Origin of the sequence: Paraburkholderia sp. J94 (assembly GCF_905220285.1) — a bacterium.
Lineage (GTDB): Bacteria > Pseudomonadota > Gammaproteobacteria > Burkholderiales > Burkholderiaceae > Paraburkholderia > Paraburkholderia tropica_A.
The window spans coordinates 168,442-225,813 of sequence record NZ_CAJMZH010000008.1 but is presented as its reverse complement, the minus strand read 5'-3'; the positions used below and the strand labels follow the sequence as shown (position 1 = coordinate 225,813).

47 protein-coding genes and 1 pseudogene (2 of these 48 cut by a window edge) are annotated in these 57,372 nt (G+C 67.4%); 16 read left to right on the top strand and 32 right to left on the bottom strand.

From position 1 onward, the window contains the following. The 3 genes from U4Y88_RS19000 to U4Y88_RS18990 form a co-directional block, all read left to right on the top strand. A protein-coding gene (locus U4Y88_RS19000; protein WP_321785644.1) for a sensor domain-containing diguanylate cyclase crosses the window boundary here: on the top strand, positions 1-516 show its end. Its footprint begins 990 nt before the window's first position; only the last 516 of its 1,506 coding nucleotides appear in the window; its start codon lies beyond the left edge, outside the window; its stop codon occupies positions 514-516. A 105-nt stretch (positions 517-621) separates the two neighbouring features. Further along, a complete protein-coding gene (locus U4Y88_RS18995) occupies positions 622-1,275 on the top strand; it encodes a DUF2239 family protein (RefSeq protein WP_321785642.1) in 654 nt (217 codons plus the stop codon). A gap of 500 nt (positions 1,276-1,775) precedes the next feature. Next, entirely contained in the window at positions 1,776-3,077 is a 1,302-nt protein-coding gene (locus U4Y88_RS18990) for a solute carrier family 23 protein (RefSeq protein ID WP_224012473.1), read from the top strand. Between the two features lie 113 nt (positions 3,078-3,190). Here the strand turns inward: U4Y88_RS18990 and U4Y88_RS18985 are convergent, their stop codons facing one another. Then, a complete protein-coding gene (locus U4Y88_RS18985) occupies positions 3,191-4,858 on the bottom strand; it encodes a Na+/H+ antiporter (protein ID WP_224012474.1) in 1,668 nt (555 codons plus the stop codon). A gap of 404 nt (positions 4,859-5,262) precedes the next feature. Here U4Y88_RS18985 and U4Y88_RS18980 point away from each other — a divergent pair, with 404 nt between their 5' ends. Next, positions 5,263-6,540 carry an EAL domain-containing protein gene (locus U4Y88_RS18980; protein WP_310632264.1) on the top strand — a complete coding sequence of 426 codons (1,278 nt, stop codon included), beginning with the start codon at positions 5,263-5,265 and terminating at the stop codon, positions 6,538-6,540. Between the two features lie 93 nt (positions 6,541-6,633). Here U4Y88_RS18980 and U4Y88_RS18975 read toward each other — a convergent pair whose 3' ends face one another. The 7 genes and pseudogenes from U4Y88_RS18975 to U4Y88_RS18945 form a co-directional block, all read right to left on the bottom strand. Continuing rightward, positions 6,634-10,293 carry an indolepyruvate ferredoxin oxidoreductase family protein gene (locus U4Y88_RS18975; protein ID WP_321785640.1) on the bottom strand — a complete coding sequence of 1,220 codons (3,660 nt, stop codon included), beginning with the start codon at positions 10,291-10,293 and terminating at the stop codon, positions 6,634-6,636. Between the two features lie 223 nt (positions 10,294-10,516). Further along, positions 10,517-11,554 (bottom strand): ion channel, encoded by a 1,038-nt coding sequence (locus U4Y88_RS18970; protein WP_321785638.1) that lies wholly within the window; start codon positions 11,552-11,554, stop codon positions 10,517-10,519. Positions 11,555-11,941: 387 nt separating this feature from the next. Further along, on the bottom strand, positions 11,942-12,187 hold the full coding sequence (locus tag U4Y88_RS18965) for a hypothetical protein (RefSeq protein WP_224012481.1): 246 nt from the start codon (positions 12,185-12,187) through the stop codon (positions 11,942-11,944). A gap of 250 nt (positions 12,188-12,437) precedes the next feature. Beyond that, entirely contained in the window at positions 12,438-12,659 is a 222-nt protein-coding gene (locus tag U4Y88_RS18960) for a hypothetical protein (RefSeq protein WP_224012482.1), read from the bottom strand. Positions 12,660-12,792: 133 nt separating this feature from the next. Continuing rightward, positions 12,793-13,767, bottom strand: coding sequence for a carbohydrate kinase family protein (locus tag U4Y88_RS18955; protein ID WP_224012483.1), 975 nt, complete (start codon positions 13,765-13,767; stop codon positions 12,793-12,795). A gap of 130 nt (positions 13,768-13,897) precedes the next feature. Beyond that, on the bottom strand, positions 13,898-15,229 hold the full coding sequence (locus tag U4Y88_RS18950; RefSeq protein ID WP_224012484.1) for an AGE family epimerase/isomerase: 1,332 nt from the start codon (positions 15,227-15,229) through the stop codon (positions 13,898-13,900). A gap of 226 nt (positions 15,230-15,455) precedes the next feature. Continuing rightward, positions 15,456-16,454: pseudogene (locus U4Y88_RS18945) on the bottom strand (LacI family DNA-binding transcriptional regulator); the annotation flags it as partial. Positions 16,455-16,685: 231 nt separating this feature from the next. Between U4Y88_RS18945 and U4Y88_RS18940 the strand changes: the two are divergent. Beyond that, positions 16,686-16,841 carry a DUF3309 family protein gene (locus U4Y88_RS18940; RefSeq protein ID WP_224012486.1) on the top strand — a complete coding sequence of 52 codons (156 nt, stop codon included), beginning with the start codon at positions 16,686-16,688 and terminating at the stop codon, positions 16,839-16,841. A 123-nt stretch (positions 16,842-16,964) separates the two neighbouring features. On the opposite strand, the gene U4Y88_RS18935 is transcribed toward U4Y88_RS18940, so the two are convergent. Continuing rightward, a complete protein-coding gene (locus U4Y88_RS18935) occupies positions 16,965-18,833 on the bottom strand; it encodes a phosphodiesterase (protein ID WP_321785636.1) in 1,869 nt (622 codons plus the stop codon). 372 nt (positions 18,834-19,205) lie between these two features. Then, positions 19,206-20,246 (bottom strand): bile acid:sodium symporter family protein, encoded by a 1,041-nt coding sequence (locus U4Y88_RS18930; RefSeq protein WP_321785634.1) that lies wholly within the window; start codon positions 20,244-20,246, stop codon positions 19,206-19,208. 638 nt (positions 20,247-20,884) lie between these two features. Between U4Y88_RS18930 and U4Y88_RS18925 the strand changes: the two genes are divergently transcribed. Further along, positions 20,885-21,418, top strand: a complete 534-nt coding sequence (locus U4Y88_RS18925) for a peptide-binding protein (protein ID WP_321785632.1) — start codon at positions 20,885-20,887, stop codon at positions 21,416-21,418. A 357-nt stretch (positions 21,419-21,775) separates the two neighbouring features. Here the strand turns inward: U4Y88_RS18925 and U4Y88_RS18920 are convergent, their stop codons facing one another. Next, entirely contained in the window at positions 21,776-22,111 is a 336-nt protein-coding gene (locus tag U4Y88_RS18920) for a hypothetical protein (protein ID WP_321785630.1), read from the bottom strand. On the opposite strand from U4Y88_RS18920, the gene U4Y88_RS18915 reads away from it, so the two are divergent. Continuing rightward, a complete protein-coding gene (locus U4Y88_RS18915; RefSeq protein WP_224012491.1) occupies positions 22,110-23,219 on the top strand; it encodes a porin in 1,110 nt (369 codons plus the stop codon). The two genes, U4Y88_RS18920 and U4Y88_RS18915, sit on opposite strands and share 2 nt — an antisense overlap. Before the next feature lie 196 nt (positions 23,220-23,415). After that, positions 23,416-24,360, top strand: a complete 945-nt coding sequence (locus U4Y88_RS18910) for a LysR family transcriptional regulator (protein ID WP_224012492.1) — start codon at positions 23,416-23,418, stop codon at positions 24,358-24,360. A gap of 58 nt (positions 24,361-24,418) precedes the next feature. On the opposite strand, the gene U4Y88_RS18905 is transcribed toward U4Y88_RS18910, so the two are convergent. Next, complete coding sequence (locus tag U4Y88_RS18905) at positions 24,419-25,378, bottom strand: nitronate monooxygenase family protein (protein WP_321785628.1); 960 nt, start codon at positions 25,376-25,378, stop codon at positions 24,419-24,421. A 199-nt stretch (positions 25,379-25,577) separates the two neighbouring features. Here U4Y88_RS18905 and U4Y88_RS18900 point away from each other — a divergent pair, with 199 nt between their 5' ends. Beyond that, positions 25,578-26,477, top strand: a complete 900-nt coding sequence (locus U4Y88_RS18900) for an alpha/beta fold hydrolase (protein ID WP_224012494.1) — start codon at positions 25,578-25,580, stop codon at positions 26,475-26,477. Positions 26,478-26,515: 38 nt separating this feature from the next. On the opposite strand, the gene U4Y88_RS18895 is transcribed toward U4Y88_RS18900, so the two are convergent. Continuing rightward, the gene (locus U4Y88_RS18895) at positions 26,516-26,986 is read right to left on the bottom strand and encodes an Lrp/AsnC family transcriptional regulator (RefSeq protein WP_224012495.1); all 471 of its coding nucleotides are present in this window, start codon (positions 26,984-26,986) and stop codon (positions 26,516-26,518) included. A gap of 160 nt (positions 26,987-27,146) precedes the next feature. Between U4Y88_RS18895 and U4Y88_RS18890 the strand changes: the two genes are divergently transcribed. Then, positions 27,147-28,046, top strand: coding sequence for a DMT family transporter (locus U4Y88_RS18890; RefSeq protein ID WP_224012496.1), 900 nt, complete (start codon positions 27,147-27,149; stop codon positions 28,044-28,046). A 125-nt stretch (positions 28,047-28,171) separates the two neighbouring features. Next, complete coding sequence (locus tag U4Y88_RS18885; protein WP_321785626.1) at positions 28,172-29,530, top strand: DUF445 domain-containing protein; 1,359 nt, start codon at positions 28,172-28,174, stop codon at positions 29,528-29,530. 268 nt (positions 29,531-29,798) lie between these two features. Here the strand turns inward: U4Y88_RS18885 and U4Y88_RS18880 are convergent, their stop codons facing one another. The 6 genes from U4Y88_RS18880 to U4Y88_RS18855 are packed head-to-tail and all read right to left on the bottom strand — an operon-like array spanning position 29,799 to position 33,953. After that, positions 29,799-30,725: an MBL fold metallo-hydrolase gene (locus U4Y88_RS18880; RefSeq protein ID WP_321785624.1), complete on the bottom strand. Its 927-nt coding sequence runs from the start codon at positions 30,723-30,725 to the stop codon at positions 29,799-29,801. Further along, positions 30,722-31,183, bottom strand: coding sequence for a MaoC family dehydratase (locus U4Y88_RS18875; RefSeq protein ID WP_321785622.1), 462 nt, complete (start codon positions 31,181-31,183; stop codon positions 30,722-30,724). Before U4Y88_RS18875 ends, U4Y88_RS18880 begins: the two co-directional genes overlap by 4 nt. Beyond that, the gene (locus U4Y88_RS18870; RefSeq protein ID WP_321785620.1) at positions 31,180-31,473 is read right to left on the bottom strand and encodes a DUF1289 domain-containing protein; all 294 of its coding nucleotides are present in this window, start codon (positions 31,471-31,473) and stop codon (positions 31,180-31,182) included. The genes U4Y88_RS18875 and U4Y88_RS18870 overlap by 4 nt, the downstream gene beginning before the upstream one ends. After that, positions 31,470-31,991, bottom strand: coding sequence for a YbaK/EbsC family protein (locus U4Y88_RS18865; protein ID WP_224012501.1), 522 nt, complete (start codon positions 31,989-31,991; stop codon positions 31,470-31,472). The genes U4Y88_RS18870 and U4Y88_RS18865 overlap by 4 nt, the downstream gene beginning before the upstream one ends. A gap of 44 nt (positions 31,992-32,035) precedes the next feature. Beyond that, entirely contained in the window at positions 32,036-32,968 is a 933-nt protein-coding gene (locus U4Y88_RS18860; RefSeq protein WP_224012502.1) for a hydroxymethylglutaryl-CoA lyase, read from the bottom strand. A 34-nt stretch (positions 32,969-33,002) separates the two neighbouring features. Further along, on the bottom strand, positions 33,003-33,953 hold the full coding sequence (locus tag U4Y88_RS18855) for a glyoxylate/hydroxypyruvate reductase A (protein ID WP_310633570.1): 951 nt from the start codon (positions 33,951-33,953) through the stop codon (positions 33,003-33,005). A 322-nt stretch (positions 33,954-34,275) separates the two neighbouring features. Between U4Y88_RS18855 and U4Y88_RS18850 the strand changes: the two genes are divergently transcribed. Further along, the gene (locus U4Y88_RS18850) at positions 34,276-34,953 is read left to right on the top strand and encodes an alpha/beta hydrolase (RefSeq protein WP_321785618.1); all 678 of its coding nucleotides are present in this window, start codon (positions 34,276-34,278) and stop codon (positions 34,951-34,953) included. A 115-nt stretch (positions 34,954-35,068) separates the two neighbouring features. Here the strand turns inward: U4Y88_RS18850 and U4Y88_RS18845 are convergent, their stop codons facing one another. Next, a complete protein-coding gene (locus U4Y88_RS18845; protein WP_224012525.1) occupies positions 35,069-36,313 on the bottom strand; it encodes an acetate/propionate family kinase in 1,245 nt (414 codons plus the stop codon). 65 nt (positions 36,314-36,378) lie between these two features. After that, positions 36,379-37,320 carry a bifunctional enoyl-CoA hydratase/phosphate acetyltransferase gene (locus tag U4Y88_RS18840; RefSeq protein WP_310633568.1) on the bottom strand — a complete coding sequence of 314 codons (942 nt, stop codon included), beginning with the start codon at positions 37,318-37,320 and terminating at the stop codon, positions 36,379-36,381. 624 nt (positions 37,321-37,944) lie between these two features. Here U4Y88_RS18840 and U4Y88_RS18835 point away from each other — a divergent pair. Beyond that, positions 37,945-40,914, top strand: a complete 2,970-nt coding sequence (locus tag U4Y88_RS18835; protein ID WP_321785616.1) for a DUF3141 domain-containing protein — start codon at positions 37,945-37,947, stop codon at positions 40,912-40,914. 172 nt (positions 40,915-41,086) lie between these two features. Next, complete coding sequence (fabI, locus tag U4Y88_RS18830) at positions 41,087-41,866, top strand: enoyl-ACP reductase FabI (protein WP_321785614.1); 780 nt, start codon at positions 41,087-41,089, stop codon at positions 41,864-41,866. A gap of 128 nt (positions 41,867-41,994) precedes the next feature. On the opposite strand, the gene U4Y88_RS18825 is transcribed toward fabI, so the two are convergent. The 6 genes from U4Y88_RS18825 to argS form a co-directional block, all read right to left on the bottom strand. Continuing rightward, positions 41,995-42,294 carry a hypothetical protein gene (locus U4Y88_RS18825; protein ID WP_224012506.1) on the bottom strand — a complete coding sequence of 100 codons (300 nt, stop codon included), beginning with the start codon at positions 42,292-42,294 and terminating at the stop codon, positions 41,995-41,997. Positions 42,295-42,673: 379 nt separating this feature from the next. Beyond that, positions 42,674-44,278 (bottom strand): ABC transporter substrate-binding protein, encoded by a 1,605-nt coding sequence (locus U4Y88_RS18820; RefSeq protein ID WP_321785613.1) that lies wholly within the window; start codon positions 44,276-44,278, stop codon positions 42,674-42,676. Between the two features lie 210 nt (positions 44,279-44,488). Further along, the gene (locus U4Y88_RS18815) at positions 44,489-45,259 is read right to left on the bottom strand and encodes an SDR family oxidoreductase (protein WP_224012508.1); all 771 of its coding nucleotides are present in this window, start codon (positions 45,257-45,259) and stop codon (positions 44,489-44,491) included. Positions 45,260-45,273: 14 nt separating this feature from the next. After that, on the bottom strand, positions 45,274-45,927 hold the full coding sequence (locus U4Y88_RS18810; RefSeq protein ID WP_224012509.1) for a thiol:disulfide interchange protein DsbA/DsbL: 654 nt from the start codon (positions 45,925-45,927) through the stop codon (positions 45,274-45,276). 190 nt (positions 45,928-46,117) lie between these two features. Further along, a complete protein-coding gene (locus U4Y88_RS18805) occupies positions 46,118-46,960 on the bottom strand; it encodes an SPOR domain-containing protein (protein ID WP_224012510.1) in 843 nt (280 codons plus the stop codon). 132 nt (positions 46,961-47,092) lie between these two features. Further along, positions 47,093-48,877 (bottom strand): arginine--tRNA ligase, encoded by a 1,785-nt coding sequence (gene argS, locus U4Y88_RS18800; protein ID WP_224012511.1) that lies wholly within the window; start codon positions 48,875-48,877, stop codon positions 47,093-47,095. A 372-nt stretch (positions 48,878-49,249) separates the two neighbouring features. Between argS and U4Y88_RS18795 the strand changes: the two genes are divergently transcribed. Beyond that, complete coding sequence (locus U4Y88_RS18795) at positions 49,250-49,576, top strand: DUF1840 domain-containing protein (protein WP_224012512.1); 327 nt, start codon at positions 49,250-49,252, stop codon at positions 49,574-49,576. Between the two features lie 126 nt (positions 49,577-49,702). Then, positions 49,703-49,993, top strand: coding sequence for a hypothetical protein (locus tag U4Y88_RS37770; RefSeq protein WP_405045124.1), 291 nt, complete (start codon positions 49,703-49,705; stop codon positions 49,991-49,993). Positions 49,994-50,206: 213 nt separating this feature from the next. Here the strand turns inward: U4Y88_RS37770 and metH are convergent, their stop codons facing one another. The 5 genes from metH to U4Y88_RS18765 all read right to left on the bottom strand — a co-directional run. After that, positions 50,207-52,924: a methionine synthase gene (gene metH, locus U4Y88_RS18785; RefSeq protein WP_321785611.1), complete on the bottom strand. Its 2,718-nt coding sequence runs from the start codon at positions 52,922-52,924 to the stop codon at positions 50,207-50,209. A 68-nt stretch (positions 52,925-52,992) separates the two neighbouring features. Beyond that, on the bottom strand, positions 52,993-54,087 hold the full coding sequence (locus U4Y88_RS18780; protein WP_224012515.1) for a homocysteine S-methyltransferase family protein: 1,095 nt from the start codon (positions 54,085-54,087) through the stop codon (positions 52,993-52,995). 292 nt (positions 54,088-54,379) lie between these two features. Further along, positions 54,380-54,637 (bottom strand): DUF3567 domain-containing protein, encoded by a 258-nt coding sequence (locus U4Y88_RS18775; RefSeq protein ID WP_224012516.1) that lies wholly within the window; start codon positions 54,635-54,637, stop codon positions 54,380-54,382. A gap of 187 nt (positions 54,638-54,824) precedes the next feature. Then, positions 54,825-55,613 (bottom strand): alpha/beta fold hydrolase, encoded by a 789-nt coding sequence (locus U4Y88_RS18770; RefSeq protein ID WP_321785609.1) that lies wholly within the window; start codon positions 55,611-55,613, stop codon positions 54,825-54,827. A gap of 560 nt (positions 55,614-56,173) precedes the next feature. Beyond that, on the bottom strand, positions 56,174-57,372 hold the 3' portion of the coding sequence (locus tag U4Y88_RS18765; protein WP_321785607.1) for a DUF3108 domain-containing protein. The gene runs 250 nt beyond the window's last position; only the last 1,199 of its 1,449 coding nucleotides appear in the window; the start codon falls outside the window, past its right edge — the gene reads right to left on this strand; the stop codon is at positions 56,174-56,176.

The following is a 57,372-nucleotide window of genomic DNA, read 5'->3' as shown; positions in this document are numbered from 1 at the left end:
GCCAACCGCCGCGCCTTCGAGGCGCGCGCCGATCACGAGTGGCTGCGCGCGCGGCGCTCGGGCCAGCCGCTCGCGGTGATGATGATCGACGTCGACCGCTTCAAGCGCTTCAACGACCGCTATGGACACGCGGCCGGCGACGGCGCGCTCGCGGCGGTGGCGCGCGCGATCGGCGCGCACGCGCGGCGGCCCGGCGACTGCGCGGCGCGTTACGGCGGCGAGGAATTCGTGCTGCTGCTGCCCGAGACCAGCGCGGCGCAGGCGCTCGCCCACGCCGAGCGGCTGCGCGCCGCGCTCGAGGCGCTGGCCGTGCCGCACGAGGACAGCCCCAACGGCGTGCTGACGGCGAGCGTCGGCGTGGCGAGCACCTCGGAGCGCGGCTTCGAGAACTGGCGCGCGCTGATCGAGGCCGCCGACGCCGCGCTCTACACGGCCAAGCGCGCGGGCCGCAACCGCGTGGCCGTCTGGCAGCCGAGCGTCGCGCGCGAGCCGCAGGACGCCGGGCCGGATCTTTGAGCCCTCCGTGAGTATGTGATCGACGTCAAATATTACCCGGGTGATATTGCATCGATTAATTTACCCGGGTAATATTCGCTGCGTGAATCGAACGGAGAAAGCGATATGGCAGCGGCTCAACACACTCAATCCACGGCGGCGCACGGCGTCACGGCTTTTGCGGGCACGCGTCTGCTCGCGCGCGGCACGCCGCTCGACGTGGCGCTCGCGGTGAAGGCGGAACTGGAGCGCGGCGACGCGGCGTCGGTGCTGGTGTTCGACGACCGCGACGCGCGTCCGGTCGAATTCGATCTGCGCGGTCGTCCCGCCGACGTGGCCGCGCGCCTCGCCGCCGACGCCGCGTGGCAGGCGCGCTCGCAGGAAGGCGCGCAGTCCGGCGAAGATTCCGGCGACACCGAACCCGCCGACGACGCGCCGCGCGGACGCGGCCGTCCGAAGCTCGGCGTGGTGGCGCGCGAGGTTACGCTGCTGCCGCGTCACTGGGACTGGCTGGCGGCGCAGCCGGGCGGCGCGTCGGTGGTGTTGCGCAAGCTGGTGGAAACGGCGCGGCTCGCGGGCGAGGAGAAGCATCGCGTGCGCGCCTCGCGCGAGGCGGTGCACCGTTTCATGACGGCGCTGGCGGGCAATCTGCCGGGCTACGAGGAAGCGTTGCGGGCGCTTTACGCGGGCGAGCGCGCGCGATTCGAGGCGTGGAGCGTGGACTGGCCCGAAGGCGTGCGGGACTATGTGCGCGAACTCGCGCAGGATGCGTTCGCCTGACGCCGTGCGCGGCTTGCTGCCCGCCCGATGCTGCATGCAGGCCGCGAAAATCCGACGCACAAAAAAAACCGCTCAGGCCAGAACGGCATGAGCGGGAAGTCGGAGAGTTTACAACTTACAACCTCTGCATGAACTGTCATGGGGTCACGCAGAGACTTCAGTCTATGCGTGGCGTATCTCGCTCGATATAGGATTAGTCCGAAACTCTTATCGGAGCGAGGCGAGCGATCGACCACGAACTCAGGCGCGAGTCCGCCGCCCGCGCCTGTTTCGTCCGGCCCACATGCGCGGATGCCCGCCTTGCCACGCCGATTGCGGCTCCGTACACTCGCGCCTGATTTCCATCAAGGGCATCAGCGAATCCGCGGCGTGCACGCACGCCCGAACCGGTTCGCGCCCCGTTCCGATAAACAGAATCCGATCCGGCCCGCGCCGCGCTCGCCCCGTCGTGCGAGGTGTGCAAGGTGCGCCGGCCCATCACGGCACAAGAGGAGCTCCCGATGTCCGATTCCTATTTCCCACGCTGGCGCGCGCAGACGGGCGTCAAAACCGTCGTCGCGCCCGACGAGCGTCTCGCCTGGCCGCAGATGTTCGCGATGGGCGTGCAGCACGTCGTCGCCATGTTCGGCTCGACGGTGCTCGCGCCGCTGCTCATGGGCTTCGATCCCAACCTCTGCATCTTCATGTCGGGCATCGGCACGCTGCTGTTCTTCGTGGTCGTGGGCGGGCGCGTGCCGAGCTATCTCGGTTCGAGCTTCGCGTTCATCGGCCTCGTGATCGCGGCCACCGGCTATAGCGGCCACGGCGCGAATCCGAACATTCCCGTCGCGCTCGGCGGCATCATCGCGTGCGGCGTGGTCTATGCGCTGATCGGCGTGCTGGTCTCGGCCATCGGCACCAAGTGGATCGAGACGCTCATGCCGCCGGTCGTGACCGGCGCGATCGTCTGCGTGATCGGCCTGAATCTCGCGCCGATCGCCGTGAAGGGCGTGAGCGGCTCGCAGTTCGATTCGTGGATGGCGCTCGTCACGGTGCTGTGCGTGGGCGGCGTGGCCGTGTTCACGCGCGGCATGCTGCAACGCCTGCTGATTCTCGTCGGCCTGATGATCGCCTACGCGATCTACGCGGTCGTGACCAACGGCATGGGCCTCGGCAAGCCGATCGACTTTTCGATCGTCGCGAACGCCGCGTGGTTCGGCATGCCGAAGTTCAGCGCGCCCGTGTTCGATCCGCACGCGATGACGCTGCTCGTGCCGGTCGCCGTGATTCTCGTCGCGGAAAATCTCGGCCACATCAAGGCCGTCTCGGCGATGACGGGCCACAACCTCGACCGCTACGTGGGCCGCGCGTTCATCGGCGACGGCCTCGCGACCATCGTCTCGGGTTTCGCGGGCGGCACGGGCGTGACGACCTACGCGGAAAACATCGGCGTGATGGCCGTCACCAAGATCTACTCGACGCTGGTGTTCGCGATTGCCGCGCTGATCGCGCTCGTGCTCGGCTTCTCGCCGAAGTTCGGCGCGGTGATCCAGACGATTCCGGGCCCGGTGCTCGGCGGCGTGTCGATCGTCGTGTTCGGTCTGATCGCGGTGACGGGCGCGCGCATCTGGGTCGTCAACAAGGTCGACTTCTCGGACAACCGCAATCTGATCGTCGCGGCCGTCACGCTGGTGCTCGGCGCGGGCGACTTCTCGCTCAAGCTCGGCGACTTCGGTCTGGGCGGCATCGGCACCGCGACGTTCGGCGCGATCGTGCTCTACGCGCTGCTGCGCAAGAAGCCGGCGCAGGAAGCGGCGGTTTGATCGGCGCGCTTCGCTTGCACTAAGCAACCCGCCTCGCGCGGGCATAAAAAAACGCGACGGCCCGAAAGGACGTCGCGTTTTTTATTGGGCTGCGGGGATCCGCTTCAGCCGCCTCAGCCTCGATTGCGTCCGCGCGTGGTGATCGCCGTTTCCGTGAGATCGACTTCGCGCATCAGCTTCGCGAGCGTTTCGTCGTTGATCGTCTGCTTGTTGCGCAGTTCGAGCAGCGTGGCGCGTTCGGCGCGCATGGCCGCGAGCCGCATCTGCAATTCGAGCGATTCGGCTTCGCGCGCGTGCTTGCTCAGATCGCGGTCGGCGTCGAGCGTCGCGAGGCGGCGGCGATAGGTGTCCATGACGCGCGCCGTGGTGTCGGCGGCGTAGGCGGACTGCGATTCGTTCATGTCCTCGGTCGCGGTTTCGTGCAGCGCATCGACGGCGCGGATCGCGGCCTGCGCGGCCTGCACGCGCGCGGCGCGTTCCTCGGCCACGTGCGCCGGATGCGCGCCGCGCCGCACGCCGCGCAACAGCAACGGCAAGCCGACGATCGCCACCAGCAGCGACGCGAGGATCACGCCCGTCGCGATGAAGATGGCGCTGTCGCGGCCCGGCAGCGGCTTGCCGCTCGCGAGCGCGACGGGCAGCGAGAGCACGCCCGCGAGCGTGACCGCGCCGCGCACGCCCGCAACCGTGGTGATCGCAACGGTGCGCAGGCCCGGCACCGCATTGGTCACGCCGTGACGCGCCGCGCCGCGGCTAGCCACCCAGCGCAGCAGCCAGACCCAGCCGAAGCGCATCGCGTAGAGCGCGATCAGCACCGCGCCGATATAGCCGAGCAGACGCAGCATCTGCACGTTGCTCGTGTGATGCGCGTCGAGCAGCGCCTTGCCGAGAATGCCCGGGAATTGCAGGCCGAGCAGCGTGAACACCATGCCGTTGAACACGAACTCGATCATCGACCACGTGCTGGTCGCGCGCACGCGCGCCGACACCGGCCCCATGTGCGCGACGCTCGTGTAATTCATCATCATCCCGGCGGCCACGGCGGCGAGCACGCCCGAGACTTCGAGATGTTCCGCAAACAGGTAGGCCGCGAACGGAATCAGCAAGGTCATGACGACGCCCGGCGCGGGGTCGCCGTCGGCATCGACATTGAGAAAGCGCGACGACATGAAGCTGAAGAACCAGCCGATCGCCGCGCCCACCGCGAGGCCGCCCGCCGCGATCAGAAAGAAGCTCAGCGTAGCCTGGCGCAGCGAGAACACGCCCGTGAGCGCCGCCGCCACCGCGAACTTGAGCGCGACGAGGCCGGAGGCGTCGTTCATCAGCGCTTCGCCTTCGAGGATGTGCATGAGCTGCGCGGGAATCTTGTCCTTGCCGGCGATGGCCGAGAGCGCGACGGCGTCGGTGGGCGAGAGCACGGCGGCGAGCGCGAAGGCGACCGGCAGCGAGATCTGCGGCACCAGCCAGTGCACGAAATAGCCCACGGACACCACCGTCAGCAGCACGAGGCCGAGCGCGAGCAGCAGGATCGCGCGGCGCTGCATGAAGAATTCGCGCTTGGGCATGCGCCAGCCGTCGGCGAACAGCAGAGGCGGAATGAACAGCGCCATGAAGACGTCGGGATCGAACGTCACGTGCGGATTGATGCGCGGGAACGTCAGCAGCGCGCCGATGGCGATCTGTAGCAGCGGCAAGGGCAGCTTGATGGGCAACAGCCGCACGATGATTCCCGAAAGGGCCACGGCGAGGAGCAGAATAAGAACGGTGAAAATGGTTTCCATCGATGAGCGGCAAGACGAGCAGGGATGGGAGGGCGCGCGGTGCGTCCCCCATTCATCCGTTTAGTGCGGAACGTGCCGCGGAGCGCGGCGAACGATGCGATGCATGCCTGACGAGGCAGGCGGCGGTTGGCGGTAAGTGTAGCGTGTGCGCGGCCGCATGCGCCGCGAAGCGTGCAAGCCACTTGTAGGGCAAGCTCGGCGACAGGGCCGGCATGCACGATTCTGGTGCGCGCGGGGACGCATCATGCCCGCCGCGCGCGCACGCGCACGGTGCGCGGTGCAGGCTTCGATGCAAGGCGGGTCGCAGCGTGCGCACGGACCTTGCTTTATCGCCTGCCAACGACGCAACGCATCGGCCGCCGGTACGCACGCCCGCGGCGATCAACTTGCGCGAAGAGGAAGGCATGATCACAGAGCAGCAGGACAAGATGGCCGCGGCGCCGCACGGTTTCACCCTGAGCGTCTCGTCGGGTCTCCAGCGCTATAGCGCGCAACATGGCGAGCTTGCGCTCACCAGTGTGTTTCAACCGGTTTTCAGCCTGTCGCACATGCGTGCGGTCGGCTACGAAGGGCTTTTGCGCGCGCACGACGCGCTCGACCGGCCCGTTTCGCCGCTCGACGTGTTCGGCGCGGCCGCGCGCGTCGGCGAGGCGTTGCAGGTCGACCGGCTCGCCCAGGGGCTGCATCTGGAGAACTTCTCGCTGCTCGGCGCCGAGCGCGAGTGGCTGTTTCTCAACGTGCATCCGGGCACGCTGATCGAGCCGTATCACGCGGCGGCGCTGCTCGCGAATCTGCGTCGGCTCGGTTTGCCGCCGCGCCGCGTCGTGCTCGAAGTGCTCGAAGCCGAGGCCACCGATCTCGACGCGCTCGCGCACGCCGTCGCCGAATTCCGCGAACGCGGCTTCCTGATCGCGCTCGACGACTTCGGCGCCGGTCACGTCGATATCGGCCGCGTGTGGCAACTGAATCCCGACATCGTGAAGCTCGACCGCATCATGCTGATGCACGCCGCGCATCGCGCCGACATGGCCGCGACGCTGCCCGCGCTCGTCACGCTGCTGCACGAGGCGGGCAAGCTCGTGCTGATCGAGGGCGTGGAGACGGAGCACGAGGCGCAGATCGCGCTCGCCTGCAACGCCGACTTCGTGCAGGGCTTTTTCTTCGCGCGTCCGGCGCCGGGTTTGACCGACGCCACGCACGCGCAGAACGTGATCGCCGAAGCGACGGAGCGTTATCGCGAGCAGACCGAAGCGCGCGAGCGCGGCACCACGAGCCGTCTCGCGCCGTATGTGCGCGCGTTCGAGCGCGCGGCGGAGCGGCTGACCGCGGGCGAGCCGCTCGAAGAGGTGTGCTGGAATTTTCTCGCGCTCGATCACGCGGCGCGCTGCTTTTTGCTCGATGCGAGCGGGCGTCAGGCGGGCCGCAACGTCGTGCTGCGCGTCGATCGCGCGGAGCAGGGCGCGCGCTTTCTGCCGCTCGACGACGCGCAGGGCGCGAACTGGCTGCGCCGGCCGTACTTCCGCGCGGCGCTGGTCGCGCCCGGACGCGTGCATGTGACGTCGCCGTATCTGTCGATCAACGAGGCGCTGCCGTGCGTGACGCTTTCGATGGCCGTGCAGGTCGGCGACCGCCTGTGCGTGCTGTGCGGCGACGTCGACTGGATGGCGGAAGAACTGGCCTGAGCGCTTCTATCACGTCGATAAAAGCGAAAACGGCGCGAGCCCTTGCAAGCCCGCGCCGTTCGCATGATGCGATTTCACCCCTGAAAACAGGGCTTATTTCGCGACGACCACCGGAATGCCGCGCAGTGCGCCCGCGCCCTTGAACGCGGCGAGCGCCTCATTGACGGCCGCGCTCGTCTTCACGTCGATGCCCAGACGCGCCGCGAGTTCGCGCTCGCCGCGCTTGACCGACGCGAGGTTCGCGAGCTTCACGTGACCGTAGCCGCGCACGCGCTGATGCAGGCTGGCGAACTTCGCGAGATCGGCGGCGCTGTCCGCCGTCACATGCGCGTGTTGAATCAGCACGCCGCGCAGCGTGGCCTCGTAGTCGTCGGCGAGCGCGCGTTCCATACGGCGTTCGAGCGTGTGGCCGAACGGATCGAACCACGTGCCGCGCACGCCGCGCCCCTTCGCGAGCAGCGCGAGCGCGCGCCAGAGCCATTGGCCGAACTGCATCTTGCGCGGCGGCTGGCCGTGCTTTTCGCGTGCGATCAGCGGCGGCGCGAGATTGAACTTCACCGTGAAGTCGCTGCCCGCCTGGCCTTCGAACTGCGCTTCGAGCGCGGCGCGGAAGGCCGGATCGGCGTGCAGGCGCGCGACTTCGTATTCGTCCTTCACCGCGAGCAGCTTGTAGAACGTGGCCGCGACCGCGCGCGCGAGCGCCTGATCCGCCGATTTGTCGGCCTGACGCGCGGCGTCGGTCAGTGCGCGATAGCGCTTCGCGTAGCCCGCGCCGCCATAGGCGAGCAGACGCGTTTCGCGGTCCGCGATCAGTTCGTCGAGCGTTTGCGTGAGTTGGCGCGCGGCGAGCTTCGCGTCGCGGGCTTGATTCGCGCGCTGATTGTCGAACGTTTTGAGCGCTTCCAGCGCGGCCGGATCGGCGGCGGCGAGACGGCCGATCGAGAACGCGAACAGATTCGCCTGCACGGCCACGTTGTTCAACTCGATCGCGCGCGTGAGCGCCGCGAGCGACACCGGCACGAGACCGAGCTGCCACGCGAAACCGAGCATCAGAATGTTCGCGCCGATCGTGTCGCCGAGATAACGTTGCGCGAGCGCCTGCGCATCGCAGCTTGAAAGCGGATCTTGCGTGGTCGTCGCGCCGTTCGTCGCCGCGTGGCGCATCTTCGCGAGCAGCGCGTCGGCGTGCAGATTCGCGTCGGGGTTCTGCACGAACGACGCGTTCGGAATCGCATGCGTGTTCACGACGATGCGCGTGCGGTCGTGGCGCACCGTTTGCAGCGCGTCGGCGCTCGCGCCCACCACCATGTCGCAGGCGAGCAGCAAGTCGGCCTGCTGCGTGTCGATGCGCACCTGGTTGAGCAGCGCGTCGGTGGCCGCGAAACGCACAAACGACAGCACCGATCCGCCCTTTTGCGCGAAGCCCATGAAATCGAGCACCGAAGCGCTCTTGCCTTCCAGATGCGCGGCCATGCTGATGAGCGCGCCCACCGTCACGACGCCCGTGCCGCCCACGCCGGTCACGAGGATGTCGTAGGGCGCGTTGTCGAGATGCGTCGACGGCATCGGCAAGGCGTTCACGCGCGCGGCCAGCGCCTGCGGATCGAACGCGGCGCCCGCGGCCTTCTTGAGCTTGCCGCCCTCGATCGTGACGAAGCTCGGGCAAAAGCCGTTCACGCACGAATAGTCCTTGTTGCACGACGACTGGTCGATGCGGCGCTTGCGGCCCAGTTCGGTTTCCACCGGCTCGACCGAGAGGCAATTCGATTGCACGCCGCAATCGCCGCAGCCTTCGCAGACTTCCTCGTTGATGAAGAGACGCTTGTCCGGGTCGGGGAATTCGCCCTTCTTGCGGCGGCGGCGCTTTTCGGCGGCGCAGGTCTGGTCGTAGATCAGCACGGTCACGCCGGGCGTTTCGCGCAGTTCGCGCTGCACGGCGTCGAGTTCGCTGCGGTGATGGAAGGTCGTGCCCTTCGGAAACTGGCCGTGATGGCCGTCGTATTTCTCGGGCTCGTCGCTCACGACCACGAAGCGCGAGACGCCTTCGGCTTCCACCTGACGCGCGATCTGCGGCACGGAGATGCTGCCGTCGACGGGCTGGCCGCCCGTCATCGCCACGGCGTCGTTATAGAGGATCTTGTAGGTGATGTTGGCCTTCGCGGCGACGGCCTGGCGAATCGCAAGGATGCCTGAATGAAAGTAGGTGCCGTCGCCGAGATTCTGAAACACGTGGCGCGTCTTCGTGAACATCGAATGCGCGGCCCAGTCGACGCCTTCGCCGCCCATCTGGATCAGGCCGGTGGTGTCGCGCTCCATCCACGAAGCCATGAAGTGACAGCCGATGCCCGCTTGCGCGATCGAGCCTTCAGGCACTTTCGTCGAGGTGTTGTGCGGGCAGCCCGAGCAGAAGTAGGGCGTGCGCTTCACGGCATCGGCGACATTCGAGAGGATTTGCGGCGCGACCAGATCGACCACGCGCTCGCGGCGGTCGAGCATCGGCTTGTGCTTCGCGAGCCACGCGGCGAACACCGGCAGGATGCGCGAGGGCCGCAGCTCGCCGAGTTCGGAGAGCAGCAGCGTGCCGTCTTCCGCGTGCTTGCCGATCACGGCCGGGCGCGCGCCTTCCTTGCGGTTGTAGAGATGATCCTTGATCTGCTGCTCGATCACGGGGCCTTTTTCCTCGATCACGAGCACGTCGCTGAGACCCGAAACGAAGGCGTCGATGCGCGACATCTCCAGCGGAAACGAGAGCCCGACCTTGTAGATGCGCACGCCCGCCTGTTCGAGATCGTGAACGGTGAGGTCGAGCCGGCGCAGCGCTTCCATCAGGTCGAGATGCGCCTTGCCGCAGGTGACGATGCCCACGTTCGCGTGCGGGCTCGGCGCGATCCATTTGTCGATGCTGTTCGCGCGCGCGAAGTGGCGCACGGCGTCGAGCTTGGCCGCGAGACGCTGCTCGATCGCGAGGCTCGGCAGATCGGGCCAGCGGTTGTGCAGGCCGCCGGGCGGCGGCGTGAAAGCTGCATCCGCATCGGCGGGTTCGGGCGCTTGCCAGTCGGTCTTGAGCGCGTCGAGATCGACGGTCGAGCCCGACTCCACGGTTTCCGAGATCGCCTTGTAGCCGACCCACGCGCCCGAGTAGCGCGAGAGCGCCCAGCCGTAGAGGCCGAATTCGAGCATGTCCGCGACGTTCGACGGATTCACCACGGGCATGTGCCAGGCCATCAGCGCGAAGTCGCTCTGATGCGGCATCGACGACGACACGCAGCCGTGATCGTCGCCCGCCACCACGAGCACGCCGCCGTGCGGCGACGAGCCGTAGGCGTTGCCGTGCTTGAGCGCGTCGCCCGCGCGGTCGACGCCGGGGCCTTTGCCGTACCACATCGCGAACACGCCTTCGACGGTGCGTTCGGCGTCGGCTTCCACGCGCTGCGTGCCGAGCACGGCCGTGCCGCCCAGTTCCTCGTTGATGGCGGGCAGGAAGCGCACGTCGGCGGCTTCGAGCAGTTTCTTCGCCTTCCACGCCTGCTGGTCGACCATGCCGAGCGGCGAGCCGCGATAGCCGCTGATGAAGCCCGCCGTGTTCAGGCCGTGCGCGCGGTCGAGCGCGCGCTGCATGAGCGCGAGGCGGATCAGCGCCTGGGTGCCGGTCAGGAAGATGCGGCCGCGCGTGGCGGTGAGGTTGTCGGTGAGCTGGTAATCGGCGAGGGGCGGCGAAGCAGGAATGTCGCCAAACGCGGGACGCGCGGTCATGGGGGAAGTCTCCGTTCTTGTGTCGCGAGCGCTGCGTCTGTGCGTCTTTGAATGCGCTCGCTGAAGACTCCATTTTTTCTCGCCAATAGCGGAAGTTTTTTGCTAACTCCGTGGGCGCGTTCGTTGAATGCGCCAAAGCCTGCTCGCGATGTCGCGCTTTGGAGGGAAATTCTCTTTCGTCGCGTGTCGGGCGTGCGATGCGTGGCCGAACGTGCGGTTGGATTCAGATCACGTGCGGTCCGTCGGGCCGGGTCTGATCGAAGGGGGTGACATCGTGAAAGTGCGCGTAGTCCATGCGGCTCACACCGCCCGTGTCGCTCATCAGATCGACGTAACGCTGGCCGAAACGCACCTGGCCGTCCGACCAGATGTAGCGCGCCTGCATGGTCTGCGCGGTCGATTCGTCCGAGCCCTCGATCACGACGTGCAGCGTGGCGGCCTGCTGCGCGAGCGACTCGGCCGTGGCGCCGTGCAGCGGGCTGGTTTCGTCGATCACGTGCATCAGGTTCCAGCCGAGCGTGAACAGCGGGTGCTGGTCGCGCACGAGCTTGAGGTCGTAGATGCGCCGCGCGGTGTAGCCGTCCGACGAGGTCTCGATGCGGATCAGGCGCAGCTTCGCGCTGGCTTCGGCGATCACGTTCTGACGCGCGTTGGCGGCGCGCGCCATCAGCGTCATGCGGCCTTCGATCGGATGCACGACCACTTGGCGCGCGAACAGGATCTTCGCGCGCGGCCGCGAGAAACGCGCGAACACGAGGCCGGTCGCGAGCGCGATGCTCGACATGCCGACGAAGATCTCGAAGGTGGCGACGATGTGCGCGTAGAGCGTCTGCGGATGCATGTCGCCGTAGCCGACCGTCGCGAGCGTTTCGACGCTGAAGAAGAACGCGCCCGTGAAGCCGTGCGGATACTGGTTGGCGATGGGCGCCGTGCCGAGCTGGTAGAGGCAGGCGAAGAACGCGTTGGCGACCACGAACAGTGCCGCGAGCGAGGCGAAGAAGGTGGGCCAGCGCATGGTGAGCGCCGTGTGATAGAGGTCCTGCCAGCCGTGCAGCGGCATGCCGTAGACGAGCACTTCGCGCGAGCCGATATGGAGGCGGCGCGGTGCGGGGCCGCGCGGGCTGGCGGGATGGTTCGCGGCGCGCGTGCCGGCGCTGCCTCGGCGCTTGCGGTCGTCGTCGGTGGCGGCGTGTGCGCCAGCGTGGGCGGCGGCTTGTGCGGCTTCCTCGTTCGCGCTGCCCTCCGGCGAATCGGGCGTCATGGCGGTCCTTCAGGGTCGGAATGGCGAGAGCGTAGCAACGCCGCGCGGGGCCGACAAGCGCGATCCGTGCGGCGAGGCGTGGGGGCGTTCGGGTGGGGTTGAAGACTGCGTGGGAAGGTGAGGCTGGGAAGTCGGCGCGTCGGCGGGTCGATGAACATGAATGCGACGCGCGCGGACACGCCGCGCGTGGCGACGCGTCGATGCGCGCGGGTGCGAGCGTGCGGTGCCGCGCACGCAACCCGCGCTGCCGCACGTTTAACGCGACACGCGACACGCGGCACGCACGCGCTTCACCCGCGCGTGCGTCGCGTCGATGCCCGCCGCCGCTCACGCGACGGCTTGCGGCTCACGCCAAACGCAAACCGCAAACCGCAAGCCGCAAACCGCCTACGGAAACGCGTGCGGCTTCGGAATGCCCGCGCCGTGCTCGATGTCGGCGATGGCCTGGCGATGCGCGGCGTCGATCGCTTCGGCGCTTTGCGGAAAGCCCGCGTTGCCGCCGATCGTGATCCACGGCTGCACGGCTGTGTCGCGATGGGTGATCTGATATTCGGCGTCCCAGCGCGCGCCCTGCAGTTCGAGCGGATGCACGTGGATGGCGTAGACGCCGTAGAGAAAGAGCTGTTCGGTCATGTCGACCCTCCTTTCGACCGCGCCGGCGCTTGCGCGCCGCGTGCGGTCCCGTGCAGAGCGGCGGATTCGCCGATGCGGCCCGCGCGCGGACAAAGGCGCACGCACGCGGGAAACCGTCCGGCGCGGGATCGCCTCGCCGGACGGAGCAAACGAAGGAAGTGGGCTACACGCGGGCTACACGCGCTAAATCGATAATCCGACTGGGCGGCCGATGCGAACGGATGCGAACCGATTCGAACGACCCGCGCGCTTACAGCTCGAGTTCGCCGAGGAGCCGATGCGCGAGCGCCTTGGCTTCCTCCAGCGCTTCCTCGGGCGTGCCGGAAGCGGCTTCCACTTCGTAGATCGCGTTCTCGAGATCTTCGCCGTCGTCGCGCGCCAGGGAGACCTGGCCCTGGTACTGGCCGGCGTTCATGGGTCGCACGGAGGCGACTGCCGTGTAGATCCCCTTGGTGTAGGTGACGTCGTCCATAGCGGGCTCCAGCGTGCTTCTCGAGGAAGGGAATCCCATGCTAGCACGTTGATCGCGCGCCTGCGGGACAGCCACGTGACGCCCGCGCGGCGCTTTCATGTCAGGCTTCACGATGGTGCAAAGCCCCCGCGTTTCAGTCCTCCAGCAGCGCGACGACCTCGTCGAGCGACGGCGAATGCGCGCCTGCGCGGCGGCACGCGGCGGCGCCCGCAGCCAGCGCGAACGACAGATGCTGACGCCACGTGCGCTGCGGCGTGCTCATCAGGCTGAACAGCAGACCGCCGATGGATGCGTCGCCCGCGCCCACCGTGTCGGCGACCTGCACGCGCGGCGGCGCGGCGTCGATCACCTCGTCGCCGACATAGAGCGTCGCGTGCTGCGCGCCGCGCGTGACCAGCAGCGTCGCAGCGGGATTGAGCGCGCGTACGGCGGCGATCGCCTCCGGCTCGCTCTTGCCCGCGAACAGCATGCGAAGGTCTTCGTCGGAGACCTTGATGAGGTCGGCGAGCGCGGCCATGCGATGCAGGATCGGCTCGTAGCCGTGCGCCATCAGGTTGCGGTAATTCGGATCGAAGCTGATCTTCACGCCTTGCGCGCGCAGTTCGGCGGCGAGCGTCGCGAGCGTTTCGCCGAGCGGCTGACGCACGAGGCTGATGCAGCCGAAGTGCGCCCACTTCGCGTGACGACGCCAGCCCTCGGGCAGCTTCGCGGGATCGAAGGCGAGGTCCGCGCTGTTGTCGCCGATGAAGTAGTACGCGGGCGGATGCGTCTGATGCACGATCGCGAGCAGCGGCGCGCGCTCGACGCGCTGCATGAAGCGCATGTCGAGACCGGCGGCGACGCTCGCGTTCCAGAGTTCGTCCGAAAAGTTGTCGGTGCCGAGCGCACCCGCGCAGGCCGTCGGCAAGCCGAGACGCGCGACCGCGCGCGCCACGTTCCAGCCCGCGCCGCCCGGATGCGCGCGCCAGCTGGAGTCCATGCCCGGCGCGCCCGTGTGCGCCGAACCCTCGGGCGCCGCGCCGCGCACGAGATCGGTGAGGATGTCGCCCGCCGAAATGAAGGCGGGGAAGCCGGTCGAGAAGTCGGGGCCAGTGCTGCATGTGCTCATCGCGTGTTCCTTCGCTGAATCTGTCGCTGGTGCGTTGCGGTTGCGCTGCGGGTGTGTTGCCGTTGCGTCGCGTTTGCGTTGCCGTTGCGTCGCGCGGTGCGTGCTCGATGCCGCGTCGTGCGGCGCGAAATCAGGCCGCGCCGTCCGTGCCGTTGGCACGTGCGTTCATGCCGTCGTTCGCGTCCTCTTCCTCGCGGCCGACGATCGGCGCCATACCGCGTCCGGGCAGTGCGTTCAGGACTTCGTAGCACGCGCCCATCGTGTGATAGTCGGTCTTGCCCGCCGGGCTCTTTTCGTCGCTGTACTTGCGGTTGTCGCAGGTGAGGATGCGATACCACGCGCCATAGCGATGATCGACGAAATGCTTCCAGCTATAGCGCCAGATTTCGTCGTACCAGTCCCAGAAGCGTTCGTTGCCGGTGCGCTTGCCGAGCAGCGCGGCGGTCGCGAAGGTCTCGGCCTGGACCCAGAAATACTTGTCGTGATCGCAGACGGTGTAGTCGGGGCCGAAGCCGTAGTAGAGCCCGCCGTGATCGTTGTCCCACGCGTGCATCATGGCCGCGTCGAACAGTTCGATCGCGCGCGGCAGCAGCCACGGCAGCGGGCGATGGCGTTCGAGGATCAGCAGCAGCTTGGCCCACTCGGTCTGGTGGCCCGGCTGGAAACCCCACGGACGGAAGATGTTCGTGCTGTCTTCCTTGTTGTAGTCCCAGTCCACCGACCAGTCGGCGTGAAAGTGCTCCCAGACGAGCCCTTGCGAGAGCCGCGCCTGGCGCAGCGTGATGTTCGACGCGACGCGCTCGGCGCGGTCGAGATAGACCAGATGGCCGGTCGCCTCGTAGGCCGCGAGCAGCGCCTCGGTCGTGTGCATGTTGGCGTTCTGGCCGCGATAGCTCGTGACGATCCAGTCGGCGCTCGCTTCGTCGGCGTAGAGGCCCGCCGCGCCGTCCCAGAAGCGATGTTCCATCAGCTCGAAGGTGGCGGCGATCATCGGCTTCGCTTCTTCGATGCCGGCCATCGCGGCGTGCGCGTAGGCGAGCAGCACGAAGGCCAGGCCGTAGCAATGGCGCGTGGCGTCGAGCGTGCGCTTCTTGCCGTCGCGCCAGTCGACCTCCCAGTCGTAGCCCTGATGCTGCGGGTCCCAGTGCGCTTCGCGCAGGAACTGCAGGCCGTGGCGCGCGTAGTCGAGATGCTGCGCCTCGCCGGTTTCGCGATACGCCATCGCGTAGTTGAACACGTAGCGGCAGCTGCTCACGAGATGCCGCGAGTGCGCGTTGTAGATCGAGCCGTCGTCGCGGAAATAGTGGAAGAAGCCGCCCGACGGGTCGTACACGTTGGGCGCGTAGAAGCGCAGCGTGTCGGCGATATGGCCGAGCAGGAAGGCGCGGTCCCGGAAGCTCGCGACGGCGGGCGCGGCGGCCTGGGCTTCAACGGTGAGTGCGGTGTCGGAAGGCTTCGTCATGGCTTTCTCATCTCGGCTTCGGATTGCTTCGTTTTACTTCGTATTGTTGCTGGCGAATGTGGCGGGATTTCGCGCCGCCGCTTCAGGTGCATCAGGTGTATCAGGTCGCTTCGGGCAGCGTCTTGCCGCGCCGCGCGACGCTTTCGGGCGCGGGTGGCGGCGTGGCATTCTGCGCGGATTTCGGTGTGGATATTGGTGCGGACGTCGGCCCGGACGTCGGCCCGGACGTCGGCGCTGCGCCCGCCGTGCTCGCGCGCTCGACGAGCCGCACCGGCAACACGATCTCACTCTGTTGTGGCGTTTCTTCGAGCAGCAGTTCGACGCCGCGCCTGCCCAGCGCTTCCTTGTCGACGGCGAGCGTCGTGAGCGCGGGCGTGGCGTGCGCGGCGGCGGCGATATCGTCGAAACCGACGATCGCGATGTCTTCCGGCACGCGCAGGCCGCTCGCCTGGCACACGCGCAGCGCGGCGAGCGCGGCGGCGTCGTTGTAGGCGAACACGGCGTCGGGCGGCGGCTCGCCGCGCAGGCGCGCGCCGTCGAGCAGACGCTGCATCGCGAGCGCGGCCCCGGTGTCGGGATCGAGCCCGCCTTCGATGGTGGTTTCGAGCGAGGGATCGAACAGCAGCCCCGCTTCGAAGAACGCGCGCCGGTAGCCGAGCGCGCGCTGCGCGATGCTGTAGTGCGCGAGCGAGCCGCCGATGAAGGCCACGCGCCGCCGCCCCATCGCGAACAGATGATGCATGGCGAGCGCGGCCCCCGCGGCGTTGTCGATGTTCACCGAGCGCAGGCCCTGCGCCCACAGGTCGATCAGCACGAGCGGACGTTGCAGCGCGACCAGCGCGGCGAGCGTTTCCGGCTCGACGAAGCCCGCCACGGCGACCGCGTCGGGCGCGTGCAGGCGCAGTTGCTGGATGGTGTCGTCGGCGGGACCGGCGGTGAGCAGCGCGGGCACGATGCCGTGCTCGCGGCACGCGTCTTCCACGCCGTGCAGCACGTGCGAGAAGAACGGGCTGGCCGCGAAGTTGTTGTGCTGGCGATGCAGCAGGAAGGTCAGGCGGCGGATGCGCGGACGCAGCTGCGCGCTGTCATAGCCCAGCGACTGCGCGATCTCGACGATGCGCGCGCGCGTGGCCTCGGACAGGCCCGGCTGGTTCTTCAGCGCGCGGGAGACCGTGCCGATCGACACGTTGGCCGCCTGCGCGACGTCGCGAATGGTTGTCCCCATGATTCCTGTTGGCCCTGGCTGGTGTGTCAGGTGTGCGCCGATTGTATAGTAAAAACTGGGCCGCACAACGTTGCATCGTGCCGAAAAGCCCCCGTAAATACCCGTAATCACGGGAATAAACGTAAATTGACATGTTTAGTAAAGCTGCCTAAACAAAGTCGGTTTTCGGAACGCCGGGCACGTCGGTTGCTGAATGTCGCAGGTCATCATTCGAAACGGAACGGAGGCATCATGCTCGGCACCTTGCTTCTCGTCATACTGATCCTGCTGCTCATCGGCGCCTTTCCCGCCTGGCCGCACAGCCGGTCGTGGGGCTATGCGCCATCCGGCACGCTGGGCGTCGTGGTCGTCGTCGTGGTCGTGCTCGTGTTGATGGGGACGATCTAGCGGCGCGCGATGCCGCTTCAACGCAACGAGGCCGGCGCGGAAGCGATCCGCGCCGGCCTCGTTTTTTGTCCTCGTGAGCTTGGTTGAAACCGCGCGCGCATTCAGCCTGCGCGTTTAGCTTGATCAGTCCGCTGACATGCCGCCTTGCGCCGCAGCTGAAGCCGGCTGTGCCGCCGCGAGCGCGGGCAGCAGCGCCGCGCTTTCGCCGCCGTCGATCACCACGAGCCCGCTCGCTGCCTGCTTCGCGCGCCGCTTGGCGATGGCGGCCAGCGAGGCGATCGCGTCGCTGCCGTGCTGCGAGCCGTCGCCCGGCGCGATATGCACGCAGCCGACCGCCATCGTCACGAAGGCGAAGAAGGCCGGATGCCCCTGGCGGTCCTCGCCGTGGATGCCGCCCGCGAGCCGGTCGGCGGGCGCGTAGAAACGCTGCGCGCCCGCGTTGAAAGTCTCGATCGCGTGAGCGACGCGCTCGCGCCAGGTCTCGCTCTGGAACAGGATCAGGAAGTCGTCGCCGCCCACGTGGCCGAGAAAGTCGCGTGTGGGATCGCAGGCGTCGGCGAGCACCTGCGCCGCGAACTTCAGCACCTCGTCGCCCTGCCAGTAGCCGTACTGATCATTGAACGGCTTGAACTGGTTCAGATCGACGTAGCAGGCGTGAAAGCCCGCGTCGTGCGAGAGCAGCCGGTCGATGTGCGAGCTGATCGGAATGTTGCCGGGTAAAAAGGTCAGCGGATTCGCGTAGCGCGCCGCCTGGATGCGCACCTCGGTGACCGCGCGCACGAGGCTTTCGCCGGTGCCGAGTCCGGCGTAGCGGCCGCTGTCGGTGATCACGAAGCCGTCGGCGAGATAGCGCTGATCGTCGCTCGCGAGCAGCGACGCCATCTGCTCGACGCTCATGGTTTGCTCGATCAGCACCGGCGCTGCGTTCGCGAATTGCAGGCAGGCCTTCTTGCCGAACAGCTCGCGGTGATAGGGCAGCGCGTAGCGGTCCATGAAGGCGCGGCGGTTGATCAGCGCGATCGGCGTCTCGCCTTCGACCACGGCCACCGCGTGCAGCTCGGGCAGGCGGTTGAACAGTTCCAGCACGTCGTTGTTGGTCGCCTTGCGCGGCAGCGCGGGCGCGTGCACGCGCATCTTCTCGGCGGGCGCGCCGCCGTTGCCGCCGCCGATGCTTGCACCTGTGTGGCGCGTGGCTTCGGGAAACACGGCGATGTGCTGTGCGCGCAGCGCGTCGCGCGCGCGTTCGGCCAGCGTGCGCGGCGGACGCGCCTCGGGTCGTCCGAGAAAGAAGCCCTGGCCGGTCGCGATGCCCATGTCCCGCAGCACGATCAGATCGGCCTCGTTCTCGATGCCTTCGGCGACGAGCCGCGCGCCGCTCGCCTGGGCGAAGTGCTGCATCGCGCGCACGGCTTCGAACTTGAGCGCGTCGTTGGCGATGTCCTGGATGAAGAAGCGGTCGATCTTGACGACGTCGGGCTGCAACTGCACCCACACGTTCATGCTCGCGTTGGCGCTGCCGTAGTCGTCGAGCGCGAATTGCGCGCCCGCCGCGCGCAGCGCCGCGACCACGTCCTTGAAGCCGCGCACGTCCTCGACCGCGCACTGCTCGGTCAGCTCGATGACGACGCGATGCGCGTCGAGCGTGCCGTCGAACAGCGCGAGCGTGTCACGGCCGTGGTCGGTCAGGTCGCGCAGGGCGTCGGCGCTGAAATTGAGGAACAGCTTGCCGTGGCAGCCGAGCTGCGCGAAGGCGGCGATGCAGGCCGCCGCCGCCGCGTGTTCGAGCGCGAGCGTGCAGCCGGCGCGGTTCGCCTCGGCGAACAGGGCGGCCGGCGATTCGAGCGGCGAACCGGCGGGACCGCGCACGAGGCCTTCGTAACCGAGGATGGCGCCATCGTCCAGATCGACGATCGGCTGGAAGACGGCGCGCAGCTGGCGCTGGGCGATCAGGGCCTCGATGCCGGCCGGGCTGGCGGACAACGGAATAGCCATCGGAGCCGCGGTCCCGTGGACCGGCGGCGTGGACGCGCGTGCAGACATGGAAAGAGCCAAGACAGGCTTTGACGACAGAATTAACGGCAGCAGACTCTGCCAATTAAATGAACTTTTAATGACAGCGATGCGAAAAGCGGGTGCGGACCGGGAGGCTAACGTTTGCGCGGTCCGGCGATGTCGCTCGGCAGCGTCAGGGGCGCGATGGGACAGCGATGCGGGGGACGACGACGAGCGCGCGCGAGCGGCGCGGGTCAGTCGGATAGATCGGAGAGGGCGGGGTGTGGCTGCGTGATGAACCGCGCAGCGAGGGGAGGGAGGATGCAGCCAGGCGCGCGGCGGACCTGGTCCGCCGCACCGCCATCGAGGGGATTACCGGCGCGCCGTCGCCGTGCGTTCGCCGCTGGCGCGCGATTCGTCGCCGGCATCGGCTGCGCGTTCGGCGCTCATGTCGCGCGCGCCCCAGCGCTGGGCCAGCGCCGCGCACACCATCAGCTGGATCTGGTGGAACAGCATCAGCGGCAGCACGACCGCGCCCACGGCGTTCGACGCGAAGATCACCTTCGCCATCGGCACGCCCGCCGCGAGACTCTTCTTCGAGCCGCAAAAGATGATGGTGATCTGGTCCGCGCGCGAGAAGCCGAGCCTTCTGCTCGTGAACATCGTGATGCCGAGCGCGAGCGCGAGCAGCACGGCGTTCACCACGACGAGGCCGCCGAGCGCGGCGAGCGGCGTGTGATGCCAGAGCCCTTCGTTGATCGCTTCGGAGAACGCGCCGAACACCACCAGCAGGATCGAGCCCTGATCGACGAATTTGAGCACGCCGCGATTGCGCTCGATCCAGCGCCCGATCACGGGGCGCAGCAACTGGCCCGCCACGAACGGCACGAGCAGTTGCAGCACGATGTTCCAGACCGTGTGCCACGCCGAGGTGCCGCCGGCCGTCTGATTCGTGACGACGAGGCTCACCAGCGCGGGCGTGACGAAGATGCCGATCAGGCTCGACGCCGACGCGCTGCACACGGCCGCCGGCACGTTGCCGCGCGCGATCGAGGTGAACGCGATCGACGACTGCACGGTGGAGGGCAGCGTGCAGAGGAACAGCACGCCCATATAGAGCGCGGGCGTGACGAGCGGCGAAAGCAGCGGCTTGAGCGCGAGGCCGAGCACCGGGAACAGCACGAAGGTGCTCGCGAGCACGACGAGGTGCAGGCGCCAGTGCGTCGCGCCCGCGACGATCGCTTCGCGCGAGAGCTTCGCGCCGTGCAGGAAGAACAGCAGCCCGACGGCGACGTTGGTGAGCCAGTTGAACGGCACGGTGGCCGCGCCATGCACGGGCAGCAGGCTGGCGAGGATCACGGTGCCGACGAGGCAGAGCGTGAAGTTGTCGGGCAGGAATTTCGGACGAGCCATTACACAATCTCGGGTGCGCGCAGCAGCGCCTCGCTGTGCGCGGTTCGATGGGCGCACAACGGATCATCGGAAACGCTATTGTCGGCGCAAGGCCATTGAAAATGCAAATTCATTTGAAGAATTGATTAATGAGCAGTGCGCATGAAGTGTCGGATTTCAGGCGTGATTTTCGCGCTGTGGTCTGACGTTTGCACCGGGTTTTGCCTGGGTTTGTCTGATGTTGTCCCGGGTGTCGCCGAGGGGCGACAACGGGCTCGCAAGCCGACGGATTCCTCAGGCAAAAACGGGGTCGCGAAGCACGCCGAACGATCCACCCCGCGCGAGCGCAAAGCCCCGCCGGGCGGCCTTCTGCAAGCATGAACCGAACCTGCGCACAGTGCGCAGGAATGCCGAAAAATCAAGCAGTAACATGGTGTTACAACCCTTCCGCGGGCATAACATTTTTTGGCTCGACACCCCTACCGGGCGCCCATAAATTACCGTCAAGGAACGTCAGGCGACTGTTGTGACGGCAATCGTTACGCGCCGCGTTTCCCGGAATTGGCCCGCCATGGCCCGAGTGGCTGGACGCCATGCTGAAAGTCGGGCAGGTGATCGACACAATGCGTGCAGGGTTGTTACGGATGGGGCAGTGGATCGTGGGGGCCGTTTTAACGGCCCTCGTCGCGCTCGCCCATGCACAACCCGGTTTCCATGGCGGCGGCGGCGGTGGCGGCTTTGAGCGCGCGCCCGTCGTGCGCGAGGCGCCGCGCGGCTACGGCGGCATGCAGGGGATGCGAGGCATGTCCGGCATGCCCGGCATGCGTTATGCCCCGCACGGCGGCGCCGCGTCGATACGCGTGGCCGATCAGGGCGGCTGGCGCGAGCGCGGCGGCGGCCGTCAGGCCGGGCGTCGCGACAGCGGCGGTGAGCGCGGCTACGGCGGCAATCCCTACAGCAATCCTTATGGCAACGGTTTCGCCACGGGCGGCGGCTATCACGGCCCGATCCAGCCCGTGAGCGCGGAAACGCGTCAGGTGCCGCATCCGCCCGCGGACTCGCCGGTGCGCGCCGGTTCGATCCGCGAAGACGTCGCGCGCTATAACGAGGAGCGCGGCGGCGGTTTCCGTCCGTATACGCGCGGCGGCGGTGACGTGCCGCGTCCGCCGATGTCGTCGCCGTATCGAAACTGAAGCCACGCAACTAACAGCCCCCGCGTCACCCCCACCACCCCACCACCACCGAGCATCAGCGGAGCGACCGGTCCTCTTCAGACCGCGTTTCATTTCTCGCTGATTCTTTCCATCGTTCCCCGATTTTTCCCCGTCCGTACGCCGTCCGGCTCACCTCCGTTCGTCTTTCAAACGCGCTTTCGGCGCGCTTCCTGTTTTCTTCCCGCTTTCTTCCGACCTGTCCGATCGCGTGCGTTTCGCGCCGCGCGAAAGCCGCGAAAGCGCTTCCACAGGCCGCTTGCCCGGCTCTCATCACAAACTGACGCGTGGATACCACACTTTTTAGGAAATCACTCGTCATACGGAACCCTTTCGTCATCAAATCTCGCCTTCGCTACGGCGGCGCGTCATCGGAAGCGCCGGCGCGCGTGAAAACCGGGTCAAAGCCCCGCCGATCAAGGCGAGGCTTCCGGCGAAGCGGATGTTGCAACGCAGCGAATGATGCGATGAAAACAGACCAGGCAGGTTTCGCGGGCGACAAACTAATCGGGCCGATATACCGGCGATAACAACCGATATTTTTGTCCATAAAAATGGTCCGCAAAGATGGATCCGCCCAGAACGGCCACGTCTGCGAACGACTAGAAAACCAACGGTTTGCGCGAGCGCCATCGCCGCCAGTTTCATTTTTTTGACAAGGACAGGAGAACTCATGAATACAGCCGTCAGCCACGCGCTGCGCACGCCTTTGCGCACGTCCCTCAAGGCGTGCGCCATCGCCGCCGTTCTCGCCGGCGCATCGTCGTCGGCGTTCGCGCAATCGAGCGTCCAGCTTTACGGCCAGGTCGACGAATGGGTCGGCGCCACGCGCTTCCCCGGCAGCCAGACGGCGTGGAACGTCGGCGGCGGCGGTATGTCGACGTCGTACTGGGGCCTGAAAGGCGCCGAAGACCTCGGTGGCGGCTACAAGGCGATCTTCGCCCTCGAAAGCTTCTTCCGCGCGCAGAACGGCCAGGACGGCCGCTTCTCCGGCGACACCTTCTTCGCGCGTAACGCCTACGTCGGCCTCGAATCGCCGTACGGTACGTTCACGGCGGGCCGCCTGACGACGCAGCTGTTCGTCTCGACGATCCTGTTCAACCCGTTCATCGACTCGTACACCTTCTCGCCGATGGTGTACCACGTCTACCTCGGCCTCTCGACGTTCCCGACCTACACGACCGACCAGGGCGTGGTCGGCGATTCGGGCTGGAACAACGCGGTGCAGTACTCGACGCCGAACTTCAACGGCCTCTCGGGCTCGGTCATGTACGCGCTCGGCAACCAGGCCGGCGACAACGGCAAGAAGAAGTGGAGCGCCCAGGCGCTGTACTTCCACGGCCCGTTCGCGGCCACGGCGGTCTACCAGTACGTGAACTTCAACAGCACGCCGGGCGACATCGGCAGCATCGTGAGCGGCGAGACGACGATCGTCGGTCTGCGCAGCCAGGGCGTCGCGCAGGTCGGCCTGTCGTACGACCTCAAGTACGTGAAGTTCTTCGGCCAGTACATGTACACGAACAACAACAGCGACATCAGCAGCTGGCACGTGAACACGGCGCAGGGCGGCGTTTCGGTGCCGGCCGGCCCGGGCACGGTGATGGCGTCGTACGCGTACTCGCGCGACAGCGGCGGCCTGAACCAGACGCACAACACGGCGGCGGTCGGCTACGACTATCCGCTCTCGAAGCGCACCGACGTCTACGCGGCCTATATGTACGACCACTACGACAACATGTCGTCGGGCATGACCTACGGCGTGGGCTTGCGCGCGAAGTTCTAAGCGCGCGGCGTCACTACGCCTCTCCGCCTGCCGGGACCGACCCCGCGCTGTTCGCAGCGCGGGGTTTTTTTTATTGCGCGCGCAACGGCGGCAGGGGGCGCGGGCCTGGGGGTTTGGCTACCAGGATTTGATAAAGCGCGCACAATATCGCCGATTGTTTCCTGATTAACCTGATTTTTGCGGGAAGAAAGACGCGATGGATACCCTCGTCAGCATGAAAGTGTTCCGGCAGGTGGTCGAGGCGGGGAGCTTCGTGGCGGCGGCCGAGCGCATGAGCATGTCGGCGGCGATGGCGAGCAAGCATGTGATGCATCTCGAACAGCAGCTCGGCGCGCGCCTGTTGAACCGCACCACGCGCCGCGTCGCGCCCACCGAGGCCGGGCGCGAGTATTACGAGCGCGTGGCCCAGGCGCTCACCGAACTCGACGAAGCCGGCCAGGCCGTCGGCGCCGCGAGCGTGGTGCCGCAAGGGCGGCTGCGCGTGTCGTCGCTGACGGCGTTCGGGCTGCGCCACGTGATGGGCGCGGTCGCCGACTACGCCGCCGATTTCCCGCAGGTGACCGTCGATATCACGCTGTCGGACCGCGTCGTCGAATTGATCGACGAGGGCTTCGACGTGGCGATCCGCGCTTCGCCCTCGGGCCTGAAATCGTCGTCGCTGATCGCGCGGCCGCTCGCCACCGCGCATATCGTGCTGTGCGCCTCGCCCGAGTATCTGCGCCGCCACGGCGTGCCGAAGACGGTCGCCGATCTCTCGAAACACAAGTTCGTGCATTACGCGGGCGCGTCGGCGGCCGAACTCGCGCCGTTCTCGGAGGCGGGCGCGCGCCCGAAGCCGAGCGGCAACCTGATCGTCAATCACCTGGAAGCGCTGCGCGTGGTGGTGTTGCAGGGCGGCGGGCTGTCGATGCTCGGCACCGAGGTGATCGGCGACGATATCGCCGAGGGCCGACTCGTGCCGCTGCTCGTCGACGCGCTGCCGCCGCGCGAGCTGCCGATTTACGCCGTCTACGCGAGCCGTCGCCATCTGTCGGCGAAGGTGCGTTCCTTCGTCGATTTCCTCGCCGCGCGCTTCGGCTCGCGCGCGCTCTGGCCGGGCGTGGAGGAGATCCGCGCGGCGGCTTTGCGCAAGACCGTGTAGCCGCGCGCGAGGTTGGGGCGCGCGGCGTGCGATCGGACGCGCGCCGCGGCCCCAAGCTTTACCGTCCGATCCCCAGCCGCGCCTTCGCCTCGCCGTATTCCTGCTTCAGCCGCTCGACCAGTTGCGCCACCGACGGCACGTCGTCCATCAGGCCGACGCCCTGGCCTGCGCCCCAGATGTCCTTCCACGCTTTCGCCGCGCCGCTATCGAAGCTCATCTTCGTCTTGTCCGATTCCGGCAGCGCGTCGGGATCGAGCCCGGCGTTCACGATGCTCTCGCGGATGTAGTTGCCGTGCACGCCCGTGAACAGGTTCGTATAGACGATATCGGCGGCCTTGGCTTCGAGGATCGCGTGCTTGTACTGCTCGACCGCGTGCGCCTCCTGGGTCGCGATGAAGCGCGTGCCCATATAGGCGAGATCCGCGCCCATGGCCTGCGCGGCGAGGATCGAGCCGCCGTTGGCGATCGCGCCCGAGAGCACGATCGGGCCGTCGAAGATGCGCCGCACTTCGCCCACCAGCGCGAACGGCGAGGTCGTGCCCGCGTGGCCGCCCGCGCCCGCCGCGACGAGGATCAGCCCGTCGACGCCCGCTTCGAGCGCCTTGCCCGCATGGCGCAGATTGATGACGTCGTGCAGCACGATGCCGCCGTAGCTGTGCACCGCGTCGAGCAGTTCCCTGGGCGGCGCGCGCAGGCTCGTGATGAAGATCGGCACCCGATGCTCCACGCAGACGCGGATATCGTGTTCGAGCCGCGCGTTCGACTGATGGACGATCTGGTTCACGGCGATCGGGCCGATGACGGCGTCGGGGTTCGCGGCCTTGTGCGCGGCGAGCTGTTCCTCGATCTGCGTGAGCCATTCGTCGAGCAGCTCGGCGGGGCGCGCGTTGAGCGCCGGGAACGAGCCGACGATGCCCGCCTTGCACTGCGCGAGCACGAGCTCGGGATAGCTCACGATGAACATCGGCGAGGCGACGACGGGCAAGGACAGGTTCTGCAGGACGGCGGGCAATGCCATGACGGGATCTCCTTACATCGCTGAATAAAACGGTCGTTCGATTATAGGTGCGCGTGTTGCCGCGCATGCCGTGCGCGCCGCCGCATCGACTGGAGGGAGTGTTCGGTTTCTAGCTTTTCGGGCCCGAAAGGGCCGCTGCCTGCCGCGTGCCACTCCTACAATGTCGCACAGACCAACAAGCACATCCGGGAGACAAGCCATGCCGTTCGATGGATTCACGCCCTTCACCGTTCCCACCGCGAGCGGCGTCGAGATCGCGGGCATCAAGGGCGGAGACGGACCGCCGCTGCTGCTGCTGCACGGCCATCCGCAGACGCACATGATCTGGCATCGCTGCGCGGAGGATCTGGCGAAGCACTTCACCGTGATCGCCACCGATCTGCGCGGTTACGGCGCCTCGTCGAAGCCGCCGAGCGACGCCACGCACGCCGCCTACTCGAAGCGCACGATGGCCGCCGACCAGGTCGCGGTCATGCGCCACTTCGGCTTCGAGCGCTTTCTCGTCTGCGCGCACGATCGCGGCGCGCGCGTCGCGCACCGCATGGCGCTCGACCACGCGGACGCCGTCGAGCGCCTGATGCTGCTCGACATCGCGCCCACGCTCGCCATGTACGAGCAGACCAACCGCGAATTCGCCACGCTCTACTTCCACTGGTTCCTGCTGATCCAGCCGGAACCGCTGCCCGAAGCGCTGATCGGCGCCGATCCCGACGCCTATATCGAGCGCGTGATGGGCAGCCGCCACGCGGGCCTCGCGCCGTTCGCGCCGAAGGCGCTCGGCGCATACCGCGCGGCGCTGCGCCAGCCCGGCGCCGTGCATGCGATGTGCGAGGACTATCGCGCGTCCGCGACCATCGACCTCGAACACGACCGCGCCGATATCGAGCGCGGCCACAAGGTGGGCTGTCCGCTGCGCGTGCTGTGGGGCGAGCATGGCGTGATCGAGCAGTGCTTCGATCCGCTCGCCGAATGGCGCAAGGTGGCGCGCGACGTGAGCGGCCGCGCGCTCGACTGCGGCCACTACATTCCCGAGGAAGCGAGCGTGGAATTGACCGCCGAGATCCTGTCGTTCTTCGAGGCGACCGAAAGACAGGATTGAAGGCAGGATTGAAGCGCCAGGATTGACGCGCGCGGCGGTTATCCGAGCGGCGGCAGGCGGCGCGGCACGGGCGTCGACTTGACGATGGCCGTGCTGGTTTCCGCGCGCTCGGTGACCTTGTTGAGAATCTCGTCGAGCTGCTCGATGGAATGCAGCCAGATGCGCGCGATGAAGCAGTCGTCGCCGGTGACCTTGTCGCATTCGATGAATTCGGGGATGCGGCGGATCACGTCCTCCACCAGATGCAGTTGCCCCGGCAGCGGCTTCACGCGCACGACGGCTTGCAGCGTGTAGCCGAGCGCGCGCGGGTCGATGCGCACCGTATAGCCGCCGATCACGCCCTGCGCTTCGAGCCGCCGCAAGCGCTCCGAGGTGCTGGGCGCGGACAGCCCGACGAGGCGCGCCAGCTCGCTCACGCTCGCGCGCGCGTCCTCCACGAGCGCGGCCAGCAGCGCGCGGTCGATCTCGTCGAGTGCGGCGGCGGGTTGCGGGTTCGGTCGCTTGTTCATGATGCGGTTCCTCCAGATTCCCGGCTCGTTTGCGTCTCGCGCCTTCGTTTCGAAGGCAGGCGGGCGTTTGCGCCTTAGTTTAGCTCTGTATTCTGCGCTGCGGTCTGCGTAGACTTTCAGACATAAACAGACGCATTCCACGAACGAGGAACACGCACTCATGGCCACTCCCGAAATCCGCCGCGGCGCGGGCGAGATGATCGTCGCGATGCTGATGTCCGGCACCATCGGCTGGCTCGTCGTCGATTCGCAGCAGGCGCCGATCAACGTCGCGTTCATGCGCTGCGTGCTCGGCGGCGCGACGCTCGCGCTCGTCTGCGCGGCGCTCGGGCTGTTCCGGCAGCGGCTGCCGTGGCGCACGCTGGCGCTCGCGATGGCGGGCGGCGCGGCCATCGTCGCGAACTGGGTGCTGCTGTTCGCCGCTTATTCGCGCGCGTCGATTTCGATGGCCACCGCCGTCTACAACACCCAGCCGTTCATGCTGGTCGGGCTCGGCGTGCTGGTGCTGCGCGAGCGCGTGAGCGCGTCGACGGTGGTGTGGCTCGCGCTGGCTTTCGTCGGGCTGGTGGGCGTGGTCGAGGTGCCGCCCGCCGTGCTCGCGGTGCCGGGCCAGTACCTCGTGGGCGTCGCCTGCGCGGCGGGCGCGGCCTTGCTCTACGCGATCTCGTCGATCATCACGCGGCATCTGAAGGGCACGCCGCCGCATCTGATCGCGCTCGTGCAGCTCGCGTTCGGCGCGTTCGCGCTCGCGCCGTTCATCCACTACGGCACGCTGCCCGCGACGCCCGTGCACTGGGCGCAGATCGTCACGCTCGGCATCGTGCACACGGGCATCATGTACGTGCTGCTCTACGGCGCGATCCAGAAGCTGCCGACGGCGATGACGGGCGCGCTCTCGTTCATCTATCCGGTGGTGGCGATTCTGGTCGACTGGTTCGCGTTCGGTCAGCGGCTCGCGTGGATTCAGGTCGCGGGCGCGGCGCTGATCCTGCTCGCGGCGGCGGGCGTGAACCTCGGCTGGCGGATCGTGCCGGCGCGCAGCAAGGCGCAAGGCGCGTAACGCGGCGCGCCAAATTCGATCGAGGCGAGATCAAGCGAACGTGGCGCGGTGGAGGCGGGCGTTCGCACGCTGGCCGCATAATGGCGCGGTTTCAACCGCCCCACGCCGCCCGACGCGTCAGCCGCATGACCACGCCTTCCTCATCGCCCGATCCGATCCCCAGCACGCGTCGCGACACGCGTACCGCCCGCGCCGAACTCAGCCAGGACGAACGCGACCTGCGCCGCGCCAAGCGCCGCGCGCTCGCGCTGCTGCTGGGCGCGGCGCTGGTGTTCGTCGTCACGGCGCTGTCGCCGCCGGGCGTGGTGATCGACGGCATCAAGGCCGTGAGCGAGGCAGCGATGGTGGGCGCGCTGGCCGACTGGTTCGCCGTGGTCGCGCTGTTCCGGCGCGTGCCGATTCCGTTCATCGCGCGGCGCACGGGCGTGATTCCGCGCAACAAGGACCGCATCGCCGACGAACTCGCCACCTTCGTGCAGGAGAAGTTTCTCGACGTGAGTTCGCTCGTCGGGCTGATCCGCCGCCACGATCCGGTCGAGCGTCTGTCGACGTGGCTGCGCGCGCCGGAGAATGCGCGCCATCTCGGCGACTATGCGGTGCGGCTCATGTCGGGCCTGCTCGGCCTCACCGACGACGCGCGCATCCAGAGCTTCATCCGCGACGGCCTGCACGCCGCGCTCGACAAGGTCGATCTCTCGAAGTCGGCGGGCGCGCTGCTCGACACGCTCACGAAGGACGGCCGTCATCAGGAACTGCTCGACCAGATGCTCGACCAGCTCGGCCAGTTGCTGAGCGAGGACAGCACGCGCGCCTTCGTGGCGACGCGCATCGTCGACGGGCTCAAGGGCGAGTTTCCGAAGACCGAGAAATTCCTGCCCTCGGAATGGATCGGCGAGAGCGGCGCGCGCGTGCTCGAAAGCGCGGTGAACCGCTTGCTGCTGCAAGTGAGCGAGGACCGCGAACATCATCTGCGCGTGAAGTTCGACGAGATCGTGCAGCGCCTGATCGTGCAGCTGAAAAACGATCCGGCGTTTCTGCGCAAGGGCGAGGAACTGAAGACGAGTCTGCGCGAAGGCAGCGCGCTCAACGACTACACGCGCGAGTTGTGGGACAGCCTGCGCGCGTGGCTGCGCGACGATCTCGAACGCGAGGATTCCACGCTGCACGCGAAGGTGGCCGCGACGGGCCGCTGGCTCGGCGAGGCGCTGGCCGCCGACGCCGATCTGCGCGCCTCGCTGAACAGTCATCTCGAAGACGCCGCACGCGCGATGGCGCCGGATTTCGCGCGCTATCTGACGCATCACATCCGCGACACGGTGCGCAACTGGGACACGGCCGAAACCGCGCGCCTGATCGAGCTGAAGATCGGCAAGGATCTCCAGGAGATTCGCGTGAACGGCACGGTGATCGGCGGCACGATCGGGCTCGGCTTATATCTGTGCTCGCATCTGTTCGACTGGTTGCGCGTGCATATCGGTCTTTGAGCGGCGCTGGACGATCTGAGTATTCGATTCGGATAGCGAACTAAATTACGCGCCGTGAATTTCGCCGATTTCACCTGCATAAATGCGCGATTGCGCATGAGCGATGCGGGCTTTGACAGGGCATTTCGCTGCTGCCCCGTTTTTAGGGAAATCACTGATGCTGCGCGTATTCTCGCGCGAGTATGATCGGCTCGACAGTTTGATCACGTCAGAGCACGATACTCACGCTCGTCCCCGAAAAAGGACGAGCGTTTTTTTTGGGCGCGGCTCAGACCGCGCCGACGGGCGCCTCGATGCCGTCTTCGCGCAGCACCAGCGCGCCGCTCTTTGCCAGCTCGCCGGTCAGCTCGCGCAGCAAGGCGGGCCACGCGCTTTCGGGCGCGAGTTGCTGCGCCGCCGCGCGAATGATCGACGCGTTCGCCACCATCGCCTCAAGCGCGCCGTAACTCAGGCTGCGCACTTCGAGCAGCTTGAACACGATCAGCACCTTGAGCGCATTTTTCGCGTTGCGCGCCGGATCGGCACGCAGCCATGCGAGACGCGAATTCGCGCGATCGAGCGCGGCGCGCGCGTCGGCGAACGGCGCGCCGTGGCCCGGAATCACCACGGCGATATCGAGTTGCGCGATGGCGTCGAGCACGGCTTGCTGCTCGGCGAATCCGCTGCCGCCGTCGAGTTCGGGAAAGATCACGCCGAAGCCGTTTTCCCAGAGCGCGTCGGCGCTGATCAGCACGCGCGGCTCGGGCGCGTACAGCATCAGCGAGTCGGGATCGTGGCCCGGCGCGCCGATCACCTGCCAGTCGAAACCGCCGAGCGCGATCTGTTCGCCCGCCGCGAGCGTGCCGGTAAAGCTGAAGCGCTCGCAGGTCTGCGCGGTGGCGTCGAAGGTGAGGCGGGCTTCGTCCCACGCGCGCACGGCGTTGGCGCTGGCGGCGGGTATCAGCGTCTCGCAGCGCCATTGCGCCTGCGCCTGCAATTGCGCGTTGCCGCCGCAATGATCCGAATGCAGATGCGTGTTGACGATCACGTCGAGCGCGCGGCCCGCGAGCGCGTGCTGCACGAGCGCGACGGTCTGCGCGGCGTGCGTGGCGTAACCGGTATCGACGAGCGCCGCGCGCGCTTCATCGACGAGCAGCACGTTGTTCGACGAGAGCCAGCCGCGCTCGAATACGCGGATCGAATCGGGCAGCTTCATGACGCGGGCGTCGCGGTGCTTGCGTCAGGCTTCGGCATCACGAGAATCGTCGCGCGGCCGATCACGAGCGTCTCGCCGCGCTGATTCGTGGCCGTGCCGTCGAGCTTCACGAGATCGCCGTTCAGGCTCGCCTTCCAGTGCGCGTCGACCACGCGCCATTCGAAGGTGATGACGTCGTGCGCATGCGCGGCGCGCTTGAGTTTCATGTCGAATTCGAGCCCGAGCGGCTGCGCGTGCTGCGAATAATGCGTCGCGAGCAGCGCCATGAAATGCGCGGTGGGCTGCGTGCCCGAGGCGATCAGGCCGCCGAAGCGGCTTTGCGCGGCGTACTCGTCGTCGTGATGCAGCGGGTTCAGATCGTTCACGAGCGTGGCGAACGATTTCACCGAGTCGGGCGAGAGCGCGAGCGTCGAGCGAAACGTTTCGCCGATCTGCACGATGCGGGCGGGCGCGGTCATGGCGCGTCCTTGCCGGCGATGTTGCCGCTGTTTTCACCGCTGTTATCGTCGCTGTTATCGCTCGTGCGATTGGCGCTGAAGCGCTCGGCGATCCAGTTCGCGTGACGCGTTTCGATCGCGTCCCAGACGGCGCGCTTCGCGGCGTCGTCGAACGTGGACCACAACGCGATCTCGTCGATGGTGCGCAGGCAGCCTTCGCACAGGCCGCTCGGCTCGTGCATGCGGCACACGCTGATGCAGGGCGAGGGCGTGCCCATCGCCGATGCGGAGTTGAACGCGGCGCCGCTCATGCGTCGCGCAGCGCGACGTCGACCACGGGCGCGCCGGTCATCGCCGCGAGTTCCTGCGGCGACAGATTGAACACCGCATGCGGATGCCCGGCCGCGGCCCACAGGCTGTCGAGCGTGAACAGGTCGGCGTCGATCAGCGTGATGGGCTTGGTCGCGTGGCCGATCGGGCAGACGCCGCCAATCGCATAGCCGGTTTTCTCGCGCACGAACTTCGCATCCGCGCGGCCGATTGCGCCGACGTGCGCCTCGACTTTCTTTTCGTCGACGCGATTCGCGCCGCTCGCAATCACGAGCACGGGCGCGTCGTCGGAGCGGCGGCGGAACAGGATCGACTTGGCGATCTGCGCGACTTCGCAGCCGAGGCCCGCGGCCGCTTCGGCCGAGGTCTTGCCGGTTTCGGGCAGCAGCACGACCGGCTTCGCGTGGCCGTGATCGCGCAGCAGCAGCGCGACGCGTTGCGCCGAGTCGGGCAGGGCGTCGATGCCGTCTTTCGCCGAGTTGATGAGCGTTTCCGTCATGTCCTGAGATCCTTCGTTGCAGGGTTGCGCAGTGGGGTGGGCTGTCACGCGCACGCGGCGGCGTTCTGCCGTTTCGCGAGCAGCGCCTTGCCCGCGCGCGATACGTTCGGGCGGCCGATGGCCGTCGAGATGAAGTCGCCGGCGGCGACCACCTGATCGAGGTCGATGCCGGTGCGGATGCCGAGGCCGTTCATCAGATACAGCACGTCTTCGGTCGCGACGTTGCCGGTCGCGCCCTTCGCATACGGGCAGCCGCCGAGGCCCGCGACGGACGCGTGGAAGATCGCGATGCCTTCTTCGAGCGCGGCGTAGATGTTGGCGAGCGCCTGGCCGTAGGTGTCGTGGAAGTGGCCCGAGAGGCGCTCGCGCGGGAACACTTTCGTGACGGCTTCGAACACTTCGTGCACGCGCTTCGCGGTGCCCACGCCGATGGTGTCGGCGATATCGATCTCGTCGCAGCCGAGCGCCGCGAAGCGCTCCACGACGTCGACCACGGAAGCGACCGGCACCTCGCCCTGATACGGGCAGCCGAGCGCGCACGACACGCTGCCGCGAATGCGCACGCCGTTCGCTTTCGCCGCTTCGACGACGGGCGCGAAACGCTCGATGCTCTCGGCGATCGAGCAGTTGATGTTCTTCTGCGAGAACGCCTCGCTCGCGGCGCCGAAGATCACGATCTCGTCGGCGCGGGCCGCGAGTGCGCCTTCGAAGCCGCGCAGGTTGGGCGTGAGCACCGAATAGATCGTGCCCGCGCGGCGCGCGATGCCGTCCATCACCTGCGCGCCGTCGGCCATCTGCGGCACCCATTTCGGCGAGACGAACGAGGCCGCCTCGATGTTCGCGAAACCCGCTTGCGCGAGGCGGTCGATCAGCTCGATCTTGACTGCCGTGGGCACGAATTCCTTTTCGTTCTGCAAACCGTCGCGCGGTCCGACTTCGACGATCTTGACGGCTTGCGGCAGGGCGTGAGTGGGCATGGGTGTCTCCGGTTTTTTGTGGGTTCGGCGATGCTTAGTAGCCGCGCGCCGCGTGCACGACGCCGCTCACGGTTTCGCCGCGCGCGAGCGCCTCGATCTTGTCGGCGATCTGCGAGATCGCTTCGTCGCGCAGGGTCAGCGCCGAGCTATGCGGCGTGATCGTGATGCGCGGCTCCTGCCAGAACGGATGATCGTGCGGCAGCGGCTCGGTGCGGAACACGTCGAGCGTGGCCGCGGCCAGCGTGCCGTTCGTCAGTGCATCGAGCAGGTCCTGTTCGTTCAGATGCGTGCCGCGCGCGACGTTCACGACATACGCGCCGCGCGCGAGCTTGCCGAAGGTGCGCGCGTTCAGCACGTTCTCGGTGTCGGGCGTGGCGGGCAGCAGGTTGACGAGCAGCTTCACGTCGTCGAGGAAGGCGTCGAACTGCGGGCCGTGCAGCTCGCCCGAGAAGGTCTCGATGCCGTCGAGGTGTTTCGCGCTGCGCGAGAAACCGCGCACCGGCACGCCGAGCGCGGCCACCGCGTGCGCGACCTGCGCGCCCAGCACGCCGAGCCCGAGCACGCCCACGGTGAAGGTTTCGCGCGGATGCGGCGCGAGGACGTGCCATTCGCCGCGCGTCTGCTGCTGCGTGTAGTCGTCGAAACGGCGCAGATAGCGCAGCACCGCGTGCTGCACGTACTCGGCCATTTGCGGCGCCATGCCCGAGTCTTCGAGACGCACGAGCAGCGCGTCTTTCGGCAGCGTGCCGGGATGCTCGCGTTCGAGCGCGAGGATCGCATCGACGCCCGCGCCGAGGTTGAACACGGCCTTCAGGCCGGGGCGCGCGGCGAACAGCTCGCGCGGCGGGTGCCAGACCACGGCGTAGTCGGCGGGGGCGGTATCGCCGGGTTGCCAGGCACGCAGTTCCGCGGCGGGCAGCGCGCGGGACAGGCCCTGGAGCCAGGCGGAAGCGTCGGATTGCGGGAGCCAGAACAGAATCTTCATCGTGCTTTCGAGCGTGCTGCGCGTTGTGTGACGAAGTCCGGCGGCGGGCGGCAGGAGCGGGAACGGCAGCGGCCACGGCCCGCGACGGAATTCGGTGACGGAAGACGGCGGCCGCCGTTTCTGCAACGGCCATCGCCAGATTGAGTCAGCATTCGCTCCATTCTACTTTTTCGAGCCGGAGCTGGCCCGGCTTTCTCGGCGCGGGCGGCGACGCGGCATCCTGACGGGCGTCGGCGAAAAAGCAAAGCAAAAAAAATTGGTTCGGCGCGCGCGGGTCGCGGATCACAATCCGTTCTCGACCTCTCGATGCGAGGAAAAAATCATGCTTTCGTGCGCTCAATCCCGCTGGCCGCCGCGACTCGTCACCGTGCCCGGTTTGCACGGCAGCGACGGCGCGCACTGGCAGACCTGGCTCGAACGCCAGTTCGCGCACTCGCTGCGCGTGGAGCAGGCCGACTGGGACGCCCCCGATCTGGCCATCTGGAGCGAGGCGCTGCGCGAACGTCTCGCGCGCGAGCGCGGGCCATTTCTGCTCGCGGCGCACAGCTTCGGCTGCCTCGTGACCGCGCATGCGCTGCTGCAGGGGACGCTCGGCGCGGATGTGGCGGGCGTGCTGTTCGTCGCGCCCGCGAGCCCGGAGAAGTTTCGTTTCGCCGGGCCGTTCGAGGCGCGGCGTCTCACCGTGCCGTCGATTTTGATCGGCAGCGAAACCGATCCGTGGATGCCGCTGACCGGCGCGCGCCAGCTCGCGCAGCAACTCGGCAGCGCGTTCGTGAATCTCGGCGATGCGGGGCATATCAACACGGCGGCGGGCTTCGGTCCGTGGCCGCGCGCGAAGTATTTCATCGATACGCTCGTGCATTGCGAGGCGCCGAAGCGTCTGCGCGACGATGAAGCGCCCGCCGACGGGCTGCCTGAAGTGAGTCGCGAGGAGAAGCGCGAAGATCGGCGCACGGCGCAGGAATGGCCGGGCTTGCCGGGCGCGCAGGCGTTTGCCTGAAAAGATTGCCTGAGGCAATGCCTGAAGGGATTGACCGAAGGCGGCGGGCGCGATTAGCGCATCGAGCGATGCGCGCGCCCCGCCTTGACACTCACCTTGACACCCACCATCACACTCACTGCCCGAGCCGCGCCGCCGCGCCCGCATCGGGCTGCGCGTGTAAATGCGCCTCGCGCAGCAGCCGCGCCGTGTGCAGCGCGATCATGCCTTCTTCATCGGTGGGAATCGCGAACACCGGCACACGGCTGCCGCTCGCGGTCACGCGCTCCTTGCCCGCGTCGTTCGCGGCCGTATCGAGCGCGATGCCGAACATCGACGCGAGCCGCTCGCACACCTGCGCGCGCACGGGCGCCGCATGCTCGCCGATACCCGCCGTGAACACCAGCGCATCGAGCCCGCCGAGCACCACGGCGAGCTTGCCCACTTCCTGCGCGATCCGGTACGTGTAGAAGTCGACCGCGAGCTTCGCCTGCTGGCTGTCGCTCGCGAGCAGTTCGCGCATGTCGCTGCTGATGCCCGAGAGCCCCTTGAGCCCCGACTCCTGATACAGCAGCTTCTCGATCGCCGCGTAATCCATGCCGTGCGCCATCATCCAGAGCACGGCGCCCGCGTCGAGCGCGCCGCAGCGCGTGCCCATCGGCAGGCCGTCGAGCGCCGTGAGGCCCATCGTCGTTTCCACGCTCTTGCCGTCCTTCATCGCGCACAGGCTCGCACCGTTGCCCAGATGCGCGACGATCACGCGTCCGCGCGCGATATCCGGCGCGACCGCGTGCAGATGATGCGCGATGTACTCGTACGAGAGCCCGTGAAAGCCGTAGCGGCGGATGCCTTCCTCGTAGTAGTGGAACGGCAGCGCAAAGAGCTGCGCCATGATGTCGTTGCCCGCGTGAAAGGCCGTGTCGAAGCACGCCACCTGCGGCAGTTCGGGCGCGGCGACGCGCACCGCGCGTATCGCCGCGAGATTGTGCGGCTGATGCAGCGGCGCGAGCGGCGTGAGCGCGTCGAGCTCCTCGATCACCTGATCGTCGATGAGGACGGCGTCCTTGAAGTGCGCGCCGCCGTGCACCACGCGATGCCCGATCGCGGCGGGCGGCGTGTCGCGCAGGCCCACGGCGAGCACGAGACGCAGCAGGCGGAACGCGGCGTCGTGGTCGGCGACCTGCGCGACCGGAAATTTTTCGTCGACGATCAGGCGGCCGTCGGCCATGTGCGCGACCACGCGCGGCGCCACGCCGATGCCTTCGATCTGGCCGCCCGCGCCGTGAATCGCACGCGCGCCGCTTTCGGCACGCGGATCGTCGATCACGCGATACACCGAACACTTGATGCTTGACGAGCCCGCGTTCACCACCAGCACGATCTGGCCTTCGGCAGGGTGCTGGCCCGCGTGCTGTTCGCCAAGCTGGGCGGAAGTGAGGTGAGCGGTCACAGTGCCTCCGCCGTTATGCGCGCGCGCCGCGCGTGCGCGAGCAGCACCGCGATCGCGCAGCTCCCGATACGCGAGCGCACGGTGTCGGCGCGGCTCGTGAGGATGATGGGCACGCGCGCGCCGAGCACGATGCCCGCCGCTTCCGCGCCCGCGAGAAAGGTGAGCTGCTTGGCGAGCATGTTGCCCGCTTCGAGGTCGGGCACGAGCAGGATGTCGGGGTCGCCCGCGACCGGCGAGGTGATGCCCTTGATGCGCGCGGCTTCGGCGCTGATCGCGTTGTCGAAGGCGAGCGGGCCGTCGAGCAGGCCGCCCGCGATCTGCCCGCGGTCGGCCATCTTGCAGAGCGCGGCGGCGTCGATCGTCGAGGGCATCTTGTCGGAGACCGTTTCCACGGCGGCGAGGATCGCCACCTTCGGCGTGCCGATGCCGAGCGCCTGCACGAGGTCGATCGCGTTGCGCACGATGTCGGCCTTGTCGGCGAGCTTGGGGAAGATGTTGACGGCGGCGTCGGTGATGAAAAGCGGCTTGTGATACGTGGGCACGTCCATCGCGAACACGTGCGAAAGGCGGCGCTCGGTGCGCAGGCCGTTCGCGCCGGAAGCCACTTCGTGCAGCAGTTCGTCGGTGTGCAGGCTGCCCTTCATGAGCAGTTCGGCCTCGCCCGCGCGTACCGCGTGCACGGCGCGCTCGGCGGCGGCGTGGCTGTGCGGCGCGTCGACGATCACGACGTTGTCGAGCGAGAGATTGGCCTCCTGCGCGACCGAGCGGATCTTCTCCTCGGGGCCGACGAGGATCGGCGAGATGAGACCGAGGTTGGCGGCGTCGAGCGCGCCCGTCAGCGACGACACATCGCACGGATGCGCGACGGCGGTGGGCACGGGCGGCAGGCCGGCGCAGCGGGCCAGCAGAACCGAGTACTTGTCGGGCGATGCAGTCATGTCCGTCTCTTCGAAGGGCGCTACGTTGACTGAAACCACACGGGAAAACCGGATGCCGAAAAGGCGCGCGCAGCGTCGATGCGGCATGCGTATGTTGCGGCGCGCAAAGCGCTAACAGTGTAGTCCAGCGTGCGCGGGGCCGGTCGAAAAGTGCGCGCCCGGCGCACGGGCCCAGCCCTGCCGCGCGCGCGCCGATTCGTCGCGCATCGCCGCACATCGGCGTCCATCAAGGCGCCGCGAGCCGCGAAAAACAGTGCCGATACCGATTGCCGCAGTGCGCGCACGCACGCCCCGCGCACGTCCGATCGGCCCGATTGTCACGCCGCATTCACGGCGCGCCGCGATGATGGGAGGACGACCCGATCCGGCCCGCCTTGACTTTCGTCCGGGTGCTGCCTAGATTGGGATACTGCATTGCAGCACGGCACGGCGGCCGCGCTCGCCCGGCGGTTTTGCCGCCTGCCGGGTTCGCGCCGCGCGTGCGCCAGTTCATGCCTTGCGCCGTCAGCCGATCCGTAGCGCATGTGCTTCGCCGGCCCGGCGCCGGACGCGCGCCGCCTCCCAGGACCGCTCGCGCGGCCTGCGCGAGACGCCCCGCGCTCCCCCTTAAAGGAGATTCGTGTCGTGGCAGTTCCCGCCCTCTCGCCTGCACTCTCGTCCGATACCGCCGCGCCGCAAGACGCCGCGCCCAACGCCTTCTGGCCGCTCTGGCCGCTGTCTTCGCCGCTGACCTCGCTGCCTTCACCGTTTCCTTCGCTCTCGTCGCTTTCGTCCCTTTCGTCAATTTCGCCGCTGTTCACGCCGCTCGCCAATGCCTTCGCCGAATCGGCCGAGGCCGCGCAGACGGCGCTGAAGTCCGCCTTCGGGCCGGCGTTCGGTGCGGCCTTCGATCCCGCGCAGAACCCGCTGTTCGCACAGGCGCAACAGGCCGCGCAAGCCGTGAGCGCCGCTTCGGCGGGATCGGCGGCTTCTGCCATTGCGCCGATGCCCGCGATGCCGGCTCTGCCCGCCGCCGCGCCCGCCGCGATCCAGCCGCTCTACGACTACCTGTTCGACGCCTGGCAGCGCAGCGTGCTGTTCCTCGACGTGCTGCGCGAGCGCGGCAACCAGACCTATATGCACGAGAAAGCCGGCATGCCGCCGGTGCTCGCGTTCGACTACGACGTGATCGTCGACGGCCGCGAACTCGACGATCCCTGCAACTACGCACTCCTGCGCATCAAGCCGGAAGAAGGCGTGGAAACCGATCCGCGCATGCGGCCGTTCGTCGTGATCGATCCGCGCGCGGGCCACGGCCCCGGCATCGCGGGCTTCAAGATGGACAGCGAAGTGGGCATCGCGCTGCGCAAGGGCCATCCGTGCTACTTCGTGACGTTCTTCCCGGTGCCGACCGACACGCAGACGATCGAATCGGTCGGCAAGGCCGAGGCCGTGTTTCTGCAGAAAGTGCGCGAGCTGCACGCCGACGCCGACGGCCAGCCCTTCGTGATCGGCAACTGCCAGGGCGGCTGGGCGGCCGCGCTGCTGGCCGCGTCCGCGCCTTCGCTGGTCGGCCCGCTGATGCTCGCGGGCTCGCCGCTTTCGTACTGGGCCGGCGTGCGCGGCAAGAATCCGATGCGCTATTCGGGCGGCATGCTCGGCGGCTCGTGGATGTCCTCGCTGGCCGCCGATCTCGGCGACGGCCACTTCGACGGCGCGCACCTCGTCACCAACTTCGAGAACCTCAATCCGTCGAACACGTTCTGGGGCAAGCTCTACAACCTCTACGCGAAGGTCGATACGGAGCGCGAGCGCTTCCTCGAATTCGAGCGCTGGTGGGGCGGCCACTTCCAGTTGAACCGCGCGGAAATCGACTGGATCGTGCAGAACCTGTTCGTCGGCAATCACCTCACGCGCAACGAGGTCTACGCGAAGAACGCGCGCGCGCCCGTGGATCTGCGCAACATCCGCACGCCGATCATCGTGCTCGCTTCGTGGGGCGACAACATCACGCCGCCGCAACAGGCGCTGAACTGGATTCCCGATCTCTACGCGAGCGTGGACGAGATCGTCGCGAACGAGCAGGTGATCGTTTATTGCCTGCACGACAAGGTGGGGCACCTCGGCATCTTCGTGTCGGCCAGCGTGGCGAATAAGGAGCACACCGAACTATTTTCGGCGCTCGATCTGATCGACGTGCTGCCGCCCGGACTCTACGAGGCGCGCATCACCGATTCGACGCCGGAAGCGGGCCGTCTCGAAGCGCTCGAAGGGCGTTACGAGATCCGCTTCGAGCGCCGCACCATCGACGATATTCTCGCGCTCGACGATGGCCGCGACGACGAGCAGCCGTTCGAGGTCGTGCGCCGTCTCGCGGAGAGCAATCAGCGTATTTACGATCTGTTCGTCTCGCCGACCGTGCGTGCGTCGAGCAACGCGCTGAGCGCACATCTGCTGCGCGAGTCGCATCCGTCGCGTGTGGAGCGCAGCTTCTTCAGCGATGCGAATCCGGTGTTCGGCGCGCTGCCCGCCGTGGCCGACGCGGTGCGCGCGCATCGCAAGCCGGCGGATCGCGACAACCCGTTCACGCTGCTTGAAAAGCAGGTGTCGGCGAGCATCGAGGCCGTGTGGGATGCGTATCGCGACGCGCGCGACACGTGGACCGAACGCACCTTCTACGGCCTCTACACCGCGCCGTGGGTGCAGGCGTGGGTGGGCGTCGCGCCGAACTTGCCGCTCGATCCGATTGCGCCGCCGCTCACGGCGCTGCGCAAGGAACTCGCGCAGATGCGTCTGCGCGCGGCGCACGCGCACGTGCACAAGGCGACGATGCTCGACGTGTTCATGCGCATCATGGCCTTCCTCGCCGATGAAATGCACGTGGTGCAGTACCGGCCGTTCCAGAAGATGCGCGATCTGGCGCGCGAGTATTTCGGCGATCGTCAGCCGAGCATCGCGGAACTCAAGGAAGCCGCGCGCCGCCAGGGCGCGATCGTGCAGCTCGATGCGCAGGCCGCGATCGACGCGCTGCCGGATCTTGTGCCCGAGGCGCGTGCGCGTCGGCTGCTGATGTCGGCGGTGTATCAGGTCGCGAGCGCGTCGGGTCCGCTCGAAGGCGAGCGTGCGGAGCGTTTCGCCGAAGTGCAGCGCGTGCTCGGGCTGGAGCCGGGCAGCGAGAAGGAGCCGCTGCCGCCGCCGCCGAACGGCGGCAGTGCGAGCGGTGGCGCGGGTGGCCCGGGTGGTGTGAGCAGTGGTTCAGGCTCGTCGACGTCGACGACGGGCGGCGCGCCGGTGAAGGCTTCGGCCGAGGCGCATGAGGCGCACGAAGCACCGAAGGACGAAGCCAAACCCGCCGCCGCGAAGCCGCGCCGCGCGCCGAACGCGAAAGTGAAGGCGGCCGTCGAAGCCGCGGTGCAGGCTGTCGAGGCACCTGAAGCGAAGCCGTCCGCCAAGACCGCCACGAAGACCGCCGCGAAAGCCGCAGCCAAGCCCGCGGCGAAAACGGCGGCCAAAACCGCCGCGCGCCGCGCCCGTCCCGCGAGCGCGCCCGTTGCCACGCGCACGGCGCGTCCGGCTGCGGGGCGCCGCCGCGCGGCGCGGTCCGCGGGCGAGTGAAGCCGATAGATAGCGCGAGATCATCCGCGACGACGCGCGGCGCGTGCATGAAGGCGCGCCGCGCGTGAATTTATCCCTGCGTTTATCCGCGAATTTACCCACGAATTTCCGCACTGAGCCGTATCCGAACCCTGCGGTGAAATCCGCCGCGACATCACCAGCGAGGTCCGTCATGCACCCACTTCCCGACCGGCCGCTCGCCGGCATGCGCGCGCTCGTGACGGGCGTCGCGAACGCCGAATCGATCGCGTGGGGCTGCGCGCGCGCGTTCGCCGAACTCGGCGCCGAACTCGCGCTCACCTATCTCAACGACAAGGCGAAGCCCTACGTCGAACCGCTCGCGCAGGAACTCGGCGCGACGCTGCTGCTGCCGCTCAACGTCGAGGACGACGCGCAACTCGACGCCGTATTCGAGACCGTGCGCGAGCAGTGGGGCTCGCTCGACATCGCGCTGCATTCCATCGCCTATGCGCCGAAGGCCGATCTGCAAGGCGGTCTGCTCGATTCGTCGGCGCAAGGTTTCGCGTATGCGATGGACGTGTCGTGTCACTCGTTCATCAGGATGGCTAAACGTGCCGCGCCGCTGATGCCGCGCGGCGGCACGTTGTTCGCCATGAGCTACGACGGCGCGAATCGCGTCGTGCCCAACTACAACCTGATGGGGCCGGTGAAGGCGGCGCTCGAAGCGTCGTGCCGCTATCTCGCGTACGAACTCGGGCCGCTGGGCATCCGCGTGCATGCGGTGTCGCCGGGACCGCTCAAGACGCGCGCGGCGTCGGGGCTGCCCGACTTCGACCGCATGCTCGCCGAAGCGGTCGAGCGCGCGCCGCTCGGCGAACTCGTCGACATCATGGATGTGGGCTACGCCACCGCGTATCTCGCGACGCGTTACGCGCGGCGGCTGACCGGCAACACGGTGTATGTCGACGGCGGCGCGCACATCATGGCGTGAGCTTCGCGCGCCTGCTTGCCGCTCACCTGGGATACGACAACGCCTCGCGATTTGCGAGGCGTTGTCGTTTGCGGCGCGTGAGTCGTGTGCGTGAGCCGTCTACGTGAGACGGCGCTCACGCGGCAGGATTACCAGCGGCGATAGCCGTCGTCGCGGCCATAGTCGCCACGGCGGTCGCTGCCCCAATGACGATCGTGCCAGCGATGATCTTCCCAACGGCGATCGCCCCAGCGACGATCGTCCCAACGGCGGTCGTCGTGCCAGCCGACATAGGTCGGCGCTGCATAGACCGGCGCGGGCGCGGCATACACGGGCACGGGTGCGCCGATGGCGAGGCCGACCGAGACGCCGGCCATGGCGGTCTGCGAAACGGCAAGGATCGTGACACCGGCGCCCAGGGCGGCAATCAGCTTCGTCTTCGTGTTCATTCGAGTCTCCTTCGCTGGATGAATGGACGACTCCAATCTAGCCCGCCGCGCGCCGCCGAAAATTACGAACCTGCAACAATCGTCTCGGGTTTGACAGCGCGATGAAAGGGCGCAAGCCGCACCTCGCATTCGCCAAAGCCCAATGGCGACGGGCTTTGCGGGCGATCGGGCGGAACCTGCCAGGCGATTTTTGAAGGTGCGGATCACGCAAATTGTTGCGTCTTTACCGCTTCGTAACGTGGGCGGCGCGCAGGCCGGCGCGCAGGCGCACGCAAAAAAGCCGGGGACTTGCCCCGGCTTTTTTCCATCGCACAGCCAGCTTGCCGCGCGGTTCGTGCGTTTCGTGCGTTTCGAATGCTTCGAGCGGTCTGGCCGCCGCTTACTGCACGGTCACCGCGCCGAAGTTCTGGCGGCCGAACGGGCTCACCTGATAGCCGTTCACGTTCGCGCGCGTGATGGCTGCGGCGGTCGGATAGCCGAGCGGAATCCACAGCGCCTGATCGTGGATGATCTTCTGCGCGCTCTCGTAGAGCTTGGTGCGCTTCGCCTGATCGGCGGTCGCCTTGCCGTCGGCGATCAGCTTGTCGAGCTGCGGATCGCAAAAACGCGCGAAGTTGATGCCCGACTGCACGGCGTTGCAGCTAAAGAGCGGCGAGAGGTAATTGTCCGGGTCGCCGTTGTCGCCGGCCCAGCCCATGAACAGCGTGTCGTGCTGACCCTGCTTGGCTTCCTTGATCAACTCGCCCCACTCGATCACCTTGATCTCCGCCTTCACGCCGATCTTCGCGAAATCGGCCTGCAGCAGCTCGGCGCCCGCGCGCGGATTCGGATTGAGCACGCTGCCGTTCGGACGCACCCAGATCGTCGTCGAGAAGCCGTTGGGCACGCCCGCCTGGGCGAGCAGCGCCTTGGCCTTGGCGATGTCGTGCGGATACGGCTGGATCGCCTTGTCGTAGCCCCAGGTGATGGGCGGCCACGGATTGGTCGCGGGCGTGGCCGTGTTGTCGAACACCGTCTTCAGATACGTCGTGCGGTCGAACGCCATGTTCAGCGCCTGACGCACCTTCGGATTGTCGAGCGGCTTCTTCTGCGTGTTGAGCGCGACGAAGGCCGTCATGAAGGCGGGCGTCTGCACGACCTTGAGCGCCTTGTCGCTTTTCGCGTCGGCGACATCCTGCGGCTTGGGCGACAGCGCGATCTGGCATTCGCCGGCCTTCACCTTCTGCGCGCGCACGGCGGCGTCGGGCGTGATCGCGTAGATCAGGCGGTCGACCTTCGGCTTCGGCCCCCAGTAGGACGGATTCAGGTCGTAGCGGATCACCGCGTCCTTCGTGTAGCTCTTGAGCTGGAACGGGCCGGTGCCGACCGGCTTCGCGTTCAGGTCGAGCGGCTTGCCCGCCTTGAGCAGCTGATCGGCGTATTCGGACGAGTAGATGGACGCGAAGCCCATCGTGAGGATCGAGAGGAAGGTGGCGTTCGGCTCGTTCAGCTCGAACTTGACCGTGTTCGCATCGACCTTGCTGACCGACTTGATGAGCTTGGGCAGGCCCATCGACTGCGCGTGCGGGAAGCCGCTCGGGCCGGCCACCTTGTGCCATGCGTTATTGGCGTCGAGCATGCGCTCGAAGGTGAAGACGACGTCGTCGGCGTTCAGCGTGTGCGTGGGCTTGAACCATTCGGTCGTCTGGAACTGCACGTTCGGGCGCAGATGGAACGTGTAGGTGAGGCCGTCGGCGCTCACGTCCCACGACTGCGCGAGCGCGGGCACGACCTTCTTCTGCGCTTCGTCGTAGTTGACGAGCGAGTTGAAGATCACGTCGGCGGAGGCGTTGGTCGTCACGAGCGAGTTGAACTGCACGACGTCGAAGCCGTCCGGGCTCGATTCGGTGCAGACCGTGAGCGGTTTCGCGAGCGCGGGCGTGGCCGCGCAGGCGAGCACGCACAGGGCGGCCGCGAGCACGGGGGCGGGCGAGGTGAAGCGCATGGAATCTCCGTTTTGCCAGGGTCTTGCCGTTGGTGTGCGGGCCGGGTTGCCGCGTGGCGAGAGGGCCCGATCGGGGAAGCTTATCGCAGTTAGCCCCCCCGCGATCGGCAGGCCGATCGCACCCCCCCACAAGTGGGGGGGTGATCGCGCGCCCCCCCGCGATCGGCAGGCCGATCGCCACCCCCCCACGAGTGTGGGGGCTGGGGGGGGCTACTGAGCAGTACGCGGCTTGCGCGGCGCGCGCTCAAAAGCGCGGTCGTACAGCCAGCGCGGCAGCGCGCCGAGCAGGGCGGCGACCACGCGCATCGGCCACGGGAACACGGCGAAGGCGCGCCCGCGCGCGATGGCGTCGGCGGCGCGCGTGGCGAAGCGGTCGGCGTCCATCAGGAACGGCATGCGGTACGGGTTCTTCGCGGTCATCGGCGTGCGGATGTAGCCGGGCGCGATGGTGACCACGGGCACCTTGAACGGGCGCATCTCCACGCGCAGCGCTTCGAGATAGGCGAACGCCGCGGCCTTCGACGCGCTGTACGCGCCCGAGCCCGGCAGCCCCCGCACGCCCGCCACGCTCGCGATGCCCACGAGCGTGCCGCGCCGCGTCTGCGCCATGGTTTGCGCGAACGGCTCGAAGGTGGCGACCATGCCGAAGTAGTTCGTATCCATCACGTCGCGGAACGTGGCGAGCTCGCCTTCGCCCGTGAGCGCGCCGCGGCTCACGCCCGCGTTGGCGATCACGATGTCCGGCATGCCGTGTTCGGCGATGAACGCGCGCGCGGCGGCGGCGAGCGCATCGGCGTCGCGCACGTCGGCGGGATAGATCGAGATGGGGTGCTGCGGATGAGCCTGGAGAAACGCCTCGAGCGCGTCGGCGCGGCGCGCGACGAGCCCGAGGATGGCGCCGCGCCGCGCGTATTCGGCGGCGAGAGCGGCGCCGATGCCGCTCGACGCGCCGGTGATGAAAACCTTGAGCGGGTGTGTCATGCCGGCGCGCGCGCTCACATCTTCTTCGCGCGGATCTGCGAAACGATGAAGTCCATGACCTGCAGCGTGTCCGGCAGCGCCTTGTCTTCCGTCGATTGCATCAGCGCCGGGCCGGTTTCGTACTTGCCCTGGATCGCGATGGTCGGCACGCCGTCGATCTTGTACGCGTCGAGCATGGCCTTGTCGCGCTGGAGCGCGCTCTGCGTCGAGAACGAGTTGTACGCGTCCATGTACTTCTTCGGATCGACGCCTTGCGTGGCGAGGAACTTCTGCTGGTCTTCCGGCGTGAGCAGGTAGTTCTTGTTCACGTGGATTTCATGGAACACGGCGGGCGTGAGCTTCTGCGCGAGGCCGAGCGCGTCGAGCGCGTAGTACATCTTCGAATGCGGGACGAAATCGTCACGGAAGGCAACCGGCACGCGCTTGAACACGACGTCCGGGCCCTGCTTCTTGATCCACGATTCGAGGTACGGGTCGAACGCGTTGCAGTGCGGGCAGCCGTACCAGAAGAATTCGATCACTTCGATCTTGCCCGCAGGCACGTCGAGCGGCTGCGGCGCCTTGAGCACCGTGTAGTCCTTGCTGGCGACCGGCGCGGCAGGCGAGGCGTGCGCGGCGCCGGCGATCATGGAGAGCGAGAGCAGGAGCGATCCGAGAATGCGTTTCATAGCGTGTTGTTCCACTGGACGAGGCCGGCGGCGTCCGGCCCGATGGGTGCGGCGCGCTGGCTGCGCGCGGCCGCGGCGTTACTGGATGAGATCGCGCCGCGGGCTGCGCGCTCCGCCACCGACGCTTGCGCACACAACGGTGCGGACGGCGCGGGGGACGGAGCGCGCGGCGGCGCGGCGCGGACGGCGGTTACTGCTTCGAGAAACGAATGACGGCGGTGTCGATACCGGCGTCAGACAGGCGCTGACGGGTCGAGTTCATGTCGTCGAACTTGGAGAACGGACCGATGCGCACGCGGTAGTACGTGATGCCGCCCGCGTCGCGCTGCGTGACCTTCGACTCGAAGCCCTGGAAGGCGAGACGCGCGCGCTGCTGCTCGGCGTCGGACGAGGTCTTGTACGCACCGACCTGCAGGAAATAGCCGGTGTTGGCGTCGGCGGCCGACGGCGCGGCGGAGCCGGGCTGCGCGGGCTTCGCGGCATTCGGCGCGGGAGCCGCGTTCGGCGACTTCTGCGGCGGGTTGTTCGCGAGCTGCTGCGCGGGCTGGCTCGGTGCCTGCGGCTTCTTCGCGGGCTGTGCGAGCTGGCTATTGTCGGTCGTCGCGCCCGTCGAAGGCTTCGGCGCAACTGCGACGCCGTTGTTGTTGGCGGCATTGTTCGCGCCGTTGTCGGCGGAACCCGACGGCGGCACTTCGACGATCTGCGGCTCGTCGAGCATGCCCGACGACTGCGACTGGTTCGTGGTCTGGCCCGGCGCGGTGTTCGGCGGCGTGCTTTGCGCGGCTTGCGGCGTCACCGGCTGACCCGGCGTCTTGCCTTGCAGCGGACGGTTCGGATCGTATTGTTCGCTCTGGCTCGCGTCCGAAGCGGCCGGCGGCGCGACCTTCGAGACGAACGGCGTGGGCGAGCGCGTGATATAGAGCGCCACCACCACCGCGATCGCAAGGCCGACAATCAGGCCCAGCACGACACCGAGAAACGTTCCCCCGGACTGTTTCGACTGCTGTTTTGTAGTGCGGCGCGGTTTTGCCATCGTCTGAATCACCTGCAAACAAGAGAATCCTGGAATGGCGCGCCCGCTCGCGGACGCGCCCCAAACATGTCGCTTCACGGGATCATGCGGCGCGCCGCGGCACAGCGCGGCGCAACCCATGCATCCCCTGCGTTACATGCGCTCGGGCGCCGACACGCCGATCATCGCGAGACCGTTCGCGAGCACCTGGCGCGTGGCTGCGAGCAGCGCGACGCGCGCATCGCGCTCGGCCGCGTCGTCGACGAGAACGCGTTCGGCATTGTAGAACGAGTGGAATTCAGCCGCGAGTTCGCGCAGATAGAACGCGACCGCGTGCGGCGCGAGTTCGCCGGCCGCGTGCGTGAGCATGTCGGGAAATTCGGCGAGCTTGGCGATGAGCGCGAGCGCGCGTTCGCTCGACAGCGGCGCGAGGTCGACCTGCGGCAGCGCGTCGAGCTTGCCGCCGAACTTGCCTTGCCAGTCGCCGAGGATCGACGAGATGCGTGCGTGCGCGTATTGCACGTAGTACACCGGGTTTTCGTCGTTTTCCTTCAGCGCGAGGTCGATGTCGAACACGAATTCCGTGTCGGCCTTGCGCGAGATGAGGAAGAAGCGCACGGCGTCGCGGCCGCGGCGGATGGTCGCTTCGTCGAGCAGATCCGGCGAGACTTCGCTGCCCGGATTCGCGCCGCCCGACCATTCGATCAGGTCGCGCACCGTCACGTAGCTGCCCGCGCGCTTGGAGATCTTCACTTCCTGGCCGTCGCGCATGACGGTGACCATCTTGTGCAGCACGTAGTCGGGATAGCCCTTCGGAATGCCGACGCCGAGCGCCTGCAGGCCGGCGCGCACGCGCGCGATGGTGCCGTGGTGATCCGAGCCCTGGATGTTGATGACCTTGGTGAAGCCGCGCTCCCACTTGGTGACGTGGTAAGCGACGTCCGGCAGGAAGTACGTGTAGGTGCCGTCGGACTTGCGCATCACGCGGTCCTTGTCGTCGCCGTAGTCGGTGGTCTTGAGCCACAGCGCGCCGTCCTGCTCGTAGGTCTGGCCCGAGGCGACGAGCGACTCGACGGTCTTCTCGACACGGCCTTCGGTGTACAGCGACGATTCGAGGTAGTAGCGGTCGAACTTCACGCCGAACGCCTGCAAGTCGAGATCCTGCTCGTGGCGCAGGTAGGCGACGGCGAAGCGGCGGATCGCTTCGAGGTCTTCCGGGTCCTTCGCACCCGTGACGGGTTCGCCGTCCGTGGCCGCGACGGTTTCGCCCGCGAGATAGTCGCGTGCGATGTCGGCGATGTATTCGCCGTTATAGGCGGCTTCCGGCCAGCCTGCGTCGCCCGGCTTCAGGCCGCGCGCGCGCGCCTGGGTGGAGACGGCGAGGTTGCCGATCTGTACGCCCGCGTCGTTGTAGTAGAACTCGCGGTGCACGTCGAAGCCTTGCGAGCCGAGCACGTTCGAGATGGCGTCGCCGAGCGCGGCCTGGCGGCCGTGGCCGACGTGCAGCGGGCCCGTGGGGTTGGCCGAGACGAACTCGACCAGCACGCGCTTGCCGGCTTCGCGCTGCGAGCGGCCGAACGCGGCGGCTTCGGCGAACACGGCGCCGAGCACGGCGCGCTTGGCCTCGACGGTCAGGCGCAGGTTGATGAAGCCGGGGCCGGCCACTTCGGCGTCGGCGACCAGACCGGCGGCGGCGGGCAGCGCCTTCACGGCGTCGACGATCTGCTGGGCCAGCGCGCGCGGATTGGCGCGCAGCGGCTTGGCGAGCTGCATCGCCACGTTGCAGGCGACGTCGCCGTGCGCGGCGACCTTCGGACGCTCGAGCGCGATCGTGGGCACGACGAATGCGGCTTCGGTCGTGCCCTCGGTGGCCTTCGCCACCTGGGCGACGGCGTCGGCGAACAGAGTCTCCAGGGTGTGTTTCTGTGCGGGCAGCATGCTTGTAGCAGGTCCTGTGCGGGTAGTTGGGTGCGGGGCCGGCCTGCTGGAAGCGCAAAGGCCGGCGCGTGCCGTCGAATTCGGGTGAGGGCGGGGCGCCGCCGCCGGCCAGCGCGCGCCGCACGCGGATCGCGGCGGTGGCCGTGGCACTCAAGCGGGCCGGGCGGACAGGGCCGCGCCCTGCGGGTAATTCCGTCCAGACGGATTTTAGCAGGTGCTAATATGTGAAATGAGATGCCCGACAGGCCCAGGCTCGCCAGTTACGCTTTTCCGCGGGTGCTTTTTCGGTCGCCGCGCTCCAGTCGCAGCGAGTTGCCGCAACGGCGTCCGGCCCATGGTCAAGCGGACATCAAAATCATAAAGGGAACAGACATGCTGGTTACATTCAAATGCCACGCGGCGCCTGACGTGACGATGCTGGAAAATCTCGCGCAATATCTCCTCGGCATTATCGGCAAGCGGCTCGGCGCACGCGGCGTGATCACGCACGACGAGCTCGACACGGCGATCGGCAAGCTCGAAGCGGCCATCGCCATCGACAAGAAAGACCGTGCCGAGCACGAAGGCCACTTCCACGAAGGCGAAGAGGGCCGCGAGCATCACGAACTGCAGCCGGGTCTCGCGCAGCGCGCGTTTCCGTTCCTCGACATGCTGCGCGCGGCGAAGAAGGAAGACAACGACATCGTTTGGGGCATCTGAAGCGCCCCTTGCGCGAGCGGCGGTGAGCGTCGGGCCTCGAAGGCCGCGCCGCGCGCCGGCCGTGACGCCCAAACGTCTAGCGCAACATGAAGCGCAAAAAGAAAGAGCCCGCTTTATGCGGGCTCTTTGCTTTTCTACTGGCAAGCTGGCGTGGTACGCGATGACCTGCCCGCCTGCGATTACTCGCTGGCGGCAGCCGGCGCGCTCTCGGCCGCAGAGGCCGCGCCCTTCTTCGCCTTCTTTTTCTTCGGCTTCTTCACGTGTTTTTCAGTGGGCGCCGAATACGACGACACCGCGCTCGACTCGTGCGGCGCGGCCGGCTGGGCGAACGACGGTTGCGCGAGCGCGGCGACGCCAAAGGCGGTCAACATCAACACCAGCTTCTTCATACGATTCTCCGAAAGGCGATTTTTTTAAGGACTTGCTGATGATCGAGCCGGCGCGGCGCCGGACGATGCGCGCCGCCGCGTCAGGCCAAGGTGAAGCGCTGCCATCTTACAAAGCCGAAAAATAGCGCGCGCGTAATATTCAGCCTATCGAATGGCATATGTCGGCTGGCCACAACGCCCGCGCGCGGGCCTTGCGGCCGCGGCGCGCGAATGTCATGTCGCGACGAGGTTCAGCCTGACCTTAGAGCAGCGGCGCGAGCGCGCGGCGCGCGTCTTCGTCGGAGAGCGCCATGCGGCGGCCGAAGTCGGCGAGCTGATCCTGGGCGATCTTGCCGACCGAGAAATACGTGCTGTCCGGGTTCGCGAGATAGAAGCCCGAGACGCTCGCCGCCGGCAGCATCGCCAGCGACTCGGTCACGCTCATGCCGATCTCGTTGGCTTGCAGCACGTCGAACATATCGCGCTTCACGAGGTGGTCCGGGCAGGCCGGATAGCCCGGCGCCGGACGGATGCCCGCGTACTTCTCGGCGATCAGCGCGTCGTTGTCGAGCGTTTCGGCCGACGCATAGCCCCACAGATCGCGGCGCACGCGCGCGTGCATCGCTTCGGCGAACGCTTCCGCGAAACGGTCGGCCAGCGCCTTGAGCATGATCGCGCTGTAGTCGTCGTGATCCTTTTCGAACTGCGCTTCCTTCACGTCCACGCCGATGCCTGCCGTGACCGCGAACAGGCCGATATAGTCGGCCTTGCCCGAGTCCTTCGGCGCGATGAAGTCGGCCAGACACCGGTTCGGGCGCATCACGCCGTCCACCACCGGACGCACCGACTGCTGACGCAGATTGCGCCACGTCATCGCGACTTCCGTGCGCGATTCGTCGGTGTAGATCTCGATGTCGTCGTCGTTGACGGTGTTCGCGGGCAACAGCGAGATCACGCCGTTCGCCTGCAGCCAGCGGCCCTGGATCAGGCGCGAGAGCATCGACTTGGCGTCGGAGAACACCTTGCGCGCCGACTCGCCGACGATCTCGTCGTTGAGGATCTGCGGATACGGACCGGCCAGATCCCAGGTCTGGAAGAACGGACCCCAGTCGATGTACTGCGCCAGTTCGTTCAGGTCGTAGTTCTTGAACACGCGGCGGCCGATGAACTTCGGCTTCACGGGTTCGAAGTTCGCCCAGTCGATCTTCGTCTTGTTGACGCGCGCGGCTTCCAGCGTGACCATCGGCTGCGCCTTCTTGTTGGCGTGCTGGTCGCGGATGCGCTCGTAATCGCCCTTGAGTTCGTCGATGTACTTCGCCGCGCCTTCGTCGGACAGCAGGCTCGACGCCACCGACACCGAGCGCGACGCGTCCGGCACGTACACGACCGGGCCTTCGTAATGCGGCGCGATCTTCACGGCCGTGTGCACGCGCGAGGTGGTCGCGCCGCCGATCAGCAGCGGAATCTTCTTCACGCGGAAGTAGTCGTCGCGCTGCATTTCGCTCGCGACGTAGGCCATCTCTTCGAGCGACGGCGTAATCAGGCCTGAGAGACCGATGATGTCCGCGCCCTCGACCTTCGCCTTCGCGAGGATCTCGTTGCACGGGACCATCACGCCCATGTTGACCACTTCGAAGTTGTTGCACTGGAGCACGACCGACACGATGTTCTTGCCGATGTCGTGCACGTCGCCCTTCACGGTCGCGATGACGATCTTGCCCTTCGCGCGCACGTCCGCGCCCGATTCGGCGAGCAGACGCTTTTCTTCCTCGATGAACGGAATCAGGTGCGCGACGGCCTGCTTCATCACGCGCGCCGACTTCACGACCTGCGGGAGGAACATCTTGCCCTGACCGAACAGGTCGCCGACGACGTTCATGCCGTCCATCAGCGGGCCTTCGATCACGTTGATCGGACGGCCGCCGCCGCCCATGATCTTCTGGCGCGCTTCCTCGGTGTCTTCGACGATGAAGTTCGTGATGCCGTGCACGAGCGCATGCGCAAGACGCTTCTCGACGCCCTGATTGCGCCACTCCAGGTTCTCTTCCTTCTTCGCGGCGCCGGTCTTGAACTTGTCGGCGATTTCGAGCAGACGGTCGGTGGCGTCGTCGCGGCGGTTGAGCACCACGTCTTCCACGCGCTCGCGCAGTTCGGCGTCGAGATCGGCATACACGCCGAGCTGGCCCGCGTTCACGATGCCCATGTCCATGCCCGCCTGAATCGCGTGGTAGAGGAACACGGTGTGGATCGCCTCGCGCACCGGGTCGTTGCCGCGGAACGAGAACGACACGTTCGAGACGCCGCCGCTGATCTTCGCGTGCGGCAGGTTTTGCTTGATCCAGCGCGTGGCTTCGATGAAGTCCACCGCGTAGTTGTTGTGCTCCTCGATGCCCGTGGCGACCGCGAAGATGTTCGGGTCGAAGATGATGTCTTCGGGCAGGAAGCCGACTTCGTTCACGAGCACGTCGTACGAGCGCTGGCAGATCTCGATCTTGCGCTGGTAGGTATCGGCCTGGCCGGTTTCGTCGAAGGCCATCACCACGGCCGCCGCGCCGTAACGGCGGATCAGCTTCGCGTGGTGGATGAACGGCTCGCGGCCTTCCTTCAGCGAGATCGAGTTGACGATGGCCTTGCCCTGCACGCATTGCAGGCCCGCCTCGATCACGTCCCACTTCGACGAGTCGATCATGATCGGCACGCGCGCGATGTCGGGCTCGGAGGCGATCAGATTCATGAAGCGGACCATCGCCGCTTTCGAATCGAGCATCGCCTCGTCCATGTTGACGTCGATGATCTGCGCGCCGTTTTCGACCTGCTGGCGCGCGACCGCGAGCGCCTCGTCGAACTGGCCGTTGAGAATCATGCGCGCGAACGCCTTCGAGCCGGTCACGTTGGTGCGCTCGCCCACGTTGATGAACAGCGTGCCGTCCGTCACGTTGAACGGTTCGAGGCCGGAGAGTCGCAGGGTATGGTCAGTCATGGCGGGGGACCGGATCGTCAGGGTTCGTCGGTTTGTCGTTTAGGGTGGCAGGGCGATTCAGCGGCGCTTCATTCAGCGTCGCGATACTGCCCCGGCCAGCGGCGCGGCTTGACCTCGGCGAGGGCTTTCGCAATCGCCGCGATGTGATCGGGCGTGGTGCCGCAGCAGCCGCCCGCGACGTTCACGAGGCCGGCCGTGGCGAATTCCTTCAGGAGCCCGGACGTATCGGCGGGCAGTTCGTCGAAGCCGGTGTCGCTCATCGGGTTCGGCAGGCCCGCGTTCGGGTAGCACGACACGTAGGTGTCGCACAGCTTCGCGAGTTCGGCGATGTACGGGCGCATCAGCGCCGCGCCCAGCGCGCAGTTCAGGCCGAACGTGAGCGGCTTCGCGTGGCGCAGCGAATTCCAGAACGCCTCGACGGTCTGGCCCGAGAGAATGCGGCCCGAGGCGTCGGTGACCGTGCCCGAGATCATGATCGGCAGGATCTCGCCGGTGTCGTCGAACAACTGGTCGAGCGCGAACAGCGCGGCCTTCGCGTTGAGCGTGTCGAAGATCGTCTCGACGAGGAACAGGTCGCAGCCGCCGTCCATCAGCGCCTTGGCCTGCTCGTAATACGCGCGGCGCAGTTCTTCGAACGTGACGTTGCGCGCGCCCGGATCGTTGACGTCGGGCGAGATGCTCGCGGTCTTCGGCGTCGGTCCGATCGCGCCCGCGACGAAGCGCGGCTTGTCGGGCGTCGAGTACTGGTCGCACGCGGCGCGCGCGAGTTTCGCCGACTCGATGTTCATCTCGATGGCGAGCTCGCCCATGCCGTAATCGTCCTGCGCCACCGTGGTCGCGCCGAACGTATTCGTTTCGATGATGTCCGCGCCCGCGGCGAGATACTGGTCGTGAATCTCGCGGATGATCTGCGGCTGCGTCAGCGAGAGCAGTTCGTTATTGCCCTTGATATCGCGCGGATAGTCCTTGAAGCGCTCGACGCCGCCTTTGCCGCGATAGGCGGCTTCGTCGAGCTTGTAGCGCTGGATCATCGTGCCCATCGCGCCGTCGAGAATCAGGATGCGCGAGGCGAGCAGCGCGGGCAGCGCGGCGCCGCGCGTGTAGCGGGGTTGCGCGGGAGCATTCGCGGCGGGACGCGAGACGGTGTCGGCAGGCTGGTTCATGGGTCGCGAGCGGGCGTGGAGCCGGTTGGACGGGGAAACCCGTTATTGTAGCCGCAGCCGGGGCGCCGCGCTGGCGCGCGAGGCCTGGCGCGGCTCGCGGGACAAGCCGCGCGCAGGCGCGGCGGCGGGGCGGAAACCGGCCGCAGAAGGGGCGCGGAGCGGGCAGCAGCGACGGAAAATCGGCGCGGGTGCGCCGGAAAAGGAAAACCCCGCGCGACCGCGAGGCCAGGCGGGGTTTTCCGGGCGGGTGCCGCCGCTATGCGCGCCGCCTCGCGGCGGCGCGCCGGGAGGGTCAGTGGAGCACCACGGGTTGCTGCATCAGACTGTCGAACTGTCCGAGGAATTCGTCCACCTCGTCGAGCGACTGGTCTTCATCCATCAGCTTCTGTACGTCTTCGCGAAAACGCGCGGCCATTGCGCCGTCGATGAAGATCTCGCGTCGCGAGTTCTTGTCGACGATCTCATACCCGCCCGAACGCATGGCGACATGGCCGTCCTGCGGCGGAAACTCGACAACGCAATAATTCGGACTGTTGTAGATCATCTGCATGGCGACACTCCTTTTTCCTGTGCTCCCTCACTGCTTGAGTTGATACATGGAGCGTTCGTTCTGGAATTCAAGGGGTGGGTCCCACTGCACCTCTTGTTTTCGACTGCTCTCCCTCGGGGTTCCTTCTCATTGTTTGTTGTTCCGTCTGTTTCAGTCTGTGCTTCGTGATGCTACCGGGTGCAACTTCTTAGACCTGCTGGCGAAGAAACGTTTCAAGCAAGGCCGCGAATCCGTGCGACTCCTCTACCGGGGCCAGATGTGCGGCGTCGAGCAATTCGTAGCGCGCACCTTCGATGGCGCGCGCGAGCGCTTCGGTCTGTGCGGGCGGCGTGCCGCTGTCGTGGCGGCCCGCGACGGCGAGTGTCGGCACGCGCAGTTGCGCGAGCCGCTCGTGGACGTCGAAGTCGCGCAGCGCTTCGCAGGCGCGCGCGTAGCCTTGTGCAGGCGTCCGTAATAACACCTCGCAAACCTGCGCGACGATATCGCGATGCGTGTGGCGGAAATCGGCCGTGAACCAGCGCGCCATCGTCACGTCGGCGAGCGGGACGAGACCGTCGCGGCGCACGCATTCCGCGCGTTCGTTCCAGCTTGCGCGCGCCTCGGGCGCGGTGCGGCTCGCGGTGTCGCAGAGCGTGAGCGAGAGCACGCGCGCCGTGTGGTCGAGTGCGAACTGTTGCGCGATCATGCCGCCCATCGACATGCCGACGAGATGCGTCGCGCGGATGTCGCGGTCGTCGAGCAATGCGGCGAGATCGGCGGCGAGTTCGCGAAAGCCGAAGGCCTCGTGCGCGATGGCGCTGCCGCCATGGCCGCGCACGTCGTAACGCAGTACGCGATGGCGATGGCGGAAGTGTCCCGCGAGCGTATCCCATACCGTGAGATCGCCGCCCAACTGGTGGATGAACGTCAGCGCCGGACCCCCGCTGCGGTCTTCGAAGACGTAGCGCGTATCGATGCCGTTGACAGTCGCTTGCATGCGTTCCTCCTTCACCGTAGTGGGTTGGGAGTCAGGCCGATTGCGAGGTACTGCCCAAACGCACGCTTGTCGCAAGCGGCGCGCCTGAAAACTGCGTGCCGATACGGGCTGGCGTTCGTGGTCCAGGCCGGGATGAATCCCGGACGTTCGTGAGGCTCCTGTCTATTCCTGTCTGCCGCGCCGGTTCCGTTCGACGCGAGGTTCGACGTGATGTGTTCAAGGCGTGTTCAACGCGGTGCAACGTGACGCGCGACGCTGGACGCGTCGCTGTGTTCGTGACGGCCTCCCTCGAGCCGTTTCTTCAGTTCTTTCTGGTGCTCGCCTTGCAGTCGTTCCGCATGATTGCTGCATGACTTCGCGGGGCGCTCGATGTCGGATGCGAGGCGCTGCGCCGCGTGTGGGCAGGCGGTACGTGGCCGTCTGCGCGCGTGGCCAAAGCGCGTCGCTTTGACGATTCCAGTATGCGCTATTTCGCAGAATCTTGCGGGCAGAAGGGCCGCTTTGGTGTTGCGCGCGCGCCTTCTTTGTGCGCGTGTGTGTGTTGACGCGCGCAACGCCGCTCAGGGGTGCAGCGGGGCGTCGGCAGGCGGCGCGGATTGCGTCGATGGCGATGTCGCGGGCGCTGTCGTTTCGGGCGACGGCGGCGGCTGCGAAACCGGCGGCGCGGCGTTGCCGTCGTCGCTGGCGGGCGCCGTGGCCGCGCCCGGATTCGAGGTGTCCGGCGCGGGCGTACCACCGGCTGGCGGCGGATTCGTCGTATCCGTCGCAGGTGCGTTTGGTGTGCCGTTTGGTGCGGCGCCTTGCGTGGCGTTTGGCGTGGGATTCGGCGCAACGCCCGGCGCTTGATTCGCCGCTTCGTTCCCGCCCGCGCTTCCCCTGCCGCCGCCCGGCGGCACGAGCGCGCCGCGCCAGATCAGTTCGAATTCGCTGCCGTTCGGCTCCGTCTGCATCAGCCGCACGGGCAGCCAGCCGAGCGACGGCGCGAGCCAGACGTCGATGCGGCGCTTGTCGCCGTCGTGACGCGGCAGGCGCATGAAATGGCGCGCCGTGACGTAGCCGTGATCGGTGCTCACCGTTTCGTCGCCGATGGTGGTGATGGGCCAGGTTTCGCCGCTGTCGTTGTCGGCGACATAGAACTCGCGCGTGACGCCGGGCTTGTACGTGTCGGGATCGCCGCGCACGAGGCTCGCGAGCTGCATGACCATGCTGAAGCGGTCCTGCGCGCCGTCGGGCAGCGCGAGCGAATTAGGCGTCCGCGTAAAAACGATCTGCTTCTGGTCGCGGTTGAAGATGGTGAAGTTGGCCGGACGGTGGCCGCGCTGTTCGATGTACTGCTCGGGCGCGAGGCCGAACGCATCGACGTGACCCTTGCTCGTCCAGCTAAAGGTGCCGACGAAGGGCAGCGGCACTTCGACCACCATCTCGTAGTGCTGGCCGTCAGTCTTCCAGTGGATCGTGCCGGGCTGATTGCGCACGCCGTTATAAAACGTCTCGTACTGCAATTCGCCCGACGGCGGCACCGAAAACTTCAGGCCGTGCGAAGCCTGCGCGGCCTGTGCCGACGGATGGTCGCCGTTGCCGCCGCCCGCCGCCGCGGCGCTGGCCGCCACTGGCGCAGAAGCCGCCGATGCCGCGTCGGCGCTCGATGCGGCTTGCGGCGTGTCGGGCGCGGCGGCGACTTTCGGATGCGGATGAGGCGGCGCGACGGCTTGCAGCGTGTGCGGCGGCGGCGCGGCGCGTTTGGGCGCGGCCGGTTTGG

Coding starts and splice junctions, on each gene's coding strand:
- U4Y88_RS18910 (WP_224012492.1), top strand. CDS start 23,416: ATGGATACCCTCGTCAGCATGAAAGTGTTCCGGCAGGTGGTCGAGGCG.
- U4Y88_RS18885 (WP_321785626.1), top strand. CDS start 28,172: ATGACCACGCCTTCCTCATCGCCCGATCCGATCCCCAGCACGCGTCGC.
- U4Y88_RS18900 (WP_224012494.1), top strand. CDS start 25,578: ATGCCGTTCGATGGATTCACGCCCTTCACCGTTCCCACCGCGAGCGGC.
- U4Y88_RS18995 (WP_321785642.1), top strand. CDS start 622: ATGGCAGCGGCTCAACACACTCAATCCACGGCGGCGCACGGCGTCACG.
- U4Y88_RS18880 (WP_321785624.1), bottom strand. CDS start 30,725: ATGAAGCTGCCCGATTCGATCCGCGTATTCGAGCGCGGCTGGCTCTCG.
- U4Y88_RS18980 (WP_310632264.1), top strand. CDS start 5,263: ATGATCACAGAGCAGCAGGACAAGATGGCCGCGGCGCCGCACGGTTTC.
- U4Y88_RS18975 (WP_321785640.1), bottom strand. CDS start 10,293: ATGACCGCGCGTCCCGCGTTTGGCGACATTCCTGCTTCGCCGCCCCTC.
- U4Y88_RS18855 (WP_310633570.1), bottom strand. CDS start 33,953: ATGAAGATTCTGTTCTGGCTCCCGCAATCCGACGCTTCCGCCTGGCTC.
- U4Y88_RS18970 (WP_321785638.1), bottom strand. CDS start 11,554: ATGACGCCCGATTCGCCGGAGGGCAGCGCGAACGAGGAAGCCGCACAA.
- U4Y88_RS18990 (WP_224012473.1), top strand. CDS start 1,776: ATGTCCGATTCCTATTTCCCACGCTGGCGCGCGCAGACGGGCGTCAAA.
- U4Y88_RS18895 (WP_224012495.1), bottom strand. CDS start 26,986: ATGAACAAGCGACCGAACCCGCAACCCGCCGCCGCACTCGACGAGATC.
- U4Y88_RS18810 (WP_224012509.1), bottom strand. CDS start 45,927: ATGAAACGCATTCTCGGATCGCTCCTGCTCTCGCTCTCCATGATCGCC.
- U4Y88_RS18950 (WP_224012484.1), bottom strand. CDS start 15,229: ATGACGAAGCCTTCCGACACCGCACTCACCGTTGAAGCCCAGGCCGCC.
- U4Y88_RS18905 (WP_321785628.1), bottom strand. CDS start 25,378: ATGGCATTGCCCGCCGTCCTGCAGAACCTGTCCTTGCCCGTCGTCGCC.
- U4Y88_RS18870 (WP_321785620.1), bottom strand. CDS start 31,473: ATGAGCGGCGCCGCGTTCAACTCCGCATCGGCGATGGGCACGCCCTCG.
- U4Y88_RS18875 (WP_321785622.1), bottom strand. CDS start 31,183: ATGACCGCGCCCGCCCGCATCGTGCAGATCGGCGAAACGTTTCGCTCG.
- U4Y88_RS18860 (WP_224012502.1), bottom strand. CDS start 32,968: ATGCCCACTCACGCCCTGCCGCAAGCCGTCAAGATCGTCGAAGTCGGA.
- argS (WP_224012511.1), bottom strand. CDS start 48,877: ATGCTGCCCGCACAGAAACACACCCTGGAGACTCTGTTCGCCGACGCC.
- U4Y88_RS18920 (WP_321785630.1), bottom strand. CDS start 22,111: ATGAGTTCTCCTGTCCTTGTCAAAAAAATGAAACTGGCGGCGATGGCG.
- U4Y88_RS18850 (WP_321785618.1), top strand. CDS start 34,276: ATGCTTTCGTGCGCTCAATCCCGCTGGCCGCCGCGACTCGTCACCGTG.
- U4Y88_RS18805 (WP_224012510.1), bottom strand. CDS start 46,960: ATGGCAAAACCGCGCCGCACTACAAAACAGCAGTCGAAACAGTCCGGG.
- U4Y88_RS18965 (WP_224012481.1), bottom strand. CDS start 12,187: ATGACCGAACAGCTCTTTCTCTACGGCGTCTACGCCATCCACGTGCAT.
- U4Y88_RS18770 (WP_321785609.1), bottom strand. CDS start 55,613: ATGCAAGCGACTGTCAACGGCATCGATACGCGCTACGTCTTCGAAGAC.
- U4Y88_RS18930 (WP_321785634.1), bottom strand. CDS start 20,246: ATGGCTCGTCCGAAATTCCTGCCCGACAACTTCACGCTCTGCCTCGTC.
- U4Y88_RS18775 (WP_224012516.1), bottom strand. CDS start 54,637: ATGCAGATGATCTACAACAGTCCGAATTATTGCGTTGTCGAGTTTCCG.
- U4Y88_RS18915 (WP_224012491.1), top strand. CDS start 22,110: ATGAATACAGCCGTCAGCCACGCGCTGCGCACGCCTTTGCGCACGTCC.
- U4Y88_RS18825 (WP_224012506.1), bottom strand. CDS start 42,294: ATGAACACGAAGACGAAGCTGATTGCCGCCCTGGGCGCCGGTGTCACG.
- U4Y88_RS18840 (WP_310633568.1), bottom strand. CDS start 37,320: ATGACTGCATCGCCCGACAAGTACTCGGTTCTGCTGGCCCGCTGCGCC.
- U4Y88_RS18890 (WP_224012496.1), top strand. CDS start 27,147: ATGGCCACTCCCGAAATCCGCCGCGGCGCGGGCGAGATGATCGTCGCG.
- U4Y88_RS18985 (WP_224012474.1), bottom strand. CDS start 4,858: ATGGAAACCATTTTCACCGTTCTTATTCTGCTCCTCGCCGTGGCCCTT.
- metH (WP_321785611.1), bottom strand. CDS start 52,924: ATGACTGACCATACCCTGCGACTCTCCGGCCTCGAACCGTTCAACGTG.
- U4Y88_RS18940 (WP_224012486.1), top strand. CDS start 16,686: ATGCTCGGCACCTTGCTTCTCGTCATACTGATCCTGCTGCTCATCGGC.
- fabI (WP_321785614.1), top strand. CDS start 41,087: ATGCACCCACTTCCCGACCGGCCGCTCGCCGGCATGCGCGCGCTCGTG.
- U4Y88_RS18780 (WP_224012515.1), bottom strand. CDS start 54,087: ATGAACCAGCCTGCCGACACCGTCTCGCGTCCCGCCGCGAATGCTCCC.
- U4Y88_RS18865 (WP_224012501.1), bottom strand. CDS start 31,991: ATGACGGAAACGCTCATCAACTCGGCGAAAGACGGCATCGACGCCCTG.
- U4Y88_RS18955 (WP_224012483.1), bottom strand. CDS start 13,767: ATGAGCACATGCAGCACTGGCCCCGACTTCTCGACCGGCTTCCCCGCC.
- U4Y88_RS18935 (WP_321785636.1), bottom strand. CDS start 18,833: ATGGCTATTCCGTTGTCCGCCAGCCCGGCCGGCATCGAGGCCCTGATC.
- U4Y88_RS18815 (WP_224012508.1), bottom strand. CDS start 45,259: ATGACACACCCGCTCAAGGTTTTCATCACCGGCGCGTCGAGCGGCATC.
- U4Y88_RS18960 (WP_224012482.1), bottom strand. CDS start 12,659: ATGGACGACGTCACCTACACCAAGGGGATCTACACGGCAGTCGCCTCC.
- U4Y88_RS18795 (WP_224012512.1), top strand. CDS start 49,250: ATGCTGGTTACATTCAAATGCCACGCGGCGCCTGACGTGACGATGCTG.
- U4Y88_RS18820 (WP_321785613.1), bottom strand. CDS start 44,278: ATGCGCTTCACCTCGCCCGCCCCCGTGCTCGCGGCCGCCCTGTGCGTG.